Annotated in this window: 57 protein-coding genes and 1 pseudogene (1 of these 58 cut by a window edge); 23 read left to right on the top strand and 35 right to left on the bottom strand. The window is 68.9% G+C overall.

Annotation, left to right across the window (positions count from 1 at the left end; genetic code table 11):
- The 4 genes from IPG61_06715 to IPG61_06700 form a co-directional block, all read left to right on the top strand.
- On the top strand, positions 1-354 hold the end of the coding sequence (locus IPG61_06715) for a T9SS type A sorting domain-containing protein (protein ID MBK6733770.1). Its footprint begins 1,737 nt before the window's first position; the window shows 354 of its 2,091 coding nt (coding positions 1,738-2,091); its start codon lies off the left edge, out of view; it ends in the stop codon at positions 352-354.
- A gap of 190 nt (positions 355-544) precedes the next feature.
- On the top strand, positions 545-1,495 hold the full coding sequence (locus tag IPG61_06710) for a beta-lactamase family protein (protein MBK6733769.1): 951 nt from the start codon (positions 545-547) through the stop codon (positions 1,493-1,495).
- Positions 1,492-2,229 (top strand): DTW domain-containing protein, encoded by a 738-nt coding sequence (locus IPG61_06705; GenBank protein MBK6733768.1) that lies wholly within the window; start codon positions 1,492-1,494, stop codon positions 2,227-2,229. The genes IPG61_06710 and IPG61_06705 overlap by 4 nt, the downstream gene beginning before the upstream one ends.
- A 311-nt stretch (positions 2,230-2,540) precedes the next feature.
- The gene (locus IPG61_06700; protein ID MBK6733767.1) at positions 2,541-5,450 is read left to right on the top strand and encodes a sulfatase; all 2,910 of its coding nucleotides are present in this window, start codon (positions 2,541-2,543) and stop codon (positions 5,448-5,450) included.
- A 351-nt stretch (positions 5,451-5,801) separates the two neighbouring features.
- On the opposite strand, the gene IPG61_06695 is transcribed toward IPG61_06700, so the two are convergent.
- The 10 genes and pseudogenes from IPG61_06695 to IPG61_06650 all read right to left on the bottom strand — a co-directional run bounded on the left by IPG61_06695 (position 5,802) and on the right by IPG61_06650 (position 14,731).
- Positions 5,802-6,113 (bottom strand): MGMT family protein, encoded by a 312-nt coding sequence (locus IPG61_06695; GenBank protein MBK6733766.1) that lies wholly within the window; start codon positions 6,111-6,113, stop codon positions 5,802-5,804.
- 41 nt (positions 6,114-6,154) lie between these two features.
- Positions 6,155-7,145, bottom strand: a pseudogene (hypE, locus tag IPG61_06690) (hydrogenase expression/formation protein HypE).
- Positions 7,146-7,210: 65 nt separating this feature from the next.
- Positions 7,211-8,305 (bottom strand): hydrogenase formation protein HypD, encoded by a 1,095-nt coding sequence (hypD, locus tag IPG61_06685; protein ID MBK6733765.1) that lies wholly within the window; start codon positions 8,303-8,305, stop codon positions 7,211-7,213.
- Positions 8,302-8,571 (bottom strand): HypC/HybG/HupF family hydrogenase formation chaperone, encoded by a 270-nt coding sequence (locus IPG61_06680; GenBank protein MBK6733764.1) that lies wholly within the window; start codon positions 8,569-8,571, stop codon positions 8,302-8,304. Before IPG61_06680 ends, hypD begins: the two co-directional genes overlap by 4 nt.
- A 12-nt stretch (positions 8,572-8,583) precedes the next feature.
- On the bottom strand, positions 8,584-10,953 hold the full coding sequence (gene hypF, locus IPG61_06675; protein ID MBK6733763.1) for a carbamoyltransferase HypF: 2,370 nt from the start codon (positions 10,951-10,953) through the stop codon (positions 8,584-8,586).
- A gap of 2 nt (positions 10,954-10,955) precedes the next feature.
- Positions 10,956-11,792, bottom strand: a complete 837-nt coding sequence (gene hypB / locus IPG61_06670) for a hydrogenase nickel incorporation protein HypB (GenBank protein ID MBK6733762.1) — start codon at positions 11,790-11,792, stop codon at positions 10,956-10,958.
- Between the two features lie 61 nt (positions 11,793-11,853).
- A complete protein-coding gene (locus tag IPG61_06665; GenBank protein MBK6733761.1) occupies positions 11,854-12,189 on the bottom strand; it encodes a hydrogenase maturation nickel metallochaperone HypA in 336 nt (111 codons plus the stop codon).
- A 33-nt stretch (positions 12,190-12,222) separates the two neighbouring features.
- On the bottom strand, positions 12,223-12,480 hold the full coding sequence (locus IPG61_06660; GenBank protein ID MBK6733760.1) for a hypothetical protein: 258 nt from the start codon (positions 12,478-12,480) through the stop codon (positions 12,223-12,225).
- 108 nt (positions 12,481-12,588) lie between these two features.
- Positions 12,589-13,740 carry a GHKL domain-containing protein gene (locus tag IPG61_06655; protein MBK6733759.1) on the bottom strand — a complete coding sequence of 384 codons (1,152 nt, stop codon included), beginning with the start codon at positions 13,738-13,740 and terminating at the stop codon, positions 12,589-12,591.
- Positions 13,741-13,789: 49 nt separating this feature from the next.
- A complete protein-coding gene (locus tag IPG61_06650) occupies positions 13,790-14,731 on the bottom strand; it encodes a bifunctional molybdenum cofactor biosynthesis protein MoaC/MoaB (GenBank protein ID MBK6733758.1) in 942 nt (313 codons plus the stop codon).
- A 296-nt stretch (positions 14,732-15,027) separates the two neighbouring features.
- On the opposite strand from IPG61_06650, the gene IPG61_06645 reads away from it, so the two are divergent.
- Genes IPG61_06645 through IPG61_06620 form a run of 6 tightly spaced genes read left to right on the top strand, consistent with a single transcriptional unit; the run spans position 15,028 to position 20,238 of the window.
- A complete protein-coding gene (locus IPG61_06645; GenBank protein MBK6733757.1) occupies positions 15,028-16,893 on the top strand; it encodes a cytochrome C in 1,866 nt (621 codons plus the stop codon).
- Positions 16,844-18,070 (top strand): cytochrome C, encoded by a 1,227-nt coding sequence (locus IPG61_06640; GenBank protein ID MBK6733756.1) that lies wholly within the window; start codon positions 16,844-16,846, stop codon positions 18,068-18,070. The genes IPG61_06645 and IPG61_06640 overlap by 50 nt, the downstream gene beginning before the upstream one ends.
- Positions 18,025-18,432 (top strand): Rieske 2Fe-2S domain-containing protein, encoded by a 408-nt coding sequence (locus IPG61_06635; protein ID MBK6733755.1) that lies wholly within the window; start codon positions 18,025-18,027, stop codon positions 18,430-18,432. Before IPG61_06640 ends, IPG61_06635 begins: the two co-directional genes overlap by 46 nt.
- Entirely contained in the window at positions 18,429-19,049 is a 621-nt protein-coding gene (locus tag IPG61_06630; GenBank protein ID MBK6733754.1) for a cytochrome b N-terminal domain-containing protein, read from the top strand. The genes IPG61_06635 and IPG61_06630 overlap by 4 nt, the downstream gene beginning before the upstream one ends.
- The gene (locus IPG61_06625) at positions 19,046-19,456 is read left to right on the top strand and encodes a cytochrome B6 (protein ID MBK6733753.1); all 411 of its coding nucleotides are present in this window, start codon (positions 19,046-19,048) and stop codon (positions 19,454-19,456) included. Before IPG61_06630 ends, IPG61_06625 begins: the two co-directional genes overlap by 4 nt.
- A complete protein-coding gene (locus IPG61_06620) occupies positions 19,432-20,238 on the top strand; it encodes a hypothetical protein (GenBank protein ID MBK6733752.1) in 807 nt (268 codons plus the stop codon). The genes IPG61_06625 and IPG61_06620 overlap by 25 nt, the downstream gene beginning before the upstream one ends.
- A 72-nt stretch (positions 20,239-20,310) precedes the next feature.
- On the opposite strand, the gene IPG61_06615 is transcribed toward IPG61_06620, so the two are convergent.
- Together IPG61_06615 and IPG61_06610 are read right to left on the bottom strand one after the other, a co-directional pair.
- Positions 20,311-21,513: a porin gene (locus IPG61_06615; protein ID MBK6733751.1), complete on the bottom strand. Its 1,203-nt coding sequence runs from the start codon at positions 21,511-21,513 to the stop codon at positions 20,311-20,313.
- 65 nt (positions 21,514-21,578) lie between these two features.
- Positions 21,579-22,826, bottom strand: a complete 1,248-nt coding sequence (locus IPG61_06610) for a hypothetical protein (protein ID MBK6733750.1) — start codon at positions 22,824-22,826, stop codon at positions 21,579-21,581.
- Positions 22,827-22,985: 159 nt separating this feature from the next.
- Here IPG61_06610 and IPG61_06605 point away from each other — a divergent pair, with 159 nt between their 5' ends.
- The gene (locus IPG61_06605) at positions 22,986-23,996 is read left to right on the top strand and encodes a LysR family transcriptional regulator (protein ID MBK6733749.1); all 1,011 of its coding nucleotides are present in this window, start codon (positions 22,986-22,988) and stop codon (positions 23,994-23,996) included.
- On the opposite strand, the gene IPG61_06600 is transcribed toward IPG61_06605, so the two are convergent.
- The 9 genes from IPG61_06600 to IPG61_06560 form a co-directional block, all read right to left on the bottom strand.
- Positions 23,993-24,457: an arsenate reductase ArsC gene (locus IPG61_06600; GenBank protein MBK6733748.1), complete on the bottom strand. Its 465-nt coding sequence runs from the start codon at positions 24,455-24,457 to the stop codon at positions 23,993-23,995. The genes IPG61_06605 and IPG61_06600 overlap by 4 nt on opposite strands.
- 197 nt (positions 24,458-24,654) lie before the next feature.
- Positions 24,655-25,773 carry an ACR3 family arsenite efflux transporter gene (gene arsB, locus IPG61_06595; GenBank protein ID MBK6733747.1) on the bottom strand — a complete coding sequence of 373 codons (1,119 nt, stop codon included), beginning with the start codon at positions 25,771-25,773 and terminating at the stop codon, positions 24,655-24,657.
- On the bottom strand, positions 25,770-26,153 hold the full coding sequence (locus IPG61_06590) for a metalloregulator ArsR/SmtB family transcription factor (GenBank protein MBK6733746.1): 384 nt from the start codon (positions 26,151-26,153) through the stop codon (positions 25,770-25,772). The genes arsB and IPG61_06590 overlap by 4 nt, the downstream gene beginning before the upstream one ends.
- Before the next feature lie 68 nt (positions 26,154-26,221).
- A complete protein-coding gene (locus IPG61_06585; protein ID MBK6733745.1) occupies positions 26,222-26,653 on the bottom strand; it encodes a hypothetical protein in 432 nt (143 codons plus the stop codon).
- A gap of 9 nt (positions 26,654-26,662) precedes the next feature.
- Entirely contained in the window at positions 26,663-27,361 is a 699-nt protein-coding gene (locus IPG61_06580; protein MBK6733744.1) for a cytochrome C biogenesis protein, read from the bottom strand.
- Positions 27,362-27,382: 21 nt separating this feature from the next.
- A complete protein-coding gene (locus IPG61_06575; protein ID MBK6733743.1) occupies positions 27,383-27,778 on the bottom strand; it encodes a thioredoxin family protein in 396 nt (131 codons plus the stop codon).
- 117 nt (positions 27,779-27,895) lie between these two features.
- The gene (locus IPG61_06570; GenBank protein ID MBK6733742.1) at positions 27,896-28,126 is read right to left on the bottom strand and encodes a TM0996/MTH895 family glutaredoxin-like protein; all 231 of its coding nucleotides are present in this window, start codon (positions 28,124-28,126) and stop codon (positions 27,896-27,898) included.
- A gap of 38 nt (positions 28,127-28,164) precedes the next feature.
- Positions 28,165-29,457: a permease gene (locus IPG61_06565; GenBank protein MBK6733741.1), complete on the bottom strand. Its 1,293-nt coding sequence runs from the start codon at positions 29,455-29,457 to the stop codon at positions 28,165-28,167.
- 4 nt (positions 29,458-29,461) lie between these two features.
- Positions 29,462-29,782 (bottom strand): helix-turn-helix transcriptional regulator, encoded by a 321-nt coding sequence (locus IPG61_06560; GenBank protein MBK6733740.1) that lies wholly within the window; start codon positions 29,780-29,782, stop codon positions 29,462-29,464.
- Between the two features lie 239 nt (positions 29,783-30,021).
- Between IPG61_06560 and IPG61_06555 the strand changes: the two genes are divergently transcribed.
- Genes IPG61_06555 through IPG61_06540 form a run of 4 tightly spaced genes read left to right on the top strand, consistent with a single transcriptional unit; the run spans position 30,022 to position 33,511 of the window.
- Positions 30,022-31,167, top strand: a complete 1,146-nt coding sequence (locus IPG61_06555) for a hypothetical protein (protein ID MBK6733739.1) — start codon at positions 30,022-30,024, stop codon at positions 31,165-31,167.
- A 9-nt stretch (positions 31,168-31,176) separates the two neighbouring features.
- A complete protein-coding gene (locus IPG61_06550) occupies positions 31,177-31,791 on the top strand; it encodes an FMN-binding protein (GenBank protein ID MBK6733738.1) in 615 nt (204 codons plus the stop codon).
- Entirely contained in the window at positions 31,788-32,483 is a 696-nt protein-coding gene (locus IPG61_06545; protein MBK6733737.1) for a PepSY domain-containing protein, read from the top strand. The genes IPG61_06550 and IPG61_06545 overlap by 4 nt, the downstream gene beginning before the upstream one ends.
- A complete protein-coding gene (locus IPG61_06540; GenBank protein MBK6733736.1) occupies positions 32,480-33,511 on the top strand; it encodes an FAD:protein FMN transferase in 1,032 nt (343 codons plus the stop codon). The genes IPG61_06545 and IPG61_06540 overlap by 4 nt, the downstream gene beginning before the upstream one ends.
- Before the next feature lie 65 nt (positions 33,512-33,576).
- Here the strand turns inward: IPG61_06540 and IPG61_06535 are convergent, their stop codons facing one another.
- From IPG61_06535 to IPG61_06505, 7 genes are all read right to left on the bottom strand, one after another.
- A complete protein-coding gene (locus IPG61_06535; GenBank protein MBK6733735.1) occupies positions 33,577-33,873 on the bottom strand; it encodes a hypothetical protein in 297 nt (98 codons plus the stop codon).
- An 81-nt stretch (positions 33,874-33,954) separates the two neighbouring features.
- Entirely contained in the window at positions 33,955-34,938 is a 984-nt protein-coding gene (locus IPG61_06530; protein MBK6733734.1) for a cytochrome C, read from the bottom strand.
- A gap of 101 nt (positions 34,939-35,039) precedes the next feature.
- Entirely contained in the window at positions 35,040-35,369 is a 330-nt protein-coding gene (locus IPG61_06525; protein MBK6733733.1) for a hypothetical protein, read from the bottom strand.
- 202 nt (positions 35,370-35,571) lie between these two features.
- Positions 35,572-36,540, bottom strand: coding sequence for a hypothetical protein (locus IPG61_06520; protein ID MBK6733732.1), 969 nt, complete (start codon positions 36,538-36,540; stop codon positions 35,572-35,574).
- Positions 36,541-36,616: 76 nt separating this feature from the next.
- Complete coding sequence (cysK, locus tag IPG61_06515; protein ID MBK6733731.1) at positions 36,617-37,570, bottom strand: cysteine synthase A; 954 nt, start codon at positions 37,568-37,570, stop codon at positions 36,617-36,619.
- Between the two features lie 64 nt (positions 37,571-37,634).
- Positions 37,635-38,096 carry an Rrf2 family transcriptional regulator gene (locus IPG61_06510; GenBank protein MBK6733730.1) on the bottom strand — a complete coding sequence of 154 codons (462 nt, stop codon included), beginning with the start codon at positions 38,094-38,096 and terminating at the stop codon, positions 37,635-37,637.
- A 148-nt stretch (positions 38,097-38,244) separates the two neighbouring features.
- Positions 38,245-38,610, bottom strand: coding sequence for an HU family DNA-binding protein (locus IPG61_06505; protein ID MBK6733729.1), 366 nt, complete (start codon positions 38,608-38,610; stop codon positions 38,245-38,247).
- Positions 38,611-39,691: 1,081 nt separating this feature from the next.
- On the opposite strand from IPG61_06505, the gene IPG61_06500 reads away from it, so the two are divergent.
- The 4 genes from IPG61_06500 (at position 39,692) to IPG61_06485 (ending at position 43,355) form a co-directional block, all read left to right on the top strand.
- Positions 39,692-40,378: a lamin tail domain-containing protein gene (locus IPG61_06500; GenBank protein ID MBK6733728.1), complete on the top strand. Its 687-nt coding sequence runs from the start codon at positions 39,692-39,694 to the stop codon at positions 40,376-40,378.
- A 197-nt stretch (positions 40,379-40,575) separates the two neighbouring features.
- Complete coding sequence (locus IPG61_06495; protein MBK6733727.1) at positions 40,576-41,265, top strand: hypothetical protein; 690 nt, start codon at positions 40,576-40,578, stop codon at positions 41,263-41,265.
- A gap of 37 nt (positions 41,266-41,302) precedes the next feature.
- Positions 41,303-42,226: a cation transporter gene (locus IPG61_06490; GenBank protein ID MBK6733726.1), complete on the top strand. Its 924-nt coding sequence runs from the start codon at positions 41,303-41,305 to the stop codon at positions 42,224-42,226.
- A 115-nt stretch (positions 42,227-42,341) separates the two neighbouring features.
- Positions 42,342-43,355 carry a hypothetical protein gene (locus IPG61_06485; protein ID MBK6733725.1) on the top strand — a complete coding sequence of 338 codons (1,014 nt, stop codon included), beginning with the start codon at positions 42,342-42,344 and terminating at the stop codon, positions 43,353-43,355.
- Here IPG61_06485 and IPG61_06480 read toward each other — a convergent pair.
- The gene (locus tag IPG61_06480) at positions 43,312-44,055 is read right to left on the bottom strand and encodes a Bax inhibitor-1/YccA family protein (GenBank protein MBK6733724.1); all 744 of its coding nucleotides are present in this window, start codon (positions 44,053-44,055) and stop codon (positions 43,312-43,314) included. The two genes, IPG61_06485 and IPG61_06480, sit on opposite strands and share 44 nt — an antisense overlap.
- 84 nt (positions 44,056-44,139) lie before the next feature.
- A complete protein-coding gene (locus tag IPG61_06475; GenBank protein MBK6733723.1) occupies positions 44,140-44,424 on the bottom strand; it encodes a hypothetical protein in 285 nt (94 codons plus the stop codon).
- Between the two features lie 202 nt (positions 44,425-44,626).
- On the opposite strand from IPG61_06475, the gene IPG61_06470 reads away from it, so the two are divergent.
- Entirely contained in the window at positions 44,627-45,433 is an 807-nt protein-coding gene (locus IPG61_06470) for a M48 family metallopeptidase (protein MBK6733722.1), read from the top strand.
- A gap of 174 nt (positions 45,434-45,607) precedes the next feature.
- Complete coding sequence (locus IPG61_06465) at positions 45,608-46,063, top strand: hydrogenase iron-sulfur subunit (GenBank protein ID MBK6733721.1); 456 nt, start codon at positions 45,608-45,610, stop codon at positions 46,061-46,063.
- An 87-nt stretch (positions 46,064-46,150) separates the two neighbouring features.
- Here the strand turns inward: IPG61_06465 and IPG61_06460 are convergent, their stop codons facing one another.
- From IPG61_06460 to IPG61_06450, 3 genes are all read right to left on the bottom strand, one after another.
- Positions 46,151-47,017 carry a hypothetical protein gene (locus IPG61_06460; protein MBK6733720.1) on the bottom strand — a complete coding sequence of 289 codons (867 nt, stop codon included), beginning with the start codon at positions 47,015-47,017 and terminating at the stop codon, positions 46,151-46,153.
- 282 nt (positions 47,018-47,299) lie between these two features.
- Positions 47,300-48,421 carry an isocitrate/isopropylmalate dehydrogenase family protein gene (locus IPG61_06455; GenBank protein ID MBK6733719.1) on the bottom strand — a complete coding sequence of 374 codons (1,122 nt, stop codon included), beginning with the start codon at positions 48,419-48,421 and terminating at the stop codon, positions 47,300-47,302.
- 117 nt (positions 48,422-48,538) lie between these two features.
- Positions 48,539-49,831 carry a hypothetical protein gene (locus IPG61_06450; GenBank protein MBK6733718.1) on the bottom strand — a complete coding sequence of 431 codons (1,293 nt, stop codon included), beginning with the start codon at positions 49,829-49,831 and terminating at the stop codon, positions 48,539-48,541.
- A gap of 110 nt (positions 49,832-49,941) precedes the next feature.
- Between IPG61_06450 and IPG61_06445 the strand changes: the two genes are divergently transcribed.
- Positions 49,942-51,549 carry a bifunctional metallophosphatase/5'-nucleotidase gene (locus tag IPG61_06445; GenBank protein ID MBK6733717.1) on the top strand — a complete coding sequence of 536 codons (1,608 nt, stop codon included), beginning with the start codon at positions 49,942-49,944 and terminating at the stop codon, positions 51,547-51,549.
- Between the two features lie 113 nt (positions 51,550-51,662).
- On the top strand, positions 51,663-52,142 hold the full coding sequence (locus IPG61_06440) for a hypothetical protein (protein MBK6733716.1): 480 nt from the start codon (positions 51,663-51,665) through the stop codon (positions 52,140-52,142).
- A gap of 6 nt (positions 52,143-52,148) precedes the next feature.
- Here the strand turns inward: IPG61_06440 and IPG61_06435 are convergent, their stop codons facing one another.
- Positions 52,149-54,278 carry a diguanylate cyclase gene (locus tag IPG61_06435; GenBank protein ID MBK6733715.1) on the bottom strand — a complete coding sequence of 710 codons (2,130 nt, stop codon included), beginning with the start codon at positions 54,276-54,278 and terminating at the stop codon, positions 52,149-52,151.
- 91 nt (positions 54,279-54,369) lie between these two features.
- The gene (locus tag IPG61_06430; protein ID MBK6733714.1) at positions 54,370-55,224 is read right to left on the bottom strand and encodes a LysR family transcriptional regulator; all 855 of its coding nucleotides are present in this window, start codon (positions 55,222-55,224) and stop codon (positions 54,370-54,372) included.
- Between the last annotated feature and the right edge of the window lie 262 nt (positions 55,225-55,486).

The following is a 55,486-nucleotide window of genomic DNA, read 5'->3' as shown; positions in this document are numbered from 1 at the left end:
GCCGACCTGATGAGCCTGCGGATCCTGCCCATGCCGTGCGGTGTGGCGGCCGCCCCGGAACCCGGCGTGACGGTGGCCTCGAACCGGCGCCTGTGGGCCTTCCCGAACCCCGCGACGGGCCGGACCTCGATCCGCCTGGTCGCCGGCGAAACGGAACTGCTTCGCGCGGATGTGTACGACATGGCCGGGCGCAGGGTGCGCAGCCTGGCGGCCGGTCCGGCAACCGCCGGCATCCGCGAGTTCGCCTGGGATGGTTGCGACCAGTCCGGCCGTGCGCTGCCGGCGGGCGTCTACTTCGTGCGCGCCGTCACCGGCAGCGGGGAAGCGACGGGGCGCGTCGTGCTGACGAGGTAGGCCGGTTCAGCATCCGCCTGCCGCGATTTCCGGTTCCTGTCAGGAGAACGGCATGGTGTCATCGCTTCGCTTCGTGGTCACCTCGGCACTGCTGTGCCTGCTGGCTGGCGTCGGTTGCGGATCGTCGGATGGGGACGACGATCCCGGCCCGCCGGACCCGACCTGCACCGTGGCCCAGCGCGAGGCGGAACTGGGCGTCGCGTTGGACGCCGTCGTGACGGACGCGGATTTCGCCTTCGCCGTCCAGCGCGCGGACGGCCGCCGCTACGTCCACAACCGCGGCGCTGCGAGCCTGACGACGGTCTACGAATCCGCGTCGACTTCCAAGCTCGTCACGGCCGTAGTCATCCTGCGGCTGGTCGAACAGGGTCACCTCACGCTGGCCGACCATCCCCAGGACCACATCCCGGACTGGCCCATCACTGCCGGCGACCCGCTCCGCGACCTGACCCTGGCCCACCTGCTGAGCTTCACCTCGGGACTGACCAGCGAACCGCTGTGTCTCAACCTGCCGGGTGTCGACTTCGAGAACTGCGTCGGCGCCATTGCGACCGCCAATGCGGGCAACGGCAAGGTCCCGGGCACGGAGTTCCACTATGCGAGCACGCACATGCAGGTGGCCGGCCTGATGGCGATCCAGGCCCGCGGCTTCACGTCATGGACGCAGGTGTTCGACGAGTTCCGGACCCCGACCGGCCTCTTCCCGACCGGCACCTACGACCTGCCTTCGGCCGGCAATCCGCGCCTGGCGGGCGGCATGCACTGGACGGGCGCGGAGTACCTGGATTTCCTGGTCGCGTTGCGCGGCGGGACACTGCTCGGCGAGGCCGCCATGGCCGAGCTCCTGCAGGACCGCACCGCGGGCAGCGTCAGCATCGCCTATTCGCCGGTCACGGCGATCGGTGAGCAGTGGCACTACGGCTTCGGGTTCTGGCACGAGTGCGCGAGTGCGACGTTCAACTGCGAGGCAGGCGTGCGCATCTCCAGTCCCGGCGCCTACGGCGCCTATCCGTTCTGGGATCGCCGGCTCGATGTCGTCGGTATCGTGGCGCGCGAAGGTGCGCTGCAGACGGGCTTCGAGGGGGTGTCCGTCGAGCGTGCTGTCCGGGCGCAGGTCGAGGCGTGGAACAACTGCCGATGAGCCGAGAGGTGTGTTACCGCTGCTTCTGGCCGAAGGCGCACTGCTGGTGTGCCTCGATCGAGCCGATGCACACGCGCACGCGCTTCGTGCTGCTCATGCATCCGAAGGAGTGGAAGCGGGAGAAGGCCGCGACCGGCCGGCTGACGCACCTTTGCCTCGCGGAGAGCGAGGCGCACATGGCACTCGAGTGCGACACGCATCCCGCCGTGAAGGCGATCCTGGCCGATCCGGGCAGCTTCCCCGTGCTGCTCTATCCGGGCGAGGGCGCGCGCAATCTCTCGCGTGGCGAACTCGCGGCCTCCGACCTTGGCGACCGCCGCCTGGTGGTCTTCGTGCTGGATGCGACCTGGGGCCGTGCGCGCAAGATGCTCAAGCTCTCGCCGCTCCTGCAATGCCTGCCGCGCGTCGTCTTCACGGCGTCGGCGCCGAGCCGCTACGTGATCAAGCGCCAACCGCAGGAAGGCTGCCTCTCGACGCTCGAGGCCGTGCACGAGACGCTGCTCGCGCTCGCGCGCCACGGACTCGATCGCTACGACCGGCCCGACCAGCTTCTCGCGGTGTTCGACCGCATGCAGCAGTTCCACATCGATTTCGCGCGCGATCCGGCGCGGGCCGAACGCCGCTATCATCGCTCGGCGCCGCCCCTGCCGGATGTGGAGATCGCCAGGCGGTTTTCCGACCCCGCTCCCGCCGCGACGTCGAGGCGGCGGCGCTTCATCCGGGGTGGCGGGTAGGGCATTGACCAGGCTTGTGTCGCGAAACCGTGACACACGGCCGAGCGATGCCCGACAGGCATCGAGGGCTGCATCGATCGCCACACTCTCAGTTGGTGACCCCGCGAAATTTCCTGCGATCTGCGCACGTCGTGCGCAACAAATCGTCATTGCCTGCGTAATTCGACTCTGTAGCCACAAACGTGCGCCGGCCGGTTCGATCGGCACGGCGCCACGACGCCCCCCGTCCCTCCCTGCCGCCTCTACCCGGTGTGCTGGCGACGCAGCGCCGCAGCGATCCCGCGGGGACCGCTGAAACACCGGGAGTGATCATGCTGCGCAGAGTGCTGGCGTCCGCGCTGGGGCTCATCCTCGTTCCGGTACTTACCGGGCTCGTGGCGTGCGATCGCGCGCACTCCGCACGCCGGCCGGACGTCGTGATGATCGCCATCGATACCCTTCGGTCCGATCATCTCCACTGCTACGGCAACGACTGGATCCGCACCCCCAACCTCGACGCCCTGGCCCGCGACGGAGTCCGCTTCACACGCTGCTACGCCACCGCGCCATGGACCCTGCCGTCGTTCGCCTCGATCTTCACCGGCCTGACGCCGAGCCACCACGGCGCCGTTGGAGGAACGCGCGAGGTCCTCGACGACCGCGTCACCACGCTCGCCGAGCACCTCGGCGGCGCCGGCTACCGCACCTACGGCGTCGCGAGTGTCAAGTGGCTGACCCGCCCGTTCGGCACGACCCAGGGCTTCAACTTCGAGTTGCCGTTGAAGTCGTTGCCAGACCTCGAAGGAGGGCCGCTGGTGACGGCGCTGGGGCTGGCCACGTTCGACCTGCCGCGCGACATGCCGCTCTTCACATTCCTCCACTACTTCGATGCGCACGCCCCGTACGCGCCACCGCCGCCGTTCGCGCGTATGTACTACGAGGGCGACGAGCGGGCCCCCGGGGTGCCGGTGCTCGACTTCCTGCGCTCGACGGCCAACGCCGCGCCCAACCGCGACGGGGGCATGTACGACTGGCTGGCCGGTGTGACCGACCTGCGGTTCCCCGCGCGGGAGTACGCGGCCGGCGTCAGCTACACCGACGACCACGTGGGCCAGGTCGTGGCCGAACTCAAGCGGCGCCAGCGCTACGACGACACGCTGATCATCGTCGTGGCCGACCACGGCGAGCACCTCGGCGAACATGGCCTCTGGTTCACGCACACGCTGCCGTACCAGGAGACGCTGCACGTGCCCCTGCTCGTCAAGCTGCCGCTCGGCCGCGCCGCCGGCCGCGTGATCGACACGCCGGTCTCCACGCTTGATATCCTGCCGACCCTGCTCGACTGGCTCGACCTTCCGGCGGCGGCATGCGACGGGCGGAGTCTGCGGGATCTCGTCGAGGGACGCGACCGGGGTGACCCCTCGCTGCTCGTGGCCGAGCAGGGGTCGGAGCCGGACGACTTCTCCAAGTCGCTCACGGTCTGGCCGTGGAAGTTGATCTACTTCCGCTCTCCTGCGGGTGAACGTTACGAGCTCTACGATCTGGGCCGGGACCCCGAAGAGCGGCGCGACCTCGCCGCGCAGCGCCGGCCGACCTGGCCCGCCTCAGTGCCCGCCTCTGGGAGCTGTTCGAAGAGCAGCGTCCCATCGGCCGCGACGCGGCGTCGGGCGCGGCCGACCTGGACGCCCGCGCCCGGCGGCAACTGCGCTCGCTCGGCTACGTGGCCGGAAGTGATGCTCCGAAACCTTCGGCTCCGTCCACTTCCGGCTCAGCCTCCGGCGCGGGCCGGCCCGCGAGCCCCGCGCACGAATGAACGGCGCGTGATGGCGCGCTCAACGCCGTGCGGGCTCCGGCATCGACATCGCGACGGGGCCTTTGCGGACCTGTATCGGGATGCTCAAAGCACCAATCGTCGGCAACGATCCGTCGGCGCGAGCCTGCCCGTCCTGATGTTCGCGATACTGCGCCATGACCGATTGCGCAGCGGCGGCAAGCGGCCCGCCGGCGCTTACCAGCGGCGACCCCGGCAAGGGCTGGAAGCCGAGGCCGGAGGAGTCGGCGAAGCCGGGATCCGTGCCCGCGATGCAATCCTGTGCGGTCACCGAGCCGGTTGGTGCGCCTTCGTGGCTGTTGCTCCAGCCCGTCGTGAGCCAGCAGTGGCGCAGTTCGACGTCGCCTGCGTCAGCATTGATCGCCAGACGCGCGCCGCCCGCGGTGACATGGATCACCGTATTGCGCACGTCCGCCGCCTCGTCGCCGGTCGACAATCGCAGCAGGGTGGTGTTGCCCGGCCGTGTCGAGTAGACGGTGTTGTGGTAGAAATGCAGTACGCCCTTGCGGTAGAAGTCCTCGTCGCCCCCGTCACCGCCATAGTGCACGATCTGGCTGTTGCCGGTGCTCTCGTTCTCGATCAGCAGGTTGCCGTAGACCAGGGTCGTGCGGTATCGGGGATCGTCGCGCAGTTCGACATAGTCGGTTTCGACCAGGTCGAGTTGACGGTTGCCCGCCTCGATCCAGTTGTAGCGGATCACGGTGCCGGCCGAGCGGTCCTTGAGGTTGTTGCCGCCACAGCCGGGACGCAGCGGGCCGTACCGGTTGTACTCGAAGAGGATGCCGAGGCACTCGGTGTAGGAGTTGTGCTCGTAGATGCTGCCCTCGATGCCGTTGGCGTGGATGTAGTTGCCGCGCAGGACGAGATCGCTGACCTGGGAGCCGGCGAAGACGCCGTTGCCGCAGTCCGTCAGCACGCAGTCCTCGATGGTGATGTGGGCGCCGATCTCGGCGTGGACCGCCGCCGCGTTCGTGCTGTAGGTGCCGGGAGCGCCGGCGTCGTCGGTATAGGCGTATCCTGGTCGACCGCTGCGGATTTCGAGCCCTTGCAGGTGGATATGAGCCGGCACGATGTCGTCCGCAGGAAGATTCGAGCCGCCGATCTTCACCACGGAGCGGCCCTCGTTCCAGTAGTCGAGGGCGAGCCGTGTCACGGCACCATCCCCGCTGATCACCGGGCGGGCGCCGGTCACGGGGTCGCGAACGCCGAGGACCACCACGGGCGCAGATTGCGTCGCCGCCGTGTTGATCACCCATTTCGCGAGGTAGGGTTGCGGGCGGTGGTGGATCCGCACCAGCGTCGACGGCGCCAGGGATTCCCAGGGCACCTGCGTCGGCTCGGTCAGGGCATAGCCGGGTCCGACGTCGAGGACGACGGCAAAATCCCCGGCGGCCCAGGTGGAAACAGCTGACTCTTCGAGGGGATCGGGCGGGGAAGCAATCGGCGCGGCAGGGTCTTCCCTTCCACAGCCGAGAACGATGAGGAGCGGACAGACAGCGAGCAGACGCGTTCGTGTCGCAGGCATGATGCACCTCTATTGCTGGTATTGAACGACGAAGTGCAAGCCGCGGACCGTCAGCGGATTCGGCGAGTTCCCTTACCACATGCTATGCAGGACCGACCCCATGCGCCGGCGCAACTGTCCGCCGGCCTCACGTCCAGCGCCTGCGGCTGTTCCGTCGGGATCAAGGTGCGGGCGGCGTTGATCGTCACCGCCTCGGCCTCGGGCGCGAGGGCGGCGGTTCTCATGAAAAGCGGGAGTTCAGGGACACCACTGGAAGACCGTCAACCGGATGCGCCCGCGGACGTCGATGACGACCCCTTCGTCGGCCAGCAGCAGTTCCTGTTCGGTCACCGACATGCCGTCGCCGCGCGGGCTGATCCGGCCGCCGGCGTTGACCACCCGGTGCCAGGGCACCGCGCTGTCGTCCGGCAGCTTCCTGAGCGTTGTTCCCACCAGCCGGGCGCGCCCCGGAAGTCCAGCCAGATCGGCAATCTGGCCGTAGGTAGCCACGCGGCCGGCCGGAATGGACTCGACGATGGCCAGGATAGCGTCGTATTGCCGAAGGCTCAAGGGCGTCGGACCCCCTCTCTCGATGAACCGGAGACGAAGCTCTAGCAGATCCGCGGCAGTTGCTCGCCGAGCGGCATGTCCAGCACCCTCTCCACCCCGAGCGCCGTCCGCAACGCCACCACGCCGGGATGCGCGGCCACGACCCGCCCGATGACCGCCGCCTCCGCGCCCAGCGCGTGCGCGCGCAGCGCCGCCAACGCTCGTTCCATATCCGGGCCGGCCACGATCGCCACCAGTCGCCCCTCGCAGGCCGCATGCAGCGGATCCAGCCCGAGCATCTCGCACACACCCGCCACCGCAGGCCGCACCGGCACCGCCCCGTCCTCCAGCGTGATGCCCACCTGCGCGCCGCCGGCAAACTCGTTGAGCACCGCCGCCAGCCCGCCGCGTGTCGGGTCGCGCAGCGCCTTCACGTCGGCGCCGCACGCCAGCAGCGCCTCGACCAGGCCGTTCAGGGTCGCACAGTCGCTGGCCAGCGCCGTCTGCACCGAGAGGCCGGCGCGCGCGGTCAGGATCGCCGTTCCGTGGTCGCCGACCGGTCCGGAGACCAGCACGGCGTCGCCGGCCACGATGCGGGCGACGCCTAGGGCAGCGGCCCGGCGGAACCACGCCCAGCCCGCTGGTGTTGATATAGATTCCGTCGCACTGGCCGCGCCCGACCACTTTCGTGTCGCCGGTCACCACGCGCACGCCGGCCTCGCGCGCCGTCGCTTCCATCGAGCAGAGCACACGGTGGAAGTCGGCCAGCGGCCAGCCTTCCTCGAGCACGAACGCCACCGACAGCGCGCGGGGGATGCCGCCCATCATCGCCACGTCGTTGACGGTGCCGCAGACGGCCAGCTTGCCGATGTCGCCGCCGGGGAAGAACAGCGGCGTCACGACGAACGTGTCGGTGCTGAAGGCCACGCGGCCGGGCGGCAGGTCGAGCAGCGCGCCGTCCTCGCGCGGGGCCAGTTCGGGGCTCGCGAAGCGCGGCAGGATCAGCTTCTCGAACAGGTCCTGCGAGAGGCGGCCGCCGGCGCCGTGCGCCATCTGCACCGTGTCATAGTCCAGTCGCGGCAGCGGGCAACTGAAGCCCGTGAAGTCGGCGCGGTCGCTCACTCCGTGACCTTCCTTCCATAGCGGAACCAGGCGGCGCAGGCGCCCTCGCTCGAGACCATGGTGGCGCCCAGCGGCGTCTGCGGCGTGCACGCGCGGCCGAAGGCGGGGCAGTCGGCCGGGCGCGCGCGGCCCTGCAGCACCAGCCCGGCGATGCACTCGGCCGATTCGGCCGGCGCGATGCCCGCGACGTCGAACTTCCGCTCGGCGTCCCAGGCCGCGAACTCGGGACGCAGCTCCAGGCCGCTCTGCGTGATGACGCCGATGCCGCGCCACTTGCGGTCGCACACCCGGTACATGCGGTCGACCATCGCCTGCGCCGCCGGGTTGCCGTCGGGCCGCACGGCGCGCTCGTAGCGGTTGACCACGCGCGCCTCGCCCTGTTCCAGCAGCGTGACGGCCTGCACCAGCCCGTCGAGGATATCGACCGGCTCGAAGCCCGTGGCCACGATGGGCACGCCGTGCCGTGCCGCGACCGCCTCGTACGGGCGCCAGCCTGTCACCGTGCAGACGTGGCCCGCGGCCAGGAACGCATTCACGCGGCAGCCGGGCGCATCGAGGATGGCCGCCATCGCCGGCGGCACCAGCACGTGGCTGACCAGTTGGCTGTAGTTGAGCAGGCCCTGGTCGGCGGCGGCTGCGGCGGCCATCGCGTTGCCGGGCGCGGTGGTCTCGAAGCCCACGGCCAGGAAGACGACCTCGCGATCGGGGTTCGCGCGCGCGAGGGCCAGCGCCTCGAGCGGCGAGTAGACCATGCGCACGTCGGCGCCGCGGCTGCGCGCCTCGAGCAGGCTGCCGCGCGAGCCTGGCACCCGCAGCATGTCGCCGAAGCTGGTGAGGATCGTGCCGGGCAGTTCGGCGATCGCGACCGCGCGGTCGATCGTCTCCAGCGGCGTCACGCACACCGGGCAGCCGGGGCCGTGCACCAGCTCCAGGCCCGGCGGCAGCACCTGGTCGATGCCGTGGCGCAGGATGCTGTGCGTCTGGCCGCCGCAGATCTCCATGATCGTCCACGGGCGCGTGGTCGCGCGTCGCAGCTGCTCGACCAGCGCGCGGGCCAGCTCCGGGTCGCGGTATTCGGCCAGGAACTTCACGACGGGTTCCGATCCTCTGTCGGCATCCCATCCAGTTCGATGATCTGCGCCAGCCGCGCGATCTCGGCCAGGCTGGCCTGCGCCTCTTCCTCGTTCAGCACCTGCAGTGCGAAGCCGGCGTGCACCAGCACGTAGTCGCCCACTTCAGCCTCGGGCGTGTACGCCAGGCAGGCCGCCGCCACCGCGCCCGCGTAGTCGACCCGCGCCATCGGCAGGCCGGCCTCCTCGTAGCGTTCGCTGATGCGGCCGGGGATGGCCAGGCACATGCTCGTCTCCGTTCAGTTCGCCTGCGTGGCCAGGCGGTGTGCCGCGACCATCGCCTGGCCCAGGGACAGGCCGCCGTCGCCGGGGGATACCACCCGCGGCAGGTGCGCGCTAATGCCGCAGCGTTCCAGGCGCTCGGTAATGGCCACGGCCAGGATCGCGTTCAGGAACACGCCGCCGCCCAGTACCACGGGAAGGTCGGGGCGATCGGCGTGGACCAGCACCACCGCCTCGGCCAGGAGATCGGCCAGCGCGCGGTGGAAGGCGGCGCTGACCTCCGCGACCTTGGCGCCGGCCTGGATCATGTCGGCCGCGCCGCGCACGACCAGGGCGGTGGGTAGTTCGAGGCACGGCGTGGCGGGCCCGGACTTGCGCCGGCGCAACTCACCGAGCACACCCGGGAAGGGCGCCGCTGCCGCCACTGCGGCCTCGTCCGTTAGCGCCATGAACTCCATCGCCGCCTGCGCCTCGTACGCGGTCTCGTGGCCGATGCCGGCCATCGCCGCCACGGCGTCGAAAAGGCGGCCGCAGCTGCTGGTGGCCGGGCAGTTCACGTTGCGCTCCAGCATCTCGAGCACACCCGCCACCGGCCACCGCGCCAGCGCGGGCCAGTCGGTCGCCAGTTGCGCGACAGCACGCCTCGGATCGTCGCCCAGCAGCCCGGACCGCCAGAGGTAGCTCACCGCGATGCGCCAGGGAGCACGGATCGCCGCGTCGCCGCCGGGCAGCGGCATCGGCTCGAGTGAGCCCACGCGCTCGCATTGCACGAAGTCGCCGACCAGCAACTCGCCGCCCCAGATGCCGCCGTCGCTGCCGTAGCCGGTGCCGTCCAGGATCAGGCCCAGGCAGGGGCCCGGCAGGCGGTGCTCGGCCATCACGGCCGCCAGGTGCGCGTGGTGGTGCTGCACGCCGCAGCCGAAGATGCCCCGCCGCTCGGCTTCGCGGCGCGCCCACTGCGCACCGGCGTAGCCCGGGTGTTCGTCGTACGCGATGGCGACCGGCGTTGCTTCGAGCAGGCCACAGAGGCCGTCGACGGTCTCCATGAAGAATGCGCGCGTCGCCAGATCGTCGAGTTCGCCGACGTGCGGGCTGAGGAAGGCCAGCCCGTCCTTCAGCAGGCAGACGGTGTTCTTCAGGTCGCCGCCCACGGCCAGCACCGCGCCGCCCGCCGGGGCCGCGACGGGAAGCGGCGCCGGCGCGTAGCCGCGGCTGCGCCGCACGTGCAGCATCCCGTGAGCGGTTACCTGCAGCACCGAGTCGTCGGCGCGGCGCGCGATGGGGCGGTCGTGCAGCAGCCAGCGGTCGGCGATGCCGCGCAGATGTTCCAGCGCGTCGTCATTCCCGATGCAGATCGGCTCGTCGGCGACGTTGCCGCTGGTCATCACCAGGGCGCCGATGCCGCGGGCGACAACCTCGTCGAACAGCAGCAGGTGCAGCGGCGTGGGGGGCAGCATCACGCCGAGGCGGCGGTGGCCCGGCGCCACGGAAGCCGCGACCGCGGCGCCCGAATGCATGGCCAGCAACACGATCGGCGCGGCCGGCGAGGTCAGCACGGCCTCTTCACCGGGAGTCACTTCAGCCAGCGCGCGCGCGGCCGCCACGTCCGCCACCATTACCGCCAGCGGCTTGGCGGCCCGGTGCTTGCGCCGGCGCAGGCGTGCCACCGCTTCGTGGTCGTCGGCGCGCACCGCCAGATGGAAGCCGCCCAGCCCGCGCACGGCCACGATCAACCCCTTGGCCAGCGCGTCGGCCGCGGCGGCCAGCGGCCGGTCGTCGAGGCGACCCAGGCCGTCCTCGCCGCACAGCCAGGCGCGCGGGCCGCAGGCGGGGCAGGCGTTCGGCTGGGCGTGGAAGCGGCGATCGGCCGGGTCCTCGTACTCGGCGCGGCACGCCTCGCACATCGTGAAGGCGGCCATGCTCGTGCGCGGGCGATCGTAGGGCAGGCTCTCGATGATGGTCCAGCGCGGGCCGCAGTTGGTGCAGTTGGTAAAGGGGTAACCGAAGCGCCGGTCGGCCGGGTCACGCACCTCGCGGCGGCAGTCGGCGCACAGCGCCACGTCGGGCGGCACGGCAGTGGTGGCGCCGGCCTGCGGGCGCGAGGCGTCGATCACAAAGCCCTCGCCCGGCGCGGGCGGCAGCAGCACACTTGCGATGTCGTGGATTGCCGCCAGCGGCGGCGCCTCGGCGCGCAGGCGCTTGCCGAAGCGGCCGATGGCGGCAGCCGGGCCCTGTGCCTCGATGACCACGCCGGCTCCCGTGTTGACCACGCTGCCGACCAGACCTTCCTGGGTGGCCAACCGGTGCACGAACGGCCGGAACCCGACGCCCTGCACGATGCCGCGCACCGTCAGGCGGACGCGCACAGGTTCGTCGCCGTCGCCCATCGTCAGGCTCCCGCTGCCGCGGCGCGCCGCGCGCGCACCCAGTCGTACCAGCGGTCCAGGCCCTCGCCGGTGGTAGCCGACACGCGCAGGATCTCCAGCTTCGGGTTCACGGCGCGCGCCGCGCGCTCGCAGGCGTCGACGTCGAACTTCACGTGCGGCAGCAGGTCCAGCTTGTTGACCAGGCACAGTTGCGCCGCGGCGAACATGTGCGGGTACTTCAGCGGCTTGTCGTCGCCTTCGGTCACGCTGATGATGACCACCTTCGCCGCCTCGCCCAGGTCGAACAGGGCGGGGCAGACGAGATTGCCCACGTTCTCGATCATCAGCACCGAGCCGGCGGCCGGTTGCAGCTTCCCGCAGGCGCGCCAGACCATGTCGGCGTCGAGGTGGCAGCCCTTGCCGGTGTTCACCTGCACGGCGGGCGCGCCGGCGGCCTCGATGCGCTCGGCATCCCGCGTCGTCATCTGGTCGCCCTCGATCACCGCCAGCGGCAGCTCGCCCTTCAGGTCGGCGATGGTGCGCTCGAGCAGCGTCGTCTTGCCCGACCCCGGCGACGAGACCAGGTTCAGCGCCAGCACGCCGCGCCCGGCGAACCACCCGCGATTCAGCAGCGCCTGCCGGTCGTTGCCGGCCAGCACGGCCTCGGCCACGGCGATCTCGCGCGAAGCGGGCTCGTGCTGATGCGCGTGCTCGTGCTGATGCCCGTGCTCGTGCGAGTGCGCGTGGTCACCGTCGTGGTGGTGATCCTGGTGGTGATGACCATGCGCAGCGTCGGTCTCACCCGGCCGGCGGATGGTGACGGCTTCCGCGGGTTGCCCGCAGCCGCAGGTGTCGCACATGGGGAGCCTCCGTTCAGGCGGCGGTCGCGTTGACCGCGCCTGTCGAGCCGGGCGCCGACCTTCAGTCGACGTTCAGCGACAGCACGCGCAGCTCCCGCCCCCCGTTGATGTCGAGCACGTTGCCGCAGGCGTTGCAGACGGCCGCCAGTTCGTCCACGTCCTGCGAGTCGCCGCACCGGGGGCAGAGGCCGCAGCCCGGTACATCGCGGATCTCCAGTTCGGCGCCGCCCGACAGGCCGGAGCGCGCGGCGGCGAAGCAGAAACGGAGCGCCTCGGTCTCGACGCCGGCCAGCCGGCCCACTTCCAGCACCACGCGGTTGATGCGCGCAGCGCCGGCGCCAGCGGCCTGGCGGTGGGCGATCTCGAGCACGTTCGCGACGATCGTCATCTCATGCATCACGCCACCCCGCGCGGCCGTCGCCGCGTTGCGTCAGGACAGCTTGTCGGGGTTGCGGCCGCGGAAGCGCGGCGCCAGCCAGGCGACGAGGATCGACCAGATCGCGATGACCAGGCCGAAGCCGAGGCCCGTGCCGACGAACGTGACCGGCGAGGATGCCTTGACGAAGTCCGACAGTGCCGCCACCGGAACCTGGCTCTTGAACAGGTTCAGGAAGACGAGTCCCGCCAGCACCCCGATCACCAGGCTGACGATCAGCACCAGCACCATGCCGACGCGCGGCTTGTTCATGGCATTCCCCCATCTGCGGCGCGGATATCCGTGCGCCCGCCTGCCGCGGGCATTCCTGCGGGAAAACTAGCACCTGGGGGAGGGCAGGGCAACCGGGGGCTGGGCGCTTCAGGCCCGCGGCGCCGCCCGGCGGGGGAGCGTCACCGAGAAGGTCGTTCCCTGCCCCTCGTCGGACACGAAAGAGGCCTTCCCGCCGAGGTATTTCTCGGTCAGGAGCTTGATGGAATAGGTGCCGATGCCGCGATCGCGCCCCTTCGTCGAGAACGACCGCTGGAACACCTGCAGTTGCACGGTTCGCGGCATGGCCTGCTGGTTGTGGCAGATGAAGGTGATGCTGGCGTCGTCGGCCTGGCAGGCCAGTGTCACGACCTCGCCTGCACCAGAGGCCTCGAGCGCGTTCTTGACCAGGTTGCCGACCACGCGGGCCAGCAGCGCCTCATCGCTGACGAAGGGGCACCGGACCGATCCCGGCGCGATCCGCAGGGACTTGTCGCGCGCTACATCGTGATTGCGGAAGGTCTGGACCACGGCGTCGAGGAACGCCCCCGACTCCAGCGCCGTCCACTGCACGGCCAGGGCGTTGCTCTCGGCGGCCACCAGGATGCGCTGGCTCTTGATCTCCTGCACCAGCGTGTCCGAGGCTTTAGCCAGGTCATCCTTGACCTCGTCGAAGGCGATATCGCCGGCCGACAGCATGCCAGCCATGGAGCTGATGCCGCCGGCCGTGTTCAGGATGTCATGGAAGAACACGCGCTCGAGGACCTGACGGCGCTTCTCGTCCGCGATGTCGTTGGCGACGAACAGCACATACTCCTCGTCGCCCCAGTTGAAGGGGGTGGCCGAGACCCGTAGGTCGTGGGCTTCGGGACCGAAGTTCGCCTGGCGGTTGATGCGGCATTCCTTGTCGGAACGCTGGCCGGCGACCGCTTCGAGGACTGCCTGCACGGCGCCGCAGGTGCGGCAGGTCTCGGAAGTGCCGCAACCGGAAGCCGACTCGAGTGCCGTCCGGCACGCGAGCAGTTCGCCCGGGCGCATTCCGAGCATGGATGCGCAGTCCAGCGATGCGGCCAGCGCCATCGCGGCGCGGTTGCCGTAGACGATCTGGCGCTGCCGGTTCAGGACCAGGACCTGCTCCGGCAGGGCGTCGAGGATCGTCACCAGGATCGCCGAGGACACGATCGCACGGTTCGCGGCGGCAATCGCCTGCGGGTCCGCGCGTTCGGCGGGGGCATACTCCGTGGTCATGGCACAGTAGGGCACGGCGAGGTCTCCCGGTCTTGAGGCGACTCCTTCATTTGTCGACCGGGTATCAGGAGACTTGAGCGCCGCCCCGCGGGTCGTCCAGATGCCCTTCGCCGCGCAGCATCAGGCAGGCGTGGGGCAGGCCCGGCAGCAGGGCGGCCAGCGCGTCGGCCACCGCCCCGCGCGAACCGGGCAGGTTGACGATCAGGGTGCGGCCTCGCACGCCGGCGCGGCCGCGTCCGAGCATGGCGCGCGGCAGGCGGCGCTGGCCGTGGTCGCGCACCGCTTCCATGATGCCGGGGGCCTCGCGTTCGAAGACCGCGTCCATGGCCTCGGGCGTCACGTCACGGGGGGCCAGGCCGGTGCCGCCGGTGGTGACGACGAGATCGAGCCGGTCCTCGTCGGCCCAGCGTCGCACGGCCGCCGCGATGGCCTCGGCCTCGTCGGGCACGACCAGCAGGGGCGCCACCAGGAATCCCGCCGCCGTCAGCTTCTCGACGAGCAGGCGCCCGGACAGGTCCTCCTTCGTGCCGGCGGCCACCGTATCGCTCGCCACCAGCACGGCCGCGCGCAGCGGCGATGCGGCCGTCACCGCGTGGTCGCTCTTGCCGCCGCGCTTCTCGAGCAGGCGCACGCCCTCGATGCTGAGCGTATCGTCGATCATCTTCAGCATGTCGTAGATCGTGAGCGCCGCCAGGGCCGCGCCGGTCATCGCCTCGACCTCGACGCCCGTGCGGTCCACCGCGCGCACCGTCACATCGATGGTCACCGTATCGACGGACATCTCGAAGCGCGTGTCCACCCAGTCAACGCGGATGGGGTGGCAATAGGGGATGAGCAGCGGCACCTGCTTGACGGCCAGGGCGGCACTGGCGCGCGCCACTTCCAGCGCATCGCCCTTGGGCAGGCTGCGCGCGCGCAGGCGCTCGATGGCAGCGGGTGATCCCCGCAGGATGGCGCGCGCGGTGGCGGTACGCAGGCTGTCGGGCTTGGAGCTCACATCGATCATGGGCAGTCCTTCGCGTCACGGGACAGGTCAGCGCGCGTCCTGACTATATAATCAGCAGTTCCCATAATCGCAGTCGCAGTGCTAAGAAACAACAGGACAAAGGGTTATCGTGATCGCGGACCCAAAGGTCGCCTCCCGGCAACCCCGTCACTGCGAGACGGCCGCATCCTGACCCCTGCAGTCGGCCGGCGCCGGCCTCGCAAAACGTTGCAACTGCTTTCCATTTGCAAAATTACGGCATCCTGAGTTTGTGTTTTCCCTGCGCTCCACGACCTTCCGCCTCCTATATTAGCGCCATGCGCACGTACACCGGCATTGCCACCGTTCTGTGCCTGGTCGCCCTGCTGCCCTGGCTGGGGGCGTGCGGAAGCGACGCCAATTCCGCCGAATCCCGCGAGCGCTGCCTCGATTGCCACCAGGGGCTGGAAACCGCCTCGCCTTCGCACGACGGCTGCATCAGCTGCCACGGCGGCAACCCGGCCGCGCGCGACAAGGAGGGTGCCCACCGCGGCATCTTCGGGCTGGCCGACCCTTCGTATGCCGGTCGCTGGGAGCGCGGTTGCGGCGGCTGCCACGCGCACCAGCTCGAACGCATGCGCAGCAGCCAGATGTACACGAACGCCGGCATGATCGCGCAGATCCAGGCGACATGGGAAGGCGAGCGCGACAGCGTCACCTACGCGACAAGAGGCGCAACGCTGCACGACCTCGACGGCGCGCCGCTTCCGCACACGTCGGTCATCGGCCTGGACAACCTCTCGGGCGACCTCTACCGCAAGTTCTGCGCGCGTTGCCATGTGGCGAAGCAGAACGAGGCCGTCGACGGCGCCGGCCACGCGGCCGGTTGCGCGGCCTGCCACTTCCCGTACGCCGACGATGCGCAGTACCACGGCGGCGACCCGACGATGCGCGGTCGCGCCCCCCACAGCCGCACGCACGCGATGGAAGGGCTGCCGACCATGGAGGCCTGCACGCGCTGCCATCACCGCAGCGGCCGCGTGGCGCTGGCCTACCAGGGCCTCAACGACGGCAACAACGGCCTCGTGCCGACGAAAAACGGCCTGCCCGGCCCGCTGCCCGGCAGCGACGGCCGCAACTACTCGCACATCATGCCCGACGTGCACTTCGCCGCCGGCATGGAGTGCATCGACTGCCACACCTCGCGCGAGGTGATGGGCGAAGGCTACGCCTCGCCGGGCATGCACGGGCAGCTGGAGATCGGCTGCGACGACTGCCACGGCAACGGCCTCGAAGGACCGCGCTTCGCGACGGCCTGGCGCGAGCACGAACAGCCCGTGCGCGAGGCCCGGCAGTACGGCGCGCGCCTGCCCGCCGGCGCGCGCGTGGCGTTGACGGGAAAGGGGCGCCCCTACTCGAACGTGTTCGACGATGACGGCCGCGTGGGCGTGCTGCTCAAGCGGAGCGGCCGCGTGTTGCGCAGCCCGGTCGTGACCGGCACGCCGGCGCACACCGTCGCCGGCCACGAGCGCCTGGAGTGCCACGCCTGCCATTCGCGCACGGTGGTGCAGTGCTACGGCTGCCACACCACCTACGACAAGAGCGAGTACGGCTGGGATTACCTGGCCGGGCGTGCCACACGCGGCTCGTTCAGCGAGACCGAGGACGTGCGCGCGCTGTATCCGTTCCCGCTGGCCGTCGATACGCACGGCCGCATCGGCACCGTGACGCCGGGCTGCCAGACGTTCATCAACGTGGTCGAGGAGGACGGCTCGCTCTCGCGCGACGAGGATGTGGCGACGTTCCGCGGCCGCAAGCAGCTGCGCTTCGCGCCCTTCTTCGGCCACAACACGGGCACGCGCGCCGTGGGCTGCAGCGAGTGCCACGGCAACCCGGCCTTCCTTGGCTTCGGCCAGCACGTGGTGGAGCGCGGGCAGCTGCGCGGCACGCTGCTCTGCGAGAAGGACCCGCGCAAGCCGCTCGACGGCTTCCTGCACGAGGATGACGGCGGCATCAGCGCCCATGCGGCCATGAGCCGCGAAGGGGCCAGGCCGCTCGGCGCCGAAGAGGCCCGGCGTGTCCTGGCCGTGAACCTGTGCCTGATCTGCCACGATCAGGCAGGCGACCCGATCTACCGCAAGCCACTGGATTACCATGCGCTGGACGATACTCTGCATCGCCGCCTGCTGGCTGCTGGGCGCTGAGCCCGCGCCGGCGGTCCCCCACGGGGGCAACGCGGGCCCTGCACAGGGCGCCGCGGGCAGGGCCTTGCCGTCCGACCTGGCCTGCCTGAACTGCCACCCCGGCCAGGGCGATGTGCTGGCCGGCCCCATGGCCACGCGCAGGGCCGAACGCGATTTCGCCTGCCGGGCCTTCGGGCGCGAGGGCGAGGCGTTCTTCAGCGCGGCCTGCGCCGGGTGCCACGTTTCGCAGTGCCGTGACTGCCACGAAGGCGAGCCGCACCCGCGCGCGGCGCGGCTGGTGCCGCCGGCCACCGCAGCGCCTGCGGGCACAGCGTCGCCCGTGCGCATCGCCGACGAGACCTGCCTGCGCTGCCACCAGGGCTATTTCACCGGCTGGGAGTACCACGGCCGCGCCCCGCGCGAGGACCACGAGCGCTACCGGCGCGGGCCGGTCGCCGACGGCGCCCAGTACCTGAAGATGCTGCCCGATGTGCACCAGCAGCGCGGCCTGGGCTGCGTGGACTGCCATCGCGTGCACGCGGCGAACGGCGCCGGCTTTGTTCGGACCTGCCGCGAGTGCCATGCCGAGCCGTCGCGCGACGTGCCCGAGCACGCCATCACAGCGCACCTGGAGAAGATGGAGTGTTGGGCGTGCCACTCGGCCTGGGCGGCGCAGGAGTACGGCACCTTCCTCGTCAGGCCGCTGACCGCCGAGCAGGAGGAAGCGTTCGCGGCGCTGCCCGAACAGGGCGGCTGGCGGCGCAGCGCCGCCCTGCGGCGACAGGATCCGCCCCCGCTGGGGCTCAATGCGCGCGGCCTCGTCTCGCCCATCCGGCCGCAGTTCGTGCTGCTGGCCAGCGATCCGGCCCGCGGTTGGGAGAACCGGCTGCTGACCGCCGAGTGGAAGGCCTTCTTTCCGCACACCGTGCGGCGCGGCACCGTCACCTGCGGGGGCTGCCACGACAATCCGCGGCGCTTCGTGCTGGAGCCGGCCGCCGACCGCATCTACGAACTGGAACGCGACGGCCTGCCCCTGCGCTCGTGGTGGGACCAGGCTGGCCAGCGCGTCGTCAATGGGGCATTCTTCACCCGTGAGCGCTACGACCTGATGAACCGGCGCACGCCCGAGTACGTGCGGGAGCACCTGAGGCAATGGCAGAACCTGCTGCAACCAGACGCCAGTTCCTCAAGGCCCTGATCCCCGCCGTGGCGGGCCTCGTGGGCTGCTGGCGATACCTGACGCCGGTGCGCGACCTCGTGCCCCGCGAGGTCAGCGTGCCCGCCGGCGAGGTGCCCCGCGGCGGTGCCCTCGTGCTGCCCGAGCACGGGTTGGCGGTGACGCGCGGCCGCGAGGGCGGGCTGCGCGCGCTGAACCTGACCTGCACGCACCTGGGCTGCCGCGTCACCGCCACCGAGACCGGGTTCACCTGCCCCTGCCACGGCAGCCGCTTCGACGAGAACGGCGCCGTGCTGACGGGCCCGGCCACGCGCGCCCTGCACGAACTGGTTTGCTTCGAGGACGGCGACCGCATCACCGTCCGGCTGCCGGAGGCGACATGATCGGCGAGTTCGTCCGGCACCTGTTCCCGCGCATTGTCCTGCGCCGCAACCTGCGGATCACCTACACGTTCTGCCTGGGCGGGCTGTCCTTCACCACGTTCCTGACGCTGATCGTGACGGGGCTCCTGCTGATGTTCTACTACCGCCCGTCGCCAACCGGGGCCTTCGAGTCGATCCAGTTCCTCGAGAGCTCGGTCTGGGGCGGTCGCTACCTGCGTTCCCTGCATCGCTTCTGCTCGCACACGCTGCTCGTGCTGATCATGCTGCACACGCTGCGTGTCGTATTGACGGGCGCCTACCGCCATCCCCGGCACGGCACGTGGGTGGTCGGTACGCTGATCCTGTTCCTGGCCGTGGGCAGCGCCTACACCGGCTACCTGTTGCCGCTGGACCAGCTGTCGTACTGGGCCACGCAGACCGGCATGGAACTGCTGCGCGTGCTGCCCCTGGGCGAGCAGCTGCGGACGCTGTTCGTGCCCGACCACATCGGCGGACCGCTGTCGCTGCTGCGCTTCTACGCGCTGCACATCGCGGTGCTGCCCACGCTCATGTTGTCGCTGATCTTCCTGCACTTCTTCCGCATCCGCCGCAGCAAGGGGGTGCTCCCGTACCTATGAGCGACCAGGTCCCCAGTTCCCCCCATTTCTTCCGGTTGATCCGGCGCGGGTTGCTGGTCATCGCCGTGTTCCTGCTCGTGGCGGCCTGGCTCGTGCCGGCGCCGCTCGAGACGGCAGCCGACCCGATGCGCCCGCCCAACCCGGCCAAGTCCGCCTGGTTCCTGCTCTGGATCCAGGAGCTGGTCAGCCACGGCACCGCCTGGATGTACGCCGTGCTGCTGTTGGCCGGCCTGTTCGTGGCGCTGCCCTGGCTGCGCCGTGCGCCGGCCGGGCGGGCGGCCTGGTTCCAGCCGGGCGAGCGCCTGGTCGGGACCGTGGTGCTGGTCATTTTCGCGCTGGTGGTCGTCCTGACCGCCACGGCGCTCTTCCTGCGGGGTGAGAATTGGCAGTTGCGCGGGCCGTTCTGACGCTGACGCTGACGCTGGCCCTGGCCGCCGGCCTGGCGACCGGCGCCGAGGCTCCGCCCCGTGCGGCCTGCCTCGACTGCCACGAGCCGCACTATGCCGCCTGCGGCAGCTGCATCGATTGCCACCGCGGCGACGAACGGGCCCGTCGCGCGGACCTGGCCCATCACCGGCTGCTGGGCGGCGCGGCCGCCACCTGGATGCTGCCGGGCTCGCCGGTCCTGCCGCGCGCCGTGGCCCTGCGCGACAGCCTGGGCTGCCGCCGCTGCCATGTGAGCGGGGGGAAGGGCGAGCGGCTGGCGATCAGCCTGGATACCGTGGCCTGGCCCCGCACGCAGGCCGAGTTGCGCAGCGCCCTGACGAGCCCGGCCGCGGCCATGCCGTCGTTCGGCCTGGGCGCCGGCTCGGCCGACACGCTGATTGCGGTGCTGCTCCGCGACGCCGACCGGTACGGTGGCTCGCCGCGCTACCAGGTGCGCTTCCGCGCCGGGAGCGACGACAGCCTGCGCGTCTTCGCGCGCCTGTGCGGCGGCTGCCACCAGGCGCTGACGCCCGACGGGCCGCAGGGGATCGGCACCGCCGGCCCGAATCTCTCGGGACTGCCGGGAGCGTTCTATCCGGCACAGCCGGACAGTACCTGGGATCGCGCGCGCCTCGAACGGTGGCTGCGCAATCCGCGCGCACAGCGCGCGCACGCGACCATGCTCCCGGTCGCGGTGAAGCCTGCCGAACTCGATGCCCTGCTCGAGGCACTGGCGCCGCCGCCGCCCACCGGCGACCGTTGATCCTGTCCGATATAAAGCAGACCGGCGGGCCCCATCAGGAGCCCGCCGGCTGTTCGAAACCCGAAGGTCAGATCAGAAAACCAGCTGCAACTGCGTGATCAGCGTGCCCGTGTCGTTGGTGACCAGGCCGTCGATGTCGCCGGTCTCGTCGAAGCTCAGGCCACTGTACTCGACGGTCAGCTTCAGCACGTTGTCCATCATGAAGTAGTTCGCGCCGACGCTGAACCAGTCCAGCTTCTGGTTGTAGACGTTGTTCAGCAGGGCGAACTTCCACGACTCGTAGCGCGCGAAGAACTGCAGCGGCTGCGTCTGCAGCATGTAGCCCGCCTTGGCGTACCAGCCGTTCTTCTGGCCGTTCAGGCCGCAGGTGCCCGGGTCGGGATTCATGCCCATGTAGGCATCGTCGAAGTCGATGTTCTCGTAAGCCGCGGACAGCGTGATCGCACCGGTCTCCTGGATCGGGCGCTCATAGAACATGTCCACGGTGTAGGCGTTGTAGTCGAGCTTGCCCGTCTTCGCGACGGCGTCCTCGTAGACCACCTCAGGCTCGGTCTGCACGGCCGCGCCGAGGGTGAAGACCTTCTTCGCGCCCAGGTACGAGCCCTTGTAGCCGTACTCGGTCTCCGAGTCCCACAGCGACAGGTGGGCACGCGCACTGTAGCGGAAGCTGCTCTTCGGCATGGCGGACGTCGAAAGGGCCTTGCGGCCTTCCATCGCGTCGAGGCGGTACTGGACCTTGCCCTCGGCCAGGTTGCCCCACACCGCAACGCCCATGTCGCGCGTCGAGGTGAACGGCGTACGGATGAACAGCGAGCGGTCCAGCGACAACGGGGCTTCGCAGGCCTCGAGGTTCTCGCGCGACAGGTTGTACTTGAACTTGCCGACGTTCATCCGGAATCCGTCGCTCAGCTTGATGCGCGCGACAGCGTCCAGCATCTGGAAGTTCGAGCCCTGGTCGGCGTCCGCCAGCCCGAACAGGCCCAGGTTCACGTCTTCGACGTACTCGGTCTGGGCGTACACGCTCAGCTTCTCGCCCCACGCGCCCATGAAGGCCAGGCGATTGCGGCGGAAGTTGAAGTTCATGATGGAGTCGACGTCGTCGCCTTCACTGTCCGTGTCCTTCATGGTCATCTGGAACTGGCTCTTGACGTCGATCTGCAGCGTGCCCTGGTCCTCGGGGCCGAATGTCATCTGGGGGCCGGCCATCGCCGGTGCCGCCAGCGCGACCAGTGCGGCGAGGGCCGCGATCGCGAAGATGCTCCTCGTTCGATTCATGGGTCACTTCTCCTTGCTGGTTTCGTGACCGCCCCACGCGGGGGCGGAGGAAGAACTTGTCCGCATCAGCAGCCGCTGCCGCCGCCGCCACCGCCGCCGCCGCCGGGGGGCGGGGTCGTGGTGCCGCCGCTGGAGAAGTAGGCTTCGTCCTCGTTCTCGATCTGGTTGGCACGGGGGTCGGCGATGCCGTAGGCCGCGTGCGACACCGGGTCGAGCACAGGCGTGCCGGGAGTCCAGGTGCCGAAGCTGCGCGACGTCGTCGTGCCCGGCGAGACGAGGTCGGTCTCCCAGGCGTCCGCGACGGTGTCGTTGCCGTAGGCGCTCCACTGGCCCCACGAACCGTTGTACGACTGCGTGGGCCAGCCGAGGATGCCGTCGAGGATGAAGAAGGGCACCGAGCACTTCACGCCACCCTGACAGTTGACGTAGGTCAGCGGGGTCGCCTCGGTCACACCGAAGGTGGCCAGGTGCGCCACCATGTCCGCCACGGGCTGCAGCGTCGCCGTCGTGCCGGCCACGTAGTAGGCGTTCCAGGAATCGAGTTGCGCCGGCCCGATCTTGCCGCCGGCCACGGGATCGACGCCGCCGCGGACGTCCAGCCACTTGACGTCGGGCGTCGTGCCGCTGTTGATGGCGTCGACGGCGCGGATGGCCTCGCCGATCGAGACGCGGAAGTTGCCGCCGAACTCGCTGTAGGCCGCCAGGTCGCGCACGGAGAAGTCGGACGGCGTGACGGTCGGCACCTCGGTCGACAGCGTGTTGCCGGCCAGGACCCAGCCCGCGTCGCCGCCCTGCAGGACCTTGATCCGCTCCTTGGGGAAGCCCCAGTAGCGCAGCATCCACCACGCGCGCGTGGCCTTGTTGAAGTCATCGGCGGTCGTCAGCACGATCGTCGTGTACTGGTCGACGCCCGAGCGGCTCAGGATGGTGTCGAGCACCGGACCGGTGATGACCATCGAGCCCGAGGCAGCCACGCCCTCGAGGCGCGTCAGGGAATACTCGGTGCTCGAGTTCCACAGCTGCGCGCCGGCAATGTGCCCGGTGGTGTACGCCGCAGGCGTGCCCACCAGGAAGACGACGACCTTGTCGCGGCTGTTCGGGTCGGTGCTGTTGAGCCGACCCTCGTCGATCCACTCCATCAGGGTGGCGGCTTCGATCAGCGCGGTCTCGGTCTTCGTAGTGACGATCCCGTCGGCGGGATTCTCGTAGTCGGTAGGATGATCGGCGCATCCCCAGATGCCCAGCGTCCCGATCGCCAGAACGACGATCAGGGCCGGGAGCATCCTGCGTCGCGTCGCAAGCTGCTGCAGCATGTGAGCCTCCTTGTTTCAACCGGTCTTGAGCGGGCGTTCTTCGTCAGAACCCGTTGGGCGATGGTAAGTTGCCGCAAGTCCAAGTCAAACGACCGTTGGTCATGGGAGCCATGCGCCCCGCGCATGGACAGGGGAGGGGGCTCAGGCTATCTTGGCGGCATGGAACTGGTCCTCCTACGCACCCTGGTCGCCGTCGCCGAGGCCGGCAGCTTCACCGCCGCCGCCGAGCGCCTGTGCGTCACCCAGTCGGCGGTCTCCCGCCGGATCCGTCAGCTGGAGGAGCACTACGGGGTCTCGCTGCTGGAGCGCGGATCCGAGAGCGTCACGGCCACCGGGGCCGGGCGCCTGCTGGTGGACAAGGCCAGGGAGATCCTCGAGATCGAGCGCCAGCTCGAGCACAACGTGGCCGAGCACAAGCTGCGCGACCGCATCTCGTTCTGCTGCACGCCCTGCTTCGGCGCCGGGCGCCTGCCGGACATCTTCGAGCGCTACGTCGGCGCCTCGGGGTTGAATTTCGATCTCAATGTCGTTTTCGACATGCCCGAGGATGTGCTGGAGGGCCTGGCCGTCGGCCGCTACGACCTGGCGGTCGTCGAGCACTGCGACGAACTGGACCTGGCCGACTGCCAGCGGTGGGACCTGCCGCCCGACGAGATGGTCTTCGTGAGCGCCCCGGCGCTGGGCATCACGGACCCGGTGGTGACCATCGATGAGCTCACGGACCGGCGGCTGTTCCTGAAGACGTACAACGGCTGCGCCTACCGCTTCCTGAAGCGGCGCCTGAAACAGCTCGGGCACAGCCTCGACGAGTTCACGAACCTGGCCTACTACGACGACCTGGCCGGCGTCGTGCGCCAGGTCGTCGCCGGCCATGGCCTCGGCTTCGTCTCGCGGGAACTGGTGTCGCGGGAATTGGAGAACGGTCTGCTGCGCGAGCATCGCGTGGCGGGTTTCGGGCACGTCCGGCCACGCACGCTGCTGGTCTCGCCGCGGCTGCGGCGCTCCGAACTGACGCTCCGGTTCGTGGCCACGTTCTTCGAATCGATGGGCGCGGAGGCGCCGGCGGACCTCGCTTCGGGAGCGCGGCCGTTCCCCGTGTCAGGCCCGGCCAAGGGGGCGCAGCCGCCCTCCGGTGCCGATAACGCGGCCGGTCTGCGCCGCGTCGTCTAGTTACAGTCCGTCGTCCCGCCGAACACCACCGCCAGCCGCCGCTGCAACTCGTCGCGCACGTTCCGGAACGCGCCCAGCCGCGCCGCGTCATCGCCGCCGGCGCCCGCCGGGTCGGGCAGCCCCCAGTGCAGCCGCGCCGCCGCGCCCAGGAACACCGGGCATTCTTCCTCGCTGCACAGCGTGATCACCGTGTCGACCGTCTGCGGGTCGATCTCCGCCACGTTCTTCGAGCGCTGCCCGCCGCCGTCGATCCCGATCTCGGACAGCACGGCGAGGGCCTCGGGCCGCACGCGCGTCGGTTGCGAGCCGGCCGACATGACGGTCACATGAGCCGGCGCCAGTGCCCGCGCGATCCCCTCGGCCAGCTGGCTGCGCGCGGAGTTGGCGACGCACAGGAACAGGTAGCCGCGCCGGTCCTGGGCACGGCAGACGGCGGCTTCCAGGAGCCAGGCCGGCGGCAGGCTGCCGTCGCCCGCGTCGACATCACGCTCGCGACCGTCGACTCGCACCCGCACCGCGTCCGCCGGGCCCGACACGTCGTGCGCCACCGTCACCCCGGGGCCCAGCCGACGGGCCACTTCGCCAGCCAGGGTGAGGGCCGCCGCAGCCTGCGGGTTCCCATCGGCCGCGCCGACCTCGATCACGACCTCGCGTTCCTTCACGACCGCCTGCCTTCCCCGGCGCAGTTGCGCACGGCCTTCACCGTGGTCGGGTCGCCGGGAAAGTACTTCCGGCCCAGCCACAGCGACACGTTGACCAGCCCGATCAGCACCGGCACCTCGACCAGCGGCCCGATCACGGCCGCGAAGGCGGCCCCGTGGTTCAGGCCGAAGGTCGCGACGGCCACCGCGATCGCCAGTTCGAAGTTGTTGGAGGCCGCGGTGAAAGACAGCGTCGCCGTCTGCCCGTAGGTGGCCCCGAGCTTCCGCGACATGAAGAACGAGACGAAGAACATCAGCACGAAGTAGATGAGCAGCGGGATCGCGATGCGCACCACGTCGAGCGGCAGCGCCACGATGCTCTCGCCCTTCAGCGAGAACATCACCACGATGGTGAACAGCAGCGCAACCAGGGTCAACGGGCTGATGCGCGGGATGAAGCGCTCCTGGTACCAGTCGCGCCCGCGCGCCCGGATGAGCAGGAACCGCGTCGCAAACCCGGCCAGGAAGGGGATGCCCAGGTAGATGAACACGCTGCGCGCGATCTCGCCGATCGTGATGTCGACCGCCACGCCGGGCAGGCCCAGCCACGTCGGCAGCACGGTGATGAACACCCACGCGTACACCGAGTAGAGCAGCACCTGGAAGATGGAATTGACCGCCACCAGGCCGGCGCAGTACTCGGTGTCACCCTTGGCCAGGTCGTTCCAGACGATGACCATGGCGATGCACCGCGCCAGGCCGATCATGATGAGCCCGACCATGTACTCCGGGTAGCCGCGCAGGAAGATGACGGCCAGCGCGAACATGAGCACCGGCCCGATCACCCAGTTCTGCACCAGTGACAGGCCCAGCACGCGCGTGTTGCGGAAGACCGGGCCCATCTCCTCGTAGCGCACCTTCGCCAGCGGCGGGTACATCATCAGGATGAGGCCGATGGCGATGGGCACCGAGGTCGTGCCGGCGTTGAACCGGTTGATGAACGTGACAAAGCCGGGGAACAGCGTGCCGGCCGCGACACCCGCGGCCATGGCGACGAAGATCCACAGCGTCAGGTAGCGGTCGAGGAAGGAGAGGCGGCCGAGCAGTCCGGCAGCGGCAGGGGATCGGTTGTTCATCGGGGGCTCCCGGCCTGGTTGACTGTCGGTTCGCCATTCGGGCCGCAGGCGCGGCACTCGAGGCAGGCCCCGAGTTCGCGCAGGTCCCGCGAGGCCATGGGGTCGGCGGCGAGCGCACTGCGCAGTTGTTCCAGCTGCGCGCGCTTCCAGGTCCCGACGGCCGGCTCCAGCGAGTAGTACGCCCAGGCTCCGGCCCTGCGGTCAGTGACGAGCCCGGCCCCGCGCATCACGGCCAGGTGGCGCGAGGCCTTGGACTGGGTCATGCCGAGCGCAGCCGTGATGTCGCAGACGCACAGCTCCGCCTGGTTGAACAGGAGCCAGAGAATGCGCAGCCGCGATGTGTCGGCGAGGACCCGGTGGAAACGTGCGATGTCATCCATAAGCGCCCATCCTTCCGTGTCACACCTGTATAACCGGATGACCGAATGGACGCCATGTTAATATCGTGTTAGGGGCGCTTGGCTGGGCCGTGCGCGGCCAGGAAGGCGCGGATCTCGCCCTTCAGGTACGCTTCCAGGTCCCTGGGCTTGTCCGACAGCTCCCAGATGCGGTCGAGATTGCGCCACGCCGTCACCGAGTCGCCCCGGCAGGCCGCCAGCACTGCCGACGGCTGCTCGAGGTCGAAATCGTCGACAAAGTGCTCGTTGCCCTTGTCCTGGTAGTTGACCACCGAGAAGCCCAGTTCGCCCGACGCGACCTGCTTCTTGAACGTCACTTCGGCAACCAAGGCAGTGATGTCGCCGAGGGCCACACAGGTCGTGCAGCGGATGTTGCGGTGGAAGTAGTAGAGCCTCACCGGCGGCGCGGCGTGTGCACTCGCCACCGGGAGCACCACCATGATCACCAGCAGCAGGGCAAGCATCGCGCGACGCAGGTCCATGACGTTCTCCTAGTGCGCAGTGTAGAGCAGGTACATCCCGCCGAGCACCACCAGCGCCCCGCAGGCCTTCTTGATGATGACGCCGGTGCGCGACTCCGCATTCCAGTCCAGTGTCCGCTGCACCCAGGCCGAGCCGGCGCCGGCGATCGCGATGACCAGGCAGTGCCCGAGCCCGAACGCCAGCAGCAGGGCGGCGCCGTAGGCGGCCCTCGTCGTCGCCACCTTGAACGTGACGGCGAGCATCGGCGCCATGTAGGCGAAGGTGCAGGGCCCCAGCGCGATGCCGAAGACCAGGCCGAGCAGCAGGGCCGCGAAGGCTCCCCGTCGCTGCAGCCCGACGCGTGCGGGGGCCGGCAGGGCCAGCGGCACCAGGTCGAGCATCACCAGGCCCACGAAGATGAAGATCACCGCGACCGCGACGTTGCCGATCGACCCGATATCACCGGCCAGGCGGCCAAGCCCGGCCGTGACCACGCCGATCAGCGCGATCGTCACCAGGATGCCGACGGCAAACAGCGTCGACAGCGCCAGCGCGCGCCGATGGCTCGGTTGTCCCTGGCCCTGGATGAAGCCGACGATGAGCGGGATGCTCGCCAGGTGGCATGGGCTCAGGAGGATGCTCAGCACGCCCCAGGTGAAGGCCGCCAGCAGGGCGATGGGCGCGGAGCCGGAAACGGCGACCGTCAGGTTCTCGAACAGGTGCTGCATCGTCGACCTTCCCCGGCGCCGCTACAGTGCGTACCCGAGCTCGAGCCACTTGGCCAGGATGTCCTCGCGGCTGATGAACCCCTCGTGCCGGAACAGCTCGCTGCCGTCGGGCGCCAGGAACACCTGGGTGGGGATCAGCTTGATGTTGAACGGCTCGCCGGCCTCCGGCGTCTTCCAGACGTCGATGAAATCGACGCGCAGCCTGCCCTCGTAGTCGAGGCGCAGCTGGTCCAGGATCGGCGCCATCATCTTGCATGGGACGCACTTGTCGGCGCCCAGGTCGACGAGGCGCGGCAGGGGAGCCGACGTTGCGGCCGTTGCCGCGCCCGCCGCCGTCGCTTCCGCTGCCGCAGCCGGCGACGCCTGGTCCTCGCCGGCTGCCGGTCGCAGGACGTAGACCCCCACGGCCACGCCCATGATCACCAGGGCCATCGCGCCGCGCACGTGCTTGCGTGACGGCGCGCGTGAACGGTCAGGAGTTCCGCTGTTCATGCCATTCCGCCTTTCGGCCGGCTGTTCCGGCCCTTCACGGCCTCAACCCAGCATCGCCTTCAGTTCCGCGCGCGACGGTACCTTGCCGACCGCCTTCACCGCGCCGTCGACGACCAGGGCCGGTGTCATCATGACGCCGTACTTCATGATCTCGGCCACCTGCGTCACCTTGCGCAGCTCGAACGCCACGCCCAGTTCCTCGGCGGCCGCGCGCGTTTCCTCGGCCAGCTTCGCGCACTTGGGGCAACCCGTGCCCAGGATCAGGATCTCCATCCGTACACTTCCTTTCATGCGGCACGCCTGCGCTCCCGCTAGGTCAGCGCACCGAAGATCGTGCCCGTCAGGGCCGACAGGGCCACCACCAGCGCCACGTACACGAGCGTCCTGCGTCCGCCCATGATCGTCCTCAGGACGAGCATGCTCGGCAGCGAGACAGCCGGTCCCGCCAGCAACAGCGACAACGCCGGGCCCTTGCCCATGCCCGAGCCGATCAGGCCCTCGAGGATGGGTACCTCGGTCAGCGTCGCGAAGTACATGAAGGCGCCCGAGACCGCCGCGAAAAGATTGGCCAGCGGCGAGTTGCCGCCGACCGCACGCGCGATCCACTGCGAAGGGATGAGGCCTTCGTGGCCCGGCCGCCCGAGCAGCAGCCCGGCGACCAGAACGCCCCCCAGCAGCAGCGGCAGGATCTGCTTGGCAAAGCCCCAGCTCGCACCGAACCACTCGGCCAGTTCGCCGCGCGAAGTGGCTACGGCCCAACTGAAGGCCAGCGTCGCCACGGTGAAAGCGGTGACGGGGTCGTGCGGGCGCAGTGCGACGGCAACCAGCGTGGCGGCCGCCACCACCACGGCCTTCCACCAGCGCAGGCCGTACCACGCCACCATCGCGGCGCCGAGTCCGGCGCCGGCCAGCGCGGTGATCCACCACTTGACCTGATGCACGCGACCAAAGAAGCCCTCGCCGGCTCCGCCCCAGTTGGCGAACACGAGCACGGCCACCATGGCGGCGAAAGTGAGGGCGGTGCGGATCAGCGGCCGTGCCTCGTCTTCCACGGGCAGCGCGGCTGCAGCCAGGCGGCGCTCGGCCTCCGCACGCCGGAAGAAGTAGTGCATCAACAGGCCGATGACGACACTGAAGACGACGGCGCCGACGGCGCGCGCCACGCCGATCTCCACGCCCAGCACGCGCGCGGTCAGGATGATGGCCAGCGCGTTGATCGCCGGGCCCGAGTAGAGGAACGCGGTGGCCGGCCCCAGGCCGGCGCCCATGCCGTAGATACCGGCGAACAGCGGCAGCACTGTGCACGAGCAGACGGCCAGCACCGTGCCGGAAACGGCGGCTACGCCATAGGCCGTGACCTTGCGCGCGCCGGCGCCCAGGTAGCGCATCACCGACGTCTGGCTGACGAAGACCGAGATGCCGCCGGCGATGAAGAACGCCGGCACCAGGCACAGCAGCACGTGCTCGCGCGCGTACCAACGGGTCAGGGCGAGCGATTCGCCCACGGCGCCGTCGAATCGCGCATTGCCGACCGGCAGGTGGTACAGCGCCAGGAAGATCGCGACAGCCCACCCGAACGGCTTGAGTTCCCTGCGAAGCGTCATGTGGCTACCCCAGCACCTGCGCCGACTGTTCGGCGCTGGCCTGCAGCACCGACTCGACGCAGCCGAAGAAGTTCAGGATGCAGGGAACGCGCAGCGAGTAGAAGACCTGGTTGCCGCGCTTCTCGTCGATGACGACGCCGGCCTCGCGCAGGATGGCGAGGTGACGCGAGACGGTCGACATGTCCGAGCCGATCAGCTGCTGCAACTCGCAGACACAGCGTTCGCCCTTCGCCAGTTCATCGACGGCCTGCAGGCGGGCCGGATGGGCCAGGGCCTTCAGCACGCGGGCGCGGGCGGCCAGGTGGTTGCGGGTACGGACGTCCATGGCAGATCTCCCCGGGTCGGGTTGGTTGCGTATTTGGCAATATGTGCAAATGAAGTTGATATGTCAATCGCAGTCAATGGCAACGATCGCAGGGAATCTCCCGCTTTTTCACTTGCCATTGAGGCTCTCGCTGCCCACTTTCCCGCCCTGAAGTTTGTCGCGGCAAAAAACTTTAGTGACAATAAAATCTCAACTGCGGCTGCGCCCGACGGTGCGGTCCGCCGGCAGGAGGAGCAGGGATGCACATCAGGAACACGTTCTGCGCACTGGGGTTGGCCCTCGGGCTGGCGGGGGCGGCGGCCGCCGCCGAACCGGAAACGGCGGCCCCGGGGGCGCCGGTCCGCGGCATCTACGACAAGCCGTACTTGCGCGGGGCCGGCGGTGGGGTGGCCGTCGGCGGCTACATCGACATGGAGCTGGAGATCCCCGAGAACGGGATCACGACCTTCGACCAGTACCGCTTCATCCCGTTCCTGACCGGCTACGTCAGCGACCGGGTCACGGTCTCGGCCGAGATCGAGTTCGAGCACGGCGGCGACGTACCCGGCGACGGCGAGGTGAAGCTCGAGTACGCGGTCATGGACTTCCGGCTGCGTGACGGGCTGAACTTCCGCGGCGGCGTCGTGCTCAGCCCTCTCGGCCGCTTCAACCTGCTCCACGACAGCCCGCTGAACGACCTGACCGAGCGTCCCACCGTGGCGCGTCAGCTGGCCCCGTCCACGCTCAGCGAATCGGGCATGGGCCTGGTCGGCAACACGACTGTGGGCGGGTCGGGCGAACTGGACTACGAGCTGTACTTCGTCAACGGCTTCGACGAGGGCATCATCGACGGCAGCGACCGCCTGCGCGTGCGCGGCGGCCGCGGCAGCAGGAAGCAGGACAACAACGACAACAAAGCGATCGTCGGCCGCCTCGGCTACAGCCCGCGGCTGGGCACCACCCTGGGGCTCTCGGCGCACAGCGGGGCCTACGATGCGGCCGGTGAGCACAACCTGGCGATCACGGCCCTCGATGCGAAGGTGACGATCGGCTCGCTCGAACTGCAGGGCGAGGGCGTCATGGTCAGTGCCGACGTCGACCGCGACCTGCTGCCGGACACGGCCGAGAGCCAGCGCGGCGGTTACGTGCAGGCCAACTGGCACGTGCTGCACGACAAGCTGCTGCCCGGTTCGGTCGTCACGCTGGTGGCGCGCGGCGACTGGGTCGACTACGACAGCGACCACGACGGCGACGCCGAGGAAGGCGTGACCATCGGTGCCAACTTCCGGCCCACCGAGGAAACGGTGATCCGCATCGACCACAACTGGCGCAAGGGGACCCCGCTCGGCGGCGAGAAGGGCGACGCCGAAGGCCGCTTGTTCTTCTCGTTCGCGACCTACTTCTAGGCGCTGCGCATGACTCGATGCATCCGACAGTTCGTGTTCGCGATGGTCGCGATGATCGCGTGGGGAGCGCTGGCCGTCGTGGCCGGCGCTCCCGCAGCCCGCGCAGCGGAACCCGAAGCCAGTCCCGACGGGCCCGAGCACGTGAAGGAGTACTTCACGGAAGCGCAGGCCCTGGCCCGCGTCTTTGCCGACGCCGACCGGCAGTGGCAGGAGACGTGGGAGCCCACGGTGGACGAACGCGCGGCGCTCGAATCGCAGCTTGGCTGGCACGTGCCCGAGGCCGCGTTCACGTTCCACCGCGCCTCGCGCGGCGGGCGCAGCCTCGGCTGGGCCCTGGTGCTCGAGGAGAAGGGCCGCTTCAAGCCGATCACCTTCCTGGTGCACCTGGGTCCGGACCGCCGCGTCGAGGCGGTGCTGGTGATGGTCTACCGCGAATCGCGCGGCGATGCCGTGAGGCGCACCCGCTTCCTCGACCAGTTCGAGGGCAAGGACGCAGACGACCCGCTGCGCCTGAACCGCGACATCGTCGGCATCAGCGGCGCCACGCTGTCGAGCCGCGCCCTGGCTGCCGGCGTCCGCAAGGCCCTGCTGCTGGCCCAGGCACGCTATGGAGGGCAACCATGAGCAGCCATGACAGGCGCAGGGTTCGCGCGACGCACCACGGACTGGGCCTGTTCCTGGCCCTCGGGGCGCTGCTGGTGGTGGCGACCGGGCTGGCGCTGCAGCATCCGGCCTGGCTTGGACGCGGCGCGATGCCGCCGCGCGTCCTGGCGGCAGACCCTGTCGATCCCCAGCGCCTGCTGCGCGCTTCGCCCGCACTGCTGGAGGAGTCGCGCGACGGCGGCGCCACCTGGCGCGAGTTGCCGCTGCCCGCGGCGCCCGACCTGCCGCTGACGCTGGTCTTCGCCACGCCGCCGGCCCGCGGCGCCTGGCTGCTCGGCGTCACGGAACTGCTGGCCAGCGTCGACGGCGGCGCGGTCTGGGATCGCCGTGAACTGCCGCCCCGGCTGGGGCGGGATGACCCGCCGCTCGGCCTGGCGGTGACGGCCGACGGTCGCCCGCTCGTGGTCACCATGTACGGCGCCTGGTTCGGCGATGCCGACGGCGCGCGCTGGACGTCGCTCTGGCAGGTCGCACCGACGCGCGGCGATCGCCTGCGCGACCTGGCCCGTCGGCTGCATGCGGGCCACTGGGGCCTGCCGTTCATGCCACGGCTCTACGACCTCGGCACGCTGCTCTTCGTCGTCGTGCTGGTCACCGGGCTGGTGCTCGGCCTGCACGCCCGGAAGCGCCAGCGGAAGCATCACCGCCCGTGAGTGCGCCGGCGACACGGGTCGTGCAGGGACGCCGGGTCGCGGGCATGGGTGCGATCGCACTCGCGCTGGTGTTGGCGTCGAGGGCCACTGCGGCACCTTCGGCTGCGCACGCCGCAGTCGCCACCCGCGAAGAGGCACGCTACGTGATGGGCACCATCGCCACCGTCAGCGTGTCGGCGCCAGGCGAGGCGGCGGCACTGGCCGCCCTCGACGCGGCCTGGGCCGCCTTCGCGCTGGTCGATGCGCGGATGAGCAACTGGCGCGACGACTCGGACCTCGCACGCGTGAACGCGGAAGCTGCCGCGCGCCCGGTGATGGCGCCGGGCGACCTGCTCAAGGTGGTCGCCGCTGCCTTGTATTGGGCTGTTGAAACCGACGGCGCCTTCGACCCCACCGTGCTGCCGCTTTTGCGTGCCTGGGGGCTGCAGGGTGGCGCGCCGCGCGAGCCGGATGCGCATGAACTCGCGCGCACGCTTGCGGTGACCGGCGCACGCCATGTGCGGGTCGACACCGTGGCCGGCACGATCGGCTTCGCGCGCGAGGGCGTTGCGCTCGACCTCGGCGGTATCGCCAAGGGCTACGCGCTGGACGTCGCGCAAAAGGCGATGCTCGAAAGCGGCGCCACTGCGGGCGTTCTGGACCTCGGCGGCAACCTCCTGGTGTTCGGCCACGGTGAGCGGCAGGCGGCGATCGTCGCGCCCGATGACCCGGAGTCCGTTGTCGGGGAGATCGCCGTCGGCAACGGCGCCGTGGCCACTTCGGGCCAGTACGAACGGTTCGTCGAGGTCGCGGGCCGCCGCCGCGGCCACATCCTGGACCCGCGCACCGGGGCGCCGGTGGCGCGTGAGGGGAGCGTCACCGTCGTCGCGCCGACCGGGCTGGAGGCCGACGCGCTCTCGACCGCGCTCTTCGTGCTGGGGCCGGACAAGGCAGCAACCCTTCTTGCGCGTCATCCCGGCGCGTCCGCGGTCTTCGTGATGCCACGCGAGGGCGGGGGCTGGGAACTGCTCCGCATCGACGGCCTCTAGAACGAAGGGCCGGCGCCATCGCGGCGCCGGCCCCTCACGGATCTCGAACAGGAACGCGGGGCCCGCTACCAGCCCTCGGCGTCGAACTTCACCTTACGGGTCTCCTCGCGCCAGATCACCGCGAAGTCGTCCTCGACACCGTACGGCAGGTACCACAGGCGTACCGTGATATCGAGGCTGTCGCTGGGATACGTGCGGACGACCTCGTCGCCGTCCTCGGTCTCCTCGACCGGGAAGAAGATGTCCCAGTTCGTGGTGACCGTCCGCAGGGGGGGCAGGCTGCTGTCCTGCAGCAGGCCGCTCTTCTCGTAGGGGCCGCGGCCCATGCGATCGCCGCGCCCGAGGCGCTGCGGGGTGGGCATGAACACGCGATCAGCAGTGAAGACATCGTTACCGTTCTTGTCGACAGCGGAAACCGACAGCACCAGTCGGTTGGGAGTGGGTCAGCCATCGGGAATGCCGTGCCCCGCGCGGTTGGTCAACTCCACCTTCACCGTCGCTTTCGGCCGCATCGTCGAGACGTCGCGCCAGACGATGGCCTTGGCGTCGACGTGCATCTCGACCGCGCGGTCGGACATCACCTTCGCCTGGTAGCTCTGCATGTTGTGACCCAGGCCCGACTCGCGCATGTGGCATTCCACGCATGTCTGCGTGCCGCCCTCGGGCACGTAGGCGAACAGGTAGCTGCCGTAGCCGGTGGCGCACTGCGTGGGGTTCTCGAGTTCGAGATTGGGCCCCAGGCCGTGGCACTGCCCGCAGAAGATCGACTCGGACATCACCGGGCTGGGTTTCATGGCCGTGAACTTGTCGTCCGGGTGTTCGCCCTCGCCGGACAGGCCGTAGACGGTGTCGCGGCGCGGGTAGCCGTCACTCCACTTGTGGGTGATGGCGTTGCGGTTGTGGCAGACAAGGCAGTTGATGTTCAGCGACGTGAGGGTGGCGGCATGCTTCTCCATGACCGCCTCGTCCTCTTCCTCCATGGCCGTGCGCCAGGCGTCGATCGTCGCGACGATCTCCTGCGCCACCTTGTCGGTGGCGTCGGCCAGCTGCGGCAGGTGGCACTTCGCGCACCCCATCAGGTGTTCGACACGCAGGTCCTTCGTGTCGGTCACGCCCGAGGCCGGCCATTCCAGCAGGCCGTTGGTGATGGCCGTGCGGAAGGTGAGGGCCGTGCGGCCGGTGCCGAAGATCGAGCGCGCATGCGCCGACTCGTTCCACTGGTCATGGGCGTCCTGATGGCACTCGATGCACGAGCGCGAGTCGTAGCGTGCCACCAGCTCGGCGATGGTGTTGGCCTTGGGTTGTGCCGCCAGCGTCTGGCCGCGGCCGACTCCGGCCGGCGCGGGGCCGGCTGCCGCCGGTCCTGCGGCGCAGGCCAGCACGGCCAGCAGCGCGAGCACGGCGGGCACCTGGTACTTCCTGATCATGAGGTGTTCCTCGCGGTTGGGGGACATGGACTGTCCATGAACGACCGGGACCGCCGCGCCGCAAGGAGGTCGGTCGGCGCGGGGTCCCGGCGGCCGCCTTGTCAGCAGCCCGACATGCCCGCCTTCGGCTTCTCCACGGTCACCGAACTGCCCGGCTTCAGGTTCTTGGCCTTGCCCTTGGGCGCCACCAGCGTGACGGTCGAGTCGGCGACGCCGATGACCATGCTCTTGCCCACGAGGGCGCCCTTGTTGTCGACGTCCACAAGGCGAACCGGCTTGCCGACCACCAGCCACTCGACGTTCTCCAGATTGACGACCACGACCAGCGTGTCCGAGGCCACAGACTGCACCTTGCCGGGCAGCGGAGCCGCCAACGCGGCGGCAACGCCGATGCCGGCCAGGATGATGACGAATGCCAGACGCCTGAACATGGAATTCTCCTTGTCGGTAGTACACGCCGGCTGTGCGGGGCCGTTGGGCGCCACGCACATCGGAGCAGACCCGGCTGGGGCCTGCTGACCGGCAGATGCCTGCAACAAGGATGATATCGGCCGCGGATGCGAGCCGAAAATGAATGATGCGCATGGGCGCCATGCCGTCGGGGCATGGGCGAAGGGCTGCTGCGGGTTGCGGTTACCTGAACATCGCTTTCATCGTGCCCCAGCCCACGCCTTCGACCGGCGTGGAGGAACTGCGCGGCCCGACGGGGGAGCTCGAGACCACGACGTCGTCGAACAGCACCCCGGCCGGGCCGTGGGCGCCATGGAAGAAGAGGTTCAGCCACAGGATGCCGATGTGCACATCGCCGGTGCTGCGCAGCCAGAGATCGTTCCAGGGGCCGATCTCCTGGCCGTCGATCCAGTAGTTGAGCACGCCGCCGGCGCCGTTGTTGCCCGGGGTGGGTGTGCCGCCCGCCAGCATCATTTCGATGCAGTACCAGCGGCCCGACTGCATGAGCGGCGGCGTCACCGACTCGCGATGCTGCGGCTTGGTGCAGTACACCTGGCCCTCGTCCTGCGTGCAGGGCAGGTCGTCGCCCCAGCACGAACCGTTGGGATCGACACAGTTCATGTACATGCCGGGATAATAGGTGTAGGCGTTGAAGCGGCCCGTGCCGTAGCCGGGCTCGATCCAGGCGCTGAACCAGTCGGTACCGTTCGGCCGGAAGCCGCTGCGCCCGAGCAGGGCGCGGTCACCCGCGTGCAGGCCCGAGCCGTGCTGGGGCGTGGTGAAGTCGAAGCCCGCTTCCCACTTCACGTACCACCGCGCATACATGATGTCGTCGCCGCCCGGCAGCACCTTCGTCAGGTCGGCGTTGCCACCGCCAGGGGGCACGAAGAGCCGCGCCACGTGGTTGCCCGGCCGGTTGAACGGGCCCGGGTCGGCGATAATGGTATTGGTGGGGGCGGGGTTGCCGTCCCAGTCGTCCCACTGGTCGAAGGTGCTTTCCTCGAAGCCCGTGCAGAAGACCCAGGAGGCCGGCGTCAGGCCGCACTCGGACTGGGCGCCGGCGGCGCCGGGCAGGGCGCACGCGATGAAGGCGGCCAGCAGTCGCCCGCGGCCGCGCGCGCGGTTCCCCGTCGTGACCCATCGTGGAAGCATATTCCCGGTTCCTTCCCGGCGCGCCGTCCCCTGTCGTCCGGGGCGCCATGCTCCCGGTATTCTTGCATGAACCGGGCTAGAGTCCCTCGAACAGCGCTGTCGAAAGATAGCGTTCCGCCATGTCCGGCAGCACGACGACGATCATCTTGCCGGCGAAGGCCTCGTCCACGGCCAGGCGTACCGCCGCGGCGACCGCGGCGCCGCACGAGATGCCGACCAGCAGCCCTTCCTCGCGCGCCAGGCGCCGCGCCATCGCGATCGACTCGTCGCTCGTGACGCGCTCGACGCGATCGACCATCGCCAGGTCCAGCGTCTCGGGAATGAACCCGGCGCCGATGCCCTGGATCCTGTGCGGCCCCGGCACGAGCGGTTCGCCCGCCAGCTTCTGCGTGATGACCGGCGATTCGGCCGGCTCCACCGCCACCGACAGGATCTTCCGGCCCTTCGTGTTCTTGATGTAGCGCGAGACGCCGGTGATGGTGCCGCCGGTGCCCACGCCCGAGACCAGGACGTCGATGCCGCCGTCGGTGTCGTTCCAGATCTCCGGGCCGGTGGTCTTCTCGTGGATCGCCGGGTTCGCGGGGTTCTTGAACTGCTGCGGCAGGAACCAGCGCGCCGGCTCGGCGGCGGCGATCTGCTCGGCTTTCGCGATCGCGCCCTTCATGCCCTCGCTGCCCGGCGTCAGGATCAGCGTGGCGCCGAGGGCCGCCAGCACACGCCGCCTTTCGATGCTCATCGTCTCGGGCATCGTCAGCGTGATCGGATAGCCGCGCGAGGCTGCCACATAGGCCAGCGCGATGCCGGTGTTGCCGCTCGTCGGCTCGATGATCTCGACGCCGGGCTTGAGCACGCCGCGCTTCTCGGCGTCCCAGATCATGTTCGCGCCGATGCGGCACTTCACCGAATAGGCCGGGTTGCGTCCCTCGACCTTGCCCAGCAGGACGGCCCGGGCACCGGGCGCCACGCGGTTCAGCCGGACCAGCGGCGTGTTGCCGATGGATTCGGGGTTGTTCGCGTAAATATTTGCCATCAAACGACCTCCGTCATTTGTCGTTAAAGTCTACAGATATTATAGACTTAATTCGGAAAAAAAGCTAGATGGAGAAATCGACGCGCCCGCGACGGCTCGCCGCCGCCGCCCGCGAGCGCTCGACCATGTCGGCCAGGGTGATGCCTTCAAGCGTGGTGGTGACGGCCTGCCGCACATCGGCCATGACCAGGCGTGTACCACAGGTGTCGAGGTCGTCGCACTCGTCGCAGCGCGCGGGATGCACAGCGTCCAGGCAGGGCAGCGGCGCGAAGTCGCCGTCGAGCAGGCGGACGATGCGCGCCAGCGTGATCTCGGCGGCGGGCAGCGCCAGTTGGTAGCCGCCGCCGCGCCCGGCGCGGCTGTGCAGCACGCCGCCCTTGCGCAGCGTGACGAGGATCGCCTCGAGGAACTTGCGGGGGATGCGGTCACGCTCGGCCAGGTCGGCGATGAGCATGGGTTCGCCGACGGGATTGTCCGCCAGCCGGCCCAGTGCCTGGAGCGCGTATTTCGTCTTGCGGGAGATCATCGTGGTCACCTGGGGCCGAGCGATAACATGCGGGCGCGGGTGCGTCAAGGTACGGCGCCGAGGTTAGAGAACGACCCCCCGACATGAGCCCGGGGGGTCGTAGCGCTCGCAAACGCCCTCAAAAAAGGCATTTCGCGACAAATGCAGCCTACAGCATGTCCTTGATGGACTTCATCGGGCGCACACGAACCGAGCGGGAGGCCGCGCGGGGCTTCTGCTTGACCATCTCGCCGGTGAACGGATTCTTCACGAGCTTGCCGCCCGCGATCGCCGGCTTCTTCACCAGGGTCAGCTTCATCAGGCCGAGGTAGTTGAACGAGCCGTGCTTCTTCACGGACTTCGCCATGATCTCGGTCAGAGCGTCGCACACGCCGACGACGTCCTTGCGGGCCAGGCCGGTCTTCGTCGCGATCTCGCGGTACACTTCGCCCTTGGTGGGCGGCTTGACGCCGGCCGGAGCCTTCTTCGCGGGGGCCTTCTTGGCCGCAGCCTTGGTCTTCTTCTTGGTAGCCATTGCGCTTGGTCCTCCTTAAGTCAGCGCTGCAGGAAGCATGGATGCTTCCACGAATGGCGGGAATCTAGCGCATCCGCGCGCGATGTGTTACAAAAATCCGCGTCTGGAGGCCATTTTTTTGCGATTGGCGGCCGGCGTCGTCGCGCGTCGGCGGCGCAGCCGCAGCCCCCGGTCGTCGCCCCCGCGGCGTTCCGGGTCGGGCGCGCCCACTCTCGGCGCGTCCGTCCACGGAGGGAGCCAGCCCTTCCGCCCGCCGTTGCCGGCCTGGGGCCATGCGCGCGTTTTCCGCTATTTTCCAGGGTTTTTCGCGTCATCCCGTACGGCGCCTGTTGATGTTCAATTCAGGAATGGCGGTCGTCGTCGGGGCTGTCGGCGTCCGCGACGGCGCCGGCATCGATGGGCATTCGGTCACGGATTTCCCGTACGAACAGCGCTCGTCAGGGAGTTGCGGTGCGTGCGTGCAGATCCTGTCTCGTCCTTTGTGGCGGGGCCTGCATGCGGCGGCCGTCCTGCTCTCGCCGGGTGAGACTGCCGGACGACGATGCCCTGCGGCCTCGCCATGACGGCGATCACGGACTGGTCGTTGACGGTGTCGGCAACCCCGAAGGTCGCCCGCGCTGTCGCCCATGGTTGCCGACCCTGACGTCATCCGTGACATCGCCAGACGAGGCTCCGCATTTGCGTCCTTGCCGACGGTCAGGTGGCATCGGTCGCCGCCGGGACCGGGGTGCCCGCGTCCGCTTACGGAGGCGCCGTCGGGGCCCGGTTCGCGGTCGCCTCCGGGGCGCGAGGGGCGGCCTGACCCTGCCGGTTGACACATGGGCCACTTGATGCCCGGTACGGTAGACATTTTCGGGGTCCGCCGGGTGACTCCGGATCACATTTAACCCATTGTAGTTAAATGATTTGACCAGAAGGCGGGAATCGCCACGGATGGTTTTGCGGCAATTGTTGATATTGTGCTAAATTTATCAACAACGGTGCAACGGGGATTGAATCAGGTTCGCCCGTGTGCTAAGATTGGATCCGTCAGACGTGCGCATGGTTTCGCCGTCGTCAACACCACTAAGGAGCGCAGAAAATGAAGAAGTTTGCGATCGCCCTCGTCATCGTGGCCTTGGCCCTCCCGGCCTTCGCCGTTGCGGCCGACGTCCGCATTGCCCAGGTGTACCCCGGCGGCGGCTCGGCGACGGCCACTGCCAGCTACAAGAAGGACTACGTTGTCCTGTTCAACGCGACCGGCTTCGACCTGAACATCGGTGGCTACGTGCTCGAGTACGGCTCGGCCACGGGCAGCTGGGGTAGCTCGGCCACCAACTACTTCGTGTTCCCGCAGGACACCTGGATCGCCGGCTGCTCGTACCTGATGGTCTCCTGCGGCACGGCCGGCACCGGCGGCGCCGACTTCACCATGACGCCCGATTTCGTCACCACGAACATGAGCCTCGGCGGCACCAACGGCAAGATGGCCCTGTTCAGCGCCCTGAACGCCAATCTGGCCTGCGGCTCCGAGATCGCCGGCACGCTCATCGACAAGGTCAGCTGGGGCACGGCCAACTGCGCCGAGGGCACTGCGACGGGCGCTACTGCCATCGACAAGGGCATCGACCGCAATGGTGGCGGCACGATCGACACCGACAACAACGCGGCCGACTTCACCGTCGTGACCGGCCCGGTGCCGATGTTCTCCGGTACGCCGGCCGTTGCCTGCGCCCCGGTCGCCACCGAGACCGAGACCTTCGGCACGATCAAGGCCATCTTCCGCTAGTTGCGGATACGGCGAAGGCTGCCTGACGGCGGTCTGACGAAGCCAACTGGAAGGCCCCATCCCCCGGGATGGGGCCTTTCTTTTTCAAGAGATCTTCAGGATGCCCGCAGCCTGCTTGACGCGCGGCGTCCGCCGCCGGATCATGGTCCCCGACCGCCGCCGTGTTCCGCTGCCCCGTGCCAGGACTGAGGTCCGCCATGCGCCGACAGACGTCCCTTTTGCTTCCGGCGATCCTTGCCGCTGGACTCATGGTCGCTGGTCCAGGGGCCACAGACGCCATCGCCGTCGAAGTAACCCTGGCGCCCACCCTCTGCGGCCACGACGAGCGTGAAGAGGGCGCCGGCGCCTGCCCGCAGGAAGCCGACTTCAAGGCCGGCGTGTCCGGCGCGGACCTCCACCTGAAGATCGGCGGCGAGGCCTGGGGCTGCGATTCCGAGTGGGCCACCTCGCTCGAATTCGACCTGGGCGGCCTGCCCATGGGCGCCGAGGTCTACATCGCGACGCTGGTGGTGCGCAAGACGGGATACTCCGACGACTCCGAGGGTTTCACCTACCTGGGCGCCTACGCCTACGATGCGACCGGCAGCGAGGTGCTGCTCGCGCGCGACGACCTGACCCCCGAGACCGCGCTCGACATCGCGTATCCCTCGGCCGCCAACACCGACCTATCGTTCGACGTCACGGCGGCCGTGCAGGCCTGGCTCAACGCCGGCACGGCCAAGGCGGGCCTGTTGCTGGCGCCGGTCTATTCCGAGATCGGGTATGAGGACTGGATCTCGGTCGGTGGCTGCGGCTATGCGCTGCCGCCGCGGTTGGTCATCGTGCATGAAGGCGACGTGGTCGACGAAAGCACGTCCTGGTCGGACCTCAAGGCCAACTACCGCTGAGCGCGAACGGGTCGGCCGGACCCGCGCAGGGGAGTCCATGTCCGCGGAAACCGAGGCTGCCGCCATTGCAGGCCGCGAGAAATCGGCCGTCGCCCTCAGTTCCGTCATTGCGGCGGTGGGGCTGACGGCGATCAAGGGCACGGTGGGCCTGCTCACGGGCTCGCTGGGCATCCTGGCCGAGACGGTGCATTCGGCGCTCGACCTGGTGGCCGCCTTCACCACCTGGGTGGCCGTGCGTGTTGCCGACCGCCCGGCCGACCAGAATCATCCCTACGGCCACGGCAAGATCGAGAACATCTCGGCCCTGTTCGAGACGATGCTGCTGCTGGCCACCGTGGTCTGGATCGTCTGGGAATCGGTGCAGCGCCTGCTGGAGCCGACGGTCCACGTCGAGGTCAAGTGGTGGTCGTTCGCGGTGATGCTGGTTTCGATCGCCGTGGACATCTCGCGTTCCCGCCGGTTGAAGGCGGCCGCGATCAAGTACCGCTCGCAGGCGCTGGAGGCCGATGCGCTGCATTTCCGCACCGACATCTGGTCGTCGTGCGTCGTGTTGCTCGGGCTCTGCCAGCTCCTGGTGGCGCGGCACGTGCCCCAGCTCGCCTTCCTCGAGCACGGTGACAGCATGGCTGCGCTTGCGGTGGCGGCCATCGCCGCCTGGGTCAGCGTCAGGATGGGCTGGCGTTCCGTGCAGGCGCTGCTCGACGCTTCGCCACGCGGGGGCGAACGCGAAGCCATCGAACAGCAGGTCGGCGCCATGGAAGGTGTGACAGATGCGCATGACGTGCGGATCCGCTCGGCCGGCGGCAGCTGGTTCGTGGACATGCACGTCACCGTGGACGGCGACCTTTCGGTGCGCGAGTCGCACGCCATGACCGAGCGGATCGAGGACCTGGTGCGCGCGATCCTGCCGGGTTCCGATGTGACGGTGCACGTGGAACCCCAAGCGAATGCGACGGATTGACGCATTGCCGGTCCGTGTCGGGGCCGGCGGGACGTGAATAGGGCGGCGGCACTTCGGGTATGGACGCATATTGTGGGATTGACCGGGAACCCCAGTCGGGCAAGGAGTGTGGAGCATGCGGAAGATCGTGTTCGCCATCCTCATCGTGGCGGCCGTCGCCATGACGGGCATGACATTGTCGTTGAACCAGAAGCTGGGCCAGAGCAAGGCTGACTTCGCCACGTTGCAGGCGGAGGAACAGGCCACCAGCGCGCGGTATGCCGCGGCCATCGACGAAGTCGCCTCCATCCAGGAGAGCCTGCAGGAGATCGACCTCGGGGAACAGGGTACGCAGGCGCTGCAGACCGAGCTGGCCCAGGAGCAGAACCTCTCCCAGGACCGCGGTGAAGCGACCATGGCCCGCATCACCGAGATCAAGGCCGGTGTCGAGCGCGCCAACAACCGCATCAAGGACCTCGAAGAGAAGCTGAAGGCGAGCGACGTGCACGTGGCCGGGCTCGAGAAGCTCATCAAGGGACTGCGCAAGACGGTGGCCGACAAGGAAGCCGAGATCGTGGTGCTGACGGCGCGGGTGGGCGAGCTGCAGACCCAGGTCGCGGGCCTCGAGACCGAGGTGGCCGTCGGCCGCGAGACCATCAAGCAGAAGGACGAGACGATCCAGGAGCAGACCGCGAATCTGGAGTCGTCGCGCCAGCGCCTGGGCACCATCTACTACGTGGTGGGCACGAAGAAGGAGCTCTCGCGCGCGGGCCTCGTCGAGTCGAAGGGCGGGCTGCTGGGCCTGGGCCGCACCCTGCGCCCGACCGGCAACACCGTGGGCGGCCAGTTCACGTCGCTGGACACCGACCGCGCCACGTTCATCCCCATCGACGCCAAGAAGGCCAAGGTGGTCAGCGCCCAGCCCGCCGACAGCTACACGCTGGAGCCGAACGGCGAGCAACTGGCGCTGAGGATCCTCGACCCCGATGCGTTCCGCGCGGTCAAGTACGTGATCATCGTCAGGACTAGCGCCCTCGCAGCCGTCACGAAGAAGGCCCGCCGGCAACCAGTGCCGGCGGGCCTTTGTCATCACCTGGCGTACGCGGTCAGCGCCGCGAGCTCAGCAGCCGCAGCAGGTACAAGAACATGAGCGCCACTGAAGCGAACAACTCGAGCGCCGCTCCCACCGGCCGGTTGCTCGGCCAGTAGCGGATGATGTTCGACGTGTCGTAGAGGATGGCGCCGCCGGCCAGCGCGACCATGGCCAGCGAGAACCACATGCCCAGGTTCAGCCCGAAGAAGACCGAACCGGCGATGGCCACCAGCGCCAGGATGCCGGCCCAGCGCAACAGTCCGCCCAGGAACGTGAAGTCGCGGCGCGTCTGCCAGGCGATGAGCGTCAGGCCGGTGAAGGCCAGGCCCGTGAGCACCGCGGCGCTGGCGATGACACCGCCGCCGGCCCTCTTATCGGCCATGTCGATCATCGGCGTGAAGATGATGGCCTGCGCCACCACATAGACGGCCAGCCCGGCGAACTGCGCCGCGGTGCTGGTGGCGCGGGCGGCCAGGCCGCGGGCCAGCCAGCCCACCACCATGAAGCCGCCGAGCACCAGCATCCAGTTGGTGCCGACCAGCGCGCGCGCCAGCGTCTCGGCCTTGCCGGAGCGGAACAGCCAGACCTCGATGAGGATGAAAGCCGCGATGGCCGCCATCAGGTAGCCGTACACGCGCATGATGAACGCGCCGCGCAGGGCGGCTTCGCGGTCGTGGGCGATGCCAGCCTGCCGCAACTCCTCGGCAGTGGCGGGGACGGCGTCTGCGTCCTGTCGTCCGTGGAACCGGTCTGTCATGGTCAATGTCCTTTCGGTCTCTGGTCCGCCGTCAAGGAAACCACAAGGTGCAGGATGGCGCAACCGCCCCGCAGCGCGTGCGGATCAGGCGGTCTTGGGCGGGGCGGCGGCGGCGATCTTCATCTGCCCGCGCCGGCGCAGGCGGGCACCGACGAACTGTCCGCCGAAGTAGCAGGGGATCGTGATCAGGAAGGTCCACCAGGCGAACCCGATGTGCATCAGGTGGCGCAGCAGGATGATCACGGGCACCATGGCGTGGATCGCCACGATCCACTGCCAGGAGAACTTGCGCACGCCCTGCCGCCAGTAGCCCATCGGCAGGTTCAGGAGGAAGGTGGCCACGGCCATCAGGATGACGGAAAGAAGCACGTTGCGTTCCTCAGGTGTGGTTGCGGGGTTACGGAAAGGGCCCTTCCCGGGCGCGGGTGGGCGACAACCTACAACCGGACCCGCCTGGCCCGCCACTGGACGGGTTTGCCCCCTGCGTCTACATTGTGCCCGCTCACCAGCTGGTTCCGTGACGGGGCCTGCGCCATTCCGGGGAGCCACTCAGGGGAGTTGTAGTGCCATGATGAAACGTCATTTGTCTGCCATCGTCCTCGGCGTCGTCGGCCTGACGCTCCTGGCCGCCTGCGCCACCGTGCCCATCACCGGGCGTCGTCAGTTGAGCCTGATCCCCGACAGCCAGATGAACTCGATGAGCTTCTCGCAGTACGACCAGGTGCTGGCCGAGAGCAAGCTGAGCAAGGATGCCGCAGCCACCGCCCAGGTCAAGCGCGTGGGCGCGAAGATCCAGGGCGCCGTCGAGAAGTACTTCCAGCAGCAGGGCCAGTCGCAGCAGTTGGCCGGCTACGAGTGGGAGTTCAACCTGATCGACAGCGAAGAAGCCAACGCATGGTGCATGCCGGGCGGAAAGGTCGCCTTCTATACGGGCATCCTTCCCATCTGCAAGGACGACGCCGGCATCGCCGTCGTCATGGGCCACGAGGTGGCGCACGCCATCGCCCGCCACGGCGGCGAGCGCATGAGCCAGCAGATGGCCCTGGAACTGGGCGGCATGGCACTCTCGGAAGCGGTGCGTTCGAAGCCGGAACAGACGCGCAACCTCTGGATGGGCGCCTTCGGCCTGGGCGCGCAGGTGGGCGTGATGCTGCCGTTCAGCCGTTCCCACGAGAGCGAAGCGGACCGGCTCGGCCTGATCTTCATGGCGATGGCCGGCTACAACCCGCAGGAAGCACCGAAGTTCTGGGAGCGCATGTCGGCGAACGGTGGCGGCGGTGCGCCGGAGTTCCTCAGCACGCACCCGTCCGACGCCACCCGTATTCGCCAGCTCAACGAGTACATGGCCGAGGCCCAGCCTTACTATCAGGGCCGGTGACGGCAGGCCTCGACCGGACCTGAGCCCCGGCAGAAATGGCCGTAACCGACCACCAGGCAAGGCGATAGGACTTGTCTGGTGATTGATAAATCATTAACAAATAAGTTGACGATGCCTTGTCGGGCTGTTACGATCCCAGCTACAGGGTAGGCAATCCGGGAAAGGAAGCAGCCGATGGAAGCCCCCGTGCCGAATCGTCTCTGTGAACCGCGCCTCACGGTCTTCCATTGCGAGCATTGCTGCCCGGGCATTGCCCTGGCCGCGGGCGCAGGCAGCCACTGCCGTCTGGTGCCGGGGTGCACCGGACAGGTCGACGCCGCCCGGCTGCGGGAGGCGTTCCTGGAGGACACGGACGGCGTCCTCATCATCGGCTGCCTGAGACCCGCCTGCTGCCTGCCCGAGAATGACGTGGAGGCGTTCCTCCACATCCACCATGCGGCGCTGGCGCTGCACCGCCTTGGCGTGGATCCGGCCCGGCTGCGGCGGCTCTGGCTGCGGCCCCGCGAGGCCCACCTGGTGCCCGGTCTGATCACCGCTTTCCGGCGCCGTGTGATTGCGCTTGGGCCGCGCTTCGAGGCACGCGCACCGCGGCCCGAACTGGCGCCGGTCTCGGCCTCAGCCCAGGCCTGAGGTAGCGCCGCCGAAATTGTGGGTTGTGCCGCCGAAATTGTGTCCGGCCGCGTCAAGCAATGGCGCGGCCGGCTCACTCTCCGGCCTCTAGAACGCGTACTTTAAGTCATGCACCCGCTGCCGTTCCAGCACCCGTGTCAGCACCCGCCGCCCGTAGTACTCCAGCCATCGCCCCGGCAGGGTGATCCGGCTCGCGAACAATCGGCTCTCCAGCAGCTCCGCAATCTCCAGCTTGTCCGTCCGCATCCCCCGCACCTGGGCCGGTGTCGGACTGCCGCGGACCTTCTCCTTGCGGCCTTTCATGTAGTTGCGCCAAACGAGGAACACCGCCAGCCGCTCGGCGCTCGCCTGACGTCGCTTCGACCACGCGATCGTCTCCCGCTTGTGATTGGCACTGCTGTGCCGCAAGAGCATGTCCGCCAGGTTTACCGGGAAGAGCCGGTTGCGCGCATCCCGCCGCTCCTTGCTCGATGTCACCAGGTGCGTCACTTCGCACGGCAACTGCCGTATCGCCCGGGGATACGCCTTATGATCGTCGCTCAGTACCGTCAGGCGCTTCTGCCCACCGGCGACAACCTCGAGCAGATGGGTCACGTCCTTCAGGACTGCCTTGGGGTCAGGCCGCCCGTACTGCTGCTCGAGGCGCTCACGCTTGCGCTTCTGGGCCTCGGTCATGGAGCCTGAGCGACGCACCTCGCTGTCGGTGAAGTAGACGAGGAGATCGGACCCGGGCTCGACAGCCGGATGGTGGTGAAAGGGCCAGAACTGGGAATGCTCAAAAGTAACGAAGCCATCGATGGCGACTGTGGAAGCCGGCTTTGCGTCCTGCATCTGCTGTGTGTGGTACAGCATGCAGTGCCGGCCGAGTCGCGCCAGCTGGCGATCGATGGTGGAAGGTGCAACCCGCAGTTCACGGGCGATCTGGCGATTGGCCATGCAGCCGACGGCTTTCATGACGAGCTGGCCTAGGACGTCGGGCCTCTTGAGCCAGTAGGAAGTCGCGAAAGTCTGAGTGCTGAAGGAACGGCGGCAGCACAGGCAGAGGAACCTGGGGATACGCTTTCGCTGGCAGTGACTCCAGTGGTAGCCAATGCGTTTGAAGCGCCATTCATGGCGCAACCCACTGTGGAAACGGCAGTTGGAGTTGGGACAGTGAGGTGGGTCGAAGGATCTGGCGTTGGTGTTCATGTCCGGCCCGGGGCATCAACCGGGCCGGACACAATCTCGGCGGCACAACTAGCAGCGCGCGGCGATCGCTTTGGCCATGCCGGTGGTTGTCGTGGCGCCGCCCATGTCATAGGTACGAGCCTTCCCGTCCTTGATCACAGCCGCAACCGCACTCTCCATCCGCGCCGCCATGTCCTTCTCGCCCAGGTGATCGAGCATCATCTTGGCCGAGAGGATCATCGCGATCGGGTTGACCTTGTTCAGCCCGACGTACTTCGGCGCCGAGCCGTGGCTGGGCTCGAAGATGCCGATGTCGTCGCCGAGGTTGCCGCTGCAGGCGAAGCCGAGGCCGCCGACCAGCTGCGCGCAGAGGTCGCTGAGGATGTCGCCGAACATGTTGCTCGACACCATCACCCCGTACTGTTCGGGGTTCTTGATCAGCCACATGCACATGGCGTCGATGTTTGTCTCCCACAGCTCGATGCCGGGGTAGTCCTTGGCGATCTTGCGCGCCTCCCGCACCATCAGGCCGCTGGTCTCGCGCACCACGTTCGGCTTCTCGACGATGGTCACCGTCTTGTAGCCGTACTTCTTCGCGTACTCGAAGGCGTCGCGCACGATCTGCTGGCAGCCCAGGCGCGTCAGGATGCGCGCCGACAGCGCGATGTCCTCGTTGGCCGTATCCGCCAGGCGCTTCGTGGGGCCGGGCAGCGTCTTCACCATGACATCGCGCAGTTCCTGCGGCAGCGGGTGCCACTCCACGCCCATGTACAGGTCCTCGGTGTTCTGGCGGAACACGACCATGTCGAGGTTGTCGCGGTAGTTCAGCGGGTTGCCGGCGTATGCCTTGCACGGCCGCAGGTTCGTCCGCAGGTTGAACTCCTGGCGCAGGCGCACGATGGGGCTGCGATACACATGGCCCTTGCCGCGCAGCTCGGGGATCAGTTCGGCCTCGGCCTCTTCCTTCGGCTTGCTGGTGATGGCGCCGAACAGCGCAGCGTCCACGCCGCGGAGCATCTCGAGCGTGCGGTCAGGCAGTGCGTTCGCCTCGCGGCACCAGATCTCCCAGCCGATGTCGCCGGGGATGTAGTCGGCGTCGAAGCCCAGCGCGTCCAGAACGATGCGCGTGGCGTCCATCACGTCGACGCCCACGCCGTCGCCGGGCATCCAGCCGATCCTGTACTTCGCCATGGCCTGTCTTCCTCCTGGGAAACGGGGGCCGGGCCCCGGAAACGGGGGCGGCATGGTCGGGTTCACGGGTCCAAAGATATCGCCGGAAACGCGTCCGCACAAACCGGCGCGCGCGGCTCAGCGCCGCGGCAGGAGGGCGCCCGGCATCCGGTCACCGCCGCCGGGCGAGCAGGCGTGGCTTACCTGTTCGCGCAGCTGCTGCGATTCCGGCCAGCGGGCGATCGCCTTGTACTTGGAGTCGAGCTGGTGGGTCAATCCCAGCGCCACGGCCGCCAGCAGCAGCGGGGCCAGGTAGGGCAGGTATCGCCGGCGGCCGGCGCGGGCCAGCAGCGAACTGCAGCCGGCCGCCCCGGCGGCGATGACCACGCAGAAGCCCAGGGAAGCCAGGTAGAGGTGGTTGAGGTTGAGCCACTGTCCGGCCACGGTGTGCGCGGTGAACGGCAGCAGCGTGATGTAGGTCCACGCGATGAAGAAGCGGATGGCGCGGCTGCCGAAGACGAAACCGAAGAAGCTGTACGAGACGATGGCGATGGTCAACGCGAAGCGGATCCAGGTGCGGGCCTCGAACAGCCAGGCCACCCAGAACGGGGCCGTCTCGATCATCGGGCTTCGCTGCAGCGGGAAGAACATGAGGGTCAGGTAGCGAAAGAGGTTTTTCACCGAGAGGATGGAGAAATACGTCTGCTCGCCGCCGCCGCCGAAGACGGTAGGTTGCCCGAAGCCCCATTGCGCCTGGCCCACGTAGAACACCGTGCCGACGATGATGAAGATCAGCAGGTCCGGCGACCACACCGGCCGGCCCCGCCGCCGGTGGAAGAACGCCTTGTACGCCAGCAGGCAGCACAGGAGCGAGAACGACGAGGCGCGCGTCAGCCCCGACAGCAGGAAGATCGCGAGCCCGGCGAGGAAAAACGGTGATCGCAGGCGGCCGTCGCGCCGGAAATCGTTCCGGATGAAGAAGTAGAGCACCAGCAGGTGCAGCATGGCCAGCAACAGGCTTTCCAGCGCATGCACCGTGGTGAATACGCGGCCGTAGCTGCCCACGCCGAGCGCGAACATGAGGGCGGCGACCACCGCCATGTTGCGGCGCGGGAACAACATGTTCACGAGCATGTAGACGACGAAGGCATTCAGGGCGTGGATCAGCAGGTTGACCGCCAGGTACCCGCCCACGTTGAGCCCGAACAGCCGGTACTCGGTCAGGAACACCAGCTGCAGGAGCGGCTGGCTGAAATAGAAGCCCACGTGGTGGAACATGTCGGCCGGGTCGCGCGACAGGGAATGGGCGTCACAGATGATCTGTGCGTCCGTTCCGTCCCACAGGGGCGTGGTGGTGAGTCGGCCGAAAGCCGCGAATACCGTTGCCAGCATCAGCAGGAATATCGGCCCATGGGTCTTGAGTATTTTCATGTCTGGCTTAATAATAACCCGGCGGGCGCCGCCCGGGCAATCGAACGCCGGGGCGGCGCCCGGTTTTCCCCGGATTTCGGGGGTTGTCGACCAACCGAAGGGAGCCGGGGATGATGTTCCGGCCTGCATTGACGATAGAAGTGCCGGCGGGCGGGCGGCGGTCCCTGGCTGTGGTCGTCGCCCTGCTGGCGATGCTGCCGTGCGCCTGGTCCGGCGCCGCACTCGGGGCCGGCGAGCCGCAGCCCGCCTCGGGCCAGGGCCCCTACAACCTGACCATTTTCCACACCAACGACACCCACAGCGGGCTGTTCGCGCGCCCGGCCGACTGGCGCGATGATGGCCGCGCGGTGGGCGGCGTGGTGGCGCTGGCCCATTATCTGGCCATCGAGCGCCGCACGAGTGCGGCAGACCTGCTGGTCGACGCCGGCGATTTCATGACCGGCAACCCGGTCTGCAACCTGCGCGAGGACGGCGTGCCCGGGGCCGCCGTGGCGCGCCTGCTGAACGCGCTGGACTACGACGCCGGCCTGGTGGGCAACCACGAATTCGATATCGGTTTCGCCGACCTCAAGCTGCTCCTGCCGCGGTTCGAGCACCCGGTGCTGGCGGCCGACATCGTGGATCTGGACGGGAAGCCCGTCTTCCGCGCCGATCCCGTCGTTGTCGAGCGCGGCGGCGTGCGCGTGGGCATCATGGGGGTCTCCTGCGGCGAGATGACCGAGGTGGTGGCGCCCAGCCGCTTTGCCGGCCTGGTCATGGCGCCCCAGGAGCCGCTGCTGCGCCGCCAGGCCGCCAGCCTGGATCCGCAGACGGACCTGCTGGTCGTGCTCAGCCACAACGGCCTGGACGAGGACCGCAAGCTGGCGACGGCGCTCGCCGGTTCGGGCATCGACGTCATCGTGGGCGGGCACAGCCACACGCGGATGCGCCAGCCGGAACTGGTCGGGGGCATCCTCATCGTGCAGGCCGGTTCGGCCATGACGAACCTGGGGCGGCTCGATCTGCGCGTCGAGGATGACCGCGTGGTCGGCTATGAGGGGCGGCTGGTCAGCCTGTGGGCCGACTCGCTGGCGACCGGCGGCGACCTGAAGGACCTGACCGCCCTGGCGGCCGGCTACCAGGAGCAGGTGCAGCGCGAGTACGGCCGCGAACTGGGTAAGCTGGCGGTGGACCTGCGCCGCGGGCGCGGCGAGAGCGAACTGGGCGACTGGCTGGCCGATGTGCTGCGCGAGGCCGCGGGGGCCGACGTGGGCCTGATCAACTCGGGCGGCATCCGCCGCGACCTGCCGGCCGGGACTCTGACCCGTCTGCACATCCACGAGGTGCTGCCGTTCGCCAACTCGCTGGTCACCGTGGCGATGACAGGGCGGGAACTGGCCGCGTTCGCCGACTGGAACGCCGCCGGCCAGGTGGGCGGCGACCACGGCATCCTGCAGGTGTCGGGTCTTTCCTATGCCATCGTCACGGGCGAGGGCAACGCGCCGGCCCGCGCCGCCGAAGTGACCGTCGGCGGCCGGCCGCTCGACCTTGAAGGCGCCTATGTGGTGGCCATGCCGGACTTTGTGGCGATGATGGCCCCGGTCTACCTGGGGCGGCCGAATCCGCCGTTCACCGACCTGGGGCAGGAGCTTTCGGCCGTGGCGGCCGCGGCCGTCGAGAAGGCCGGAACGGTGACCGCGCCGGCGGGCGGGCGTATCCGCGGGGCGCCGGGGCGCTGAGCGCGGCGGGCCGTTTCTTTCCGCCCCGTTTCTGCTACAATACAAGCGCCGGAAACCTTTTTCCGGCGCGCCCCGTCTGTACCAACCTGGCGCCAACGAAGGACGGTACCGCCATGGCAGCCCGCATCTACCCCGTGGATTACTACTACACGACGGTCGACGACCGGCCCGGCCAGGGATGCCGATTCCTGCGCGCATTGGCCGCCGAGGACGTCAATCTCGTCGCCTTCAACGCCTTCCCGGTGGGGCGGGAGCGTACCCAGTTGGTGATCTACCCGCTCAATGCGGTCTGGCTCGGCGATTTCGCGCGGCACGAGGGGTTGCAGCTGCAGGGGCCGCACCACGCGTTCATCGTGCAGGGCGACGACGAACTGGGCGCGCTGGTGAGCATCCACGAGAAGTTGTGCAACGAGGACATCAACGTCTCGAGTGCCAACGGCATCACCGACGGGCGCGGCGGCTACCGTTACATCCTGCACGTGCATCCCGAGGACTACGAGCGGGCGCTGGCCGTGCTAGGGGTGGACCAGAACCTGCGGCCGCTGGCCGAGTACCACCTCGACCTGCGGCGCCGGTTCCAGGCGAAGGGCTAGCGGGCGTCAGGCGTCGATGCGCGTGTGGATGCAGACCACATTGCGGCCGTTGTCCTTGGCCGCGTACAGGGCCTCGTCGGCATCGCGCAGCATGTCGCGCGTGCACTGGTGTTCCGCGTTGCGCACCGACACGCCGATCGAGATGGTGATGTTGCCCTTGAACACCGGCGACTCGATCATGTTCTTCTCGACGGCCTCGCGGATGCGGTTGCCGATGTCGTAGGCGTACTGGACGTCGGCGCCCGGACACACGACCAGGAACTCCTCGCCGCCGTAGCGGCTGACCTTGTCGTACTCGCGGACAGCGCCGCGCATGGCCGTGGCCGTCCGCTGCAGCACGATGTCGCCGGCTTCGTGCCCCCAGGTGTCGTTGACCCTCTTGAAGTGGTCGATGTCCATCAGCATGACCAGCATCGATTCGCCAGACCGCGTTGCGCGCGACCACGTCTCGTCCAGGAATTCCAGGCCGGCGCGACGGTTCGGCAGGCCGGTCAACTGGTCCTCGCGGGCCAGGCTCTCGAGCTTGCGGTTCAGCTTGTTGATGTGGCTGAGCTGGTGACGCATCTCTTCGCGGTCACGCAGGCTCTGCTCGCGCAGCCGGATCACCTGCGACGCGCCGCGCAAGCGCGCGGCCAGGATGCGGTGGTCCATCGGCTTGACGATGTAGTCGTTGATGCCGGCCTCGAAGCCCTGGACCAGTTCATCGCCCGTATCGTTGGTCGTGTTGATGATGAAGTAGATGCCCTGCGTCTGCGGCGACGAGCGCAGCATGCGGCACAGTTCCAGGCCGTCGAGGCGCGGCAGCATCCAGTCCGAGAGGATCAGTTGCGGCGCCGTCTTCAGGGCCGCTTCGAGGGCCTGGCGGCCGTCCGCGGCGCCGGTGATGCGGTGGCCCAGCTGCTCCAGCTTGTGCGTGAGCACCTTCATCTCGATGGCGCTGTCGGTGCAGATGAGGATGTCCAGCCCCTGGTCGGTCTCGGCGGGGACTTCTTCGGTCACGGCCTCCGTCACCTTCGGCCTCGGCGCGGCGGCGGGGGCGGCCGTCGGCGTGGTGGCCCGGGCGCCCTCCTCGGTCATGGCGGCTTCCGACGCGGTGACGGGCGGCCCGCTGCGGCGATTGGCGACCGGCGCGGCGGTTTGCGGCGCCGGGGTGTCGATGACGACACCGCGCGAACGCGGGCGATCGTCGATCACGCCACCCTGGGCACGGGCCTTGATCACCAGCGTCTCCAGCGACGGCACATGGGAAGTCACGATATCCAGCACGCTGCCCATGCGCGCCCATTCGACGAGGATCTCGTCGTACATCGAGATCCAGGGCATCTCCTCGAAGCCCAGCGACAGTCCCGCCTTCAGGAAGTCGAGCACCATCAGGTGGCGGCGCGGGCCGGTCTCCACGCAGATGTCCGCGGCCAGGCTTGATGCGTGCAGCACGCGCGCCAGTTGCCGGCCCCGGTCCTTCGCGGGCGCCACCGCCGCGCCGGTGATCCAGCTGCCGTCCTCCTGGTAGCGGGCAGCGGCCACAACGTGCTCGGGCAGCCGCCAATCCTCGAGGATCGCGGCGGCAGCGTCGATGTGGGTCAGGCCGGTCACGCTCTTCTCGAGCGCAGCGAGGTCGGCGGGCGAACCGTGATCCCAGCGCGCAAGGATCTCCGCGTAGTCATCCGGATACACGCTGGCCATGGCCAGTCGACCGATGTGCGAGAGCAGGCCGCAGGTGAAGCCCTCGTCGGGGTTCAGCGAGCGCACCAGGCGCGAGATGGACTGGCAGCTGACCGCCATCGCCAGCGACCGCGTCCAGTAGCGTTCGTAGTCGAACGCCGCGCAGGGTCCGCTGCGCGCGTTGGCCAGGATGGAGAAGCTCAGGCACAGTTGCCGCACCTGGGCCAGGCCCAGCCGCATGAGCGCGTCACGCAGTGCGATCACGTGCACGCGTGAGCCGGAGTCGGCGCTGTTGGCGTACTTGAGGATCTGTCCCGTGAGCGCCGGATCGCCCTGCAGTACGTTGGCCAGTTCGTCGGTGCTGACCAGGGGGTCGCGCGTCATCTCGAGGATGGTCAGGGCAATGCCGGTGGGCGACGGCAGGTTGCCCGAAGCCTTGAGTTCCGCCAGGATAGAATTGTCGGTCAGGCTCACGCGTTGGCATCTCCTGTTGAAGTCCGTTGGGCGTCACGGCTGCAACAGGGTTATCGCCCGGAAACGGCCCTACTTGATATCGGGCTTTCCCTTAGCCGAGGGCGCCCGGGCAGGTCCGGGTCAGCAATTCGACCACGGCCTGCTGCAGGCGCGAGTAGTAGGGGAGCGCGTAATGGTGCAGCCAGACCCCGGACGGCTGCGGACGGTACTCGGGCAGCTCCCGGATGTCCTGCCTCCCGGCCAGCATGTGGCGCGGGACGACGGCCCGGCCCATGCCCAGGGCCACACCGTCGATGATCCCGTACACGTCGGACATGTAGGACCGGCGGTACTGGGGGCTGAGCCCCTGGAACTGGAAGAACTTCTCGGTGACCTGGTCGTCCGGGTTGATGTCCAGCCAGACATGGGCCCGGGTGGCGTAAACGGCGCTTTCGATGGCCACATACGACTCCGTGCCCAGGCTGTATTTCTCCACCGCGGCCCAGGGCAGTTCGCTGTCGAGGATGACCAGGTCCGCCTCGCCGCGCTTGAGCATGCCGGGCAGGTTCTTGAGTTCGGAGTTGATCAGTTCGCAATGGACCTTGGGGTGGTCGCGCAGCAGCGCCGCCAGGGCCGGCAGGACCACCGGGCGCAGCACCGAAAGGTGCCCGGCCACGCGGATGGCGCCGGCCAGATCGCCGGTACGCGACGTGGACAGGTCGGCCAGGATCTCGGCTTCCAGCGACTCCTTGGCCTCGCAGAAGCGCAGGATGCGGCTGCCGGTATCTGTCAGGCGCACCGCGCCCGGCGCGCGGACCAGCAGGGCGGCGCCCAGTTCCTCTTCCAGCTTGCGGATGCGTTGGGACAGGGCCGATTGCGTCAGGTTCAGGCGTTCGGCGGCCCGGGTGAAGTTCAGGGTACGGGCCACGGCGACGAATGCTTCGAGCTGGCGGGACGAAAGCTGCATGGCGGTGGGCTCTCCCTGGGCCGACGGTGGCTGTTCTTTCCATTAGCTGGACTGATGGAGGGATCATATCAATAAATTGTTCACTTTTCAATCCCGAAACTATCATAATCCAGTCAAAACCTATGCTGATTCTGCGGGTGCGGGCAGGGCGGGCGACCTACCCATCACCCAAAGACCACGGCCCCGACACGTCTGCCAAGGCGCCGGGGCCGTTGGTCTACCTGCCTTGCCGCTCCTGTCACCCTCTGCTAAGTTCCTTCTG

Source organism: bacterium (genome assembly GCA_016703265.1).
In the GTDB taxonomy this organism is placed as follows: domain Bacteria; phylum Krumholzibacteriota; class Krumholzibacteriia; order LZORAL124-64-63; family LZORAL124-64-63; genus CAINDZ01.
The sequence above is the reverse complement of the archived record's forward strand: the minus strand, read 5'-3'. Positions and strand labels throughout refer to the sequence as shown.

What these genes read in the sequence shown, in the direction of transcription:
- IPG61_06705 (MBK6733768.1), top strand. Translation starts at nt 1,492, where the DNA reads ATGAGCCGAGAGGTGTGTTACCGCTGCTTCTGGCCGAAGGCGCACTGC.
- IPG61_06700 (MBK6733767.1), top strand. Translation starts at nt 2,541, where the DNA reads ATGCTGCGCAGAGTGCTGGCGTCCGCGCTGGGGCTCATCCTCGTTCCG.
- IPG61_06680 (MBK6733764.1), bottom strand. Translation starts at nt 8,571, where the DNA reads ATGTGCCTGGCCATCCCCGGCCGCATCAGCGAACGCTACGAGGAGGCC.
- hypF (MBK6733763.1), bottom strand. Translation starts at nt 10,953, where the DNA reads ATGGGCGACGGCGACGAACCTGTGCGCGTCCGCCTGACGGTGCGCGGC.
- hypB (MBK6733762.1), bottom strand. Translation starts at nt 11,792, where the DNA reads ATGTGCGACACCTGCGGCTGCGGGCAACCCGCGGAAGCCGTCACCATC.
- IPG61_06665 (MBK6733761.1), bottom strand. Translation starts at nt 12,189, where the DNA reads ATGCATGAGATGACGATCGTCGCGAACGTGCTCGAGATCGCCCACCGC.
- IPG61_06660 (MBK6733760.1), bottom strand. Translation starts at nt 12,480, where the DNA reads ATGAACAAGCCGCGCGTCGGCATGGTGCTGGTGCTGATCGTCAGCCTG.
- IPG61_06650 (MBK6733758.1), bottom strand. Translation starts at nt 14,731, where the DNA reads ATGATCGATGTGAGCTCCAAGCCCGACAGCCTGCGTACCGCCACCGCG.
- IPG61_06645 (MBK6733757.1), top strand. Translation starts at nt 15,028, where the DNA reads ATGCGCACGTACACCGGCATTGCCACCGTTCTGTGCCTGGTCGCCCTG.
- IPG61_06640 (MBK6733756.1), top strand. Translation starts at nt 16,844, where the DNA reads ATGCGCTGGACGATACTCTGCATCGCCGCCTGCTGGCTGCTGGGCGCT.
- IPG61_06635 (MBK6733755.1), top strand. Translation starts at nt 18,025, where the DNA reads ATGGCAGAACCTGCTGCAACCAGACGCCAGTTCCTCAAGGCCCTGATC.
- IPG61_06630 (MBK6733754.1), top strand. Translation starts at nt 18,429, where the DNA reads ATGATCGGCGAGTTCGTCCGGCACCTGTTCCCGCGCATTGTCCTGCGC.
- IPG61_06625 (MBK6733753.1), top strand. Translation starts at nt 19,046, where the DNA reads ATGAGCGACCAGGTCCCCAGTTCCCCCCATTTCTTCCGGTTGATCCGG.
- IPG61_06615 (MBK6733751.1), bottom strand. Translation starts at nt 21,513, where the DNA reads ATGAATCGAACGAGGAGCATCTTCGCGATCGCGGCCCTCGCCGCACTG.
- IPG61_06610 (MBK6733750.1), bottom strand. Translation starts at nt 22,826, where the DNA reads ATGCTGCAGCAGCTTGCGACGCGACGCAGGATGCTCCCGGCCCTGATC.
- IPG61_06605 (MBK6733749.1), top strand. Translation starts at nt 22,986, where the DNA reads ATGGAACTGGTCCTCCTACGCACCCTGGTCGCCGTCGCCGAGGCCGGC.
- arsB (MBK6733747.1), bottom strand. Translation starts at nt 25,773, where the DNA reads ATGAACAACCGATCCCCTGCCGCTGCCGGACTGCTCGGCCGCCTCTCC.
- IPG61_06590 (MBK6733746.1), bottom strand. Translation starts at nt 26,153, where the DNA reads ATGGATGACATCGCACGTTTCCACCGGGTCCTCGCCGACACATCGCGG.
- IPG61_06585 (MBK6733745.1), bottom strand. Translation starts at nt 26,653, where the DNA reads ATGGACCTGCGTCGCGCGATGCTTGCCCTGCTGCTGGTGATCATGGTG.
- IPG61_06580 (MBK6733744.1), bottom strand. Translation starts at nt 27,361, where the DNA reads ATGCAGCACCTGTTCGAGAACCTGACGGTCGCCGTTTCCGGCTCCGCG.
- IPG61_06575 (MBK6733743.1), bottom strand. Translation starts at nt 27,778, where the DNA reads ATGGGCGTGGCCGTGGGGGTCTACGTCCTGCGACCGGCAGCCGGCGAG.
- IPG61_06570 (MBK6733742.1), bottom strand. Translation starts at nt 28,126, where the DNA reads ATGGAGATCCTGATCCTGGGCACGGGTTGCCCCAAGTGCGCGAAGCTG.
- IPG61_06565 (MBK6733741.1), bottom strand. Translation starts at nt 29,457, where the DNA reads ATGACGCTTCGCAGGGAACTCAAGCCGTTCGGGTGGGCTGTCGCGATC.
- IPG61_06560 (MBK6733740.1), bottom strand. Translation starts at nt 29,782, where the DNA reads ATGGACGTCCGTACCCGCAACCACCTGGCCGCCCGCGCCCGCGTGCTG.
- IPG61_06555 (MBK6733739.1), top strand. Translation starts at nt 30,022, where the DNA reads ATGCACATCAGGAACACGTTCTGCGCACTGGGGTTGGCCCTCGGGCTG.
- IPG61_06550 (MBK6733738.1), top strand. Translation starts at nt 31,177, where the DNA reads ATGACTCGATGCATCCGACAGTTCGTGTTCGCGATGGTCGCGATGATC.
- IPG61_06545 (MBK6733737.1), top strand. Translation starts at nt 31,788, where the DNA reads ATGAGCAGCCATGACAGGCGCAGGGTTCGCGCGACGCACCACGGACTG.
- IPG61_06535 (MBK6733735.1), bottom strand. Translation starts at nt 33,873, where the DNA reads ATGCCCACCCCGCAGCGCCTCGGGCGCGGCGATCGCATGGGCCGCGGC.
- IPG61_06530 (MBK6733734.1), bottom strand. Translation starts at nt 34,938, where the DNA reads ATGATCAGGAAGTACCAGGTGCCCGCCGTGCTCGCGCTGCTGGCCGTG.
- IPG61_06525 (MBK6733733.1), bottom strand. Translation starts at nt 35,369, where the DNA reads ATGTTCAGGCGTCTGGCATTCGTCATCATCCTGGCCGGCATCGGCGTT.
- IPG61_06520 (MBK6733732.1), bottom strand. Translation starts at nt 36,540, where the DNA reads ATGCTTCCACGATGGGTCACGACGGGGAACCGCGCGCGCGGCCGCGGG.
- cysK (MBK6733731.1), bottom strand. Translation starts at nt 37,570, where the DNA reads ATGGCAAATATTTACGCGAACAACCCCGAATCCATCGGCAACACGCCG.
- IPG61_06510 (MBK6733730.1), bottom strand. Translation starts at nt 38,096, where the DNA reads ATGATCTCCCGCAAGACGAAATACGCGCTCCAGGCACTGGGCCGGCTG.
- IPG61_06505 (MBK6733729.1), bottom strand. Translation starts at nt 38,610, where the DNA reads ATGGCTACCAAGAAGAAGACCAAGGCTGCGGCCAAGAAGGCCCCCGCG.
- IPG61_06500 (MBK6733728.1), top strand. Translation starts at nt 39,692, where the DNA reads ATGAAGAAGTTTGCGATCGCCCTCGTCATCGTGGCCTTGGCCCTCCCG.
- IPG61_06495 (MBK6733727.1), top strand. Translation starts at nt 40,576, where the DNA reads ATGCGCCGACAGACGTCCCTTTTGCTTCCGGCGATCCTTGCCGCTGGA.
- IPG61_06490 (MBK6733726.1), top strand. Translation starts at nt 41,303, where the DNA reads ATGTCCGCGGAAACCGAGGCTGCCGCCATTGCAGGCCGCGAGAAATCG.
- IPG61_06485 (MBK6733725.1), top strand. Translation starts at nt 42,342, where the DNA reads ATGCGGAAGATCGTGTTCGCCATCCTCATCGTGGCGGCCGTCGCCATG.
- IPG61_06480 (MBK6733724.1), bottom strand. Translation starts at nt 44,055, where the DNA reads ATGACAGACCGGTTCCACGGACGACAGGACGCAGACGCCGTCCCCGCC.
- IPG61_06470 (MBK6733722.1), top strand. Translation starts at nt 44,627, where the DNA reads ATGAAACGTCATTTGTCTGCCATCGTCCTCGGCGTCGTCGGCCTGACG.
- IPG61_06465 (MBK6733721.1), top strand. Translation starts at nt 45,608, where the DNA reads ATGGAAGCCCCCGTGCCGAATCGTCTCTGTGAACCGCGCCTCACGGTC.
- IPG61_06460 (MBK6733720.1), bottom strand. Translation starts at nt 47,017, where the DNA reads ATGAAAGCCGTCGGCTGCATGGCCAATCGCCAGATCGCCCGTGAACTG.
- IPG61_06455 (MBK6733719.1), bottom strand. Translation starts at nt 48,421, where the DNA reads ATGGCGAAGTACAGGATCGGCTGGATGCCCGGCGACGGCGTGGGCGTC.
- IPG61_06450 (MBK6733718.1), bottom strand. Translation starts at nt 49,831, where the DNA reads ATGAAAATACTCAAGACCCATGGGCCGATATTCCTGCTGATGCTGGCA.
- IPG61_06445 (MBK6733717.1), top strand. Translation starts at nt 49,942, where the DNA reads ATGATGTTCCGGCCTGCATTGACGATAGAAGTGCCGGCGGGCGGGCGG.
- IPG61_06440 (MBK6733716.1), top strand. Translation starts at nt 51,663, where the DNA reads ATGGCAGCCCGCATCTACCCCGTGGATTACTACTACACGACGGTCGAC.
- IPG61_06430 (MBK6733714.1), bottom strand. Translation starts at nt 55,224, where the DNA reads ATGCAGCTTTCGTCCCGCCAGCTCGAAGCATTCGTCGCCGTGGCCCGT.